We start from the raw sequence: 50,344 nt of genomic DNA on the forward strand, positions 1-50,344 counted from the left end.
TATTTTTTACAAAGGGTCCGCCAGGGCCCTTTTTCTTTTTGCTATTTATAGTTTTGCTATTTATAGTTTTGCTATTTATAGTTTTTCTTTTATTTTCGATTTTTTGTTTTTGATCTTGATTGCGCAATTTTTGATCTTCGGAAACCGTTAGTTAGACCAGATTGAATGTAGTAAAAGAGGTAACAGATGAAAAAAGTGGGATTAGCCTTTTTGGCAATTTACTTATTTTTAGCGGCAGCCTTCTTGGTAGAAGTCAAGCCTGCTAAGACTGAAGCGAAGACCTACCGCGTGGGCGTTTTAACCCTGATGCGGCACCCGGCCCTAGACCAAATCTATAAGGGCTATAAAGATGAACTGAGAAAGTCAGGGATGAAAATCAAGATCGACTTTTTAAACGCCAACAATGACCAAAGCAATTTAAAGACCATGAGCGAAAAATTGGTCAACAGCTCAGACCAGGTCCTGTTTGGCATCACCACTCCGTCCAGTCAAGCGTTGGCTAACGCCACCAAGACCAAGCCGATCGTCTTAGGGGCCGTTACCGACCCGGAGGGGGCTGGCTTAGTCAAAAGCGCTGCTCATCCTGGCAAAAATATCACCGGGGTTTCTGACCAAGCGCCTATCAAGCAGCAATTAAAATTGGTCAAGCGCTTTGTACCGAAGCTGAAAAAGCTGGGCATCATTTACACGTCAAGCGACAGCTCAGCGGTGGCCGGCTACAAGCAGATCGTCAAGGACTGCCAGCAAATGGGGATCAGCTATCAGGCTTATTCCATTTCTAACAGCAACGACTTAAACCAGGTGTCTCAGCAGATGCTGACCAAAGTGGATGCCGTGATCGTGCCAACTGACAACACCATCGCCGGCGCCATGCGGACCCTGGTCAAAAATGCCAATGCTGACAAAAAGCCAGTCTTTCCAGCAGCCGGCAGCATGGTTAAAGATGGCGGCGTGGCCACTTACGGGGTTGACCAGTATGAACTGGGCCAAATTGGGGCCAAGATGACCATCCAAATCTTAAAGGGGAAAAAGCCGGGCAACCTGGCCATCCGCTACGTGACCCACGGCACGCCATACTTGAATTTGCAAGAAGCCAAGAAATTAGGCTTAAAGGTTCCAGCCAGCTTTTTGGCTGAAGCCAAGAAGAAGGGAGAAATCTACAAATGAACTTAATCGTCTCAGCAATTGGTCAGGGCTTCTTATGGGGCATTTTAGGCCTAGCCCTTTACATCAGCTTCCGGATCATGAACACGACCGACATGACGGTGGAGGGAACCTTCCCGCTGGGGGCGGCCATTGCCGTCAGCTTGATCGTCAAGGGGGTTAACCCCTTGCTAGCCAGCCTGGCAGCCTTTTTGGGGGGTGCTTTAGCCGGATTAGTTACGTCATTTTTAATCACCAAGGGCAAGATTCCCAGCCTTTTAGCCGGGATTTTGACCATGACCGGCCTTTACTCGGTCAACTTGATGATCCTGGGCAAGTCCAACGTGTCCTTGCTAGGCCAGAAGACGATTTTTTCGGCAAAAATCTTCCGCTCCTTGCCCCAGTATTTTGACAGCGTCGTTTTAGGCACCATCATCATGGTGGTCGTGACGGCAATTGTGATTTACTTCTTGCTGACCGACTTTGGCCAAGCCTTTATCGCCAATGGCGACAATCCCCAAATGGCCAAGGCGATGGGGATTAAGCCGGGCGCCATGACGGCAACTGGGCTGATGCTGTCTAACGGCCTCGTGGCCCTGTGCGGGGCAGTCGTTGCCCAAAATAATGGCTACGCTGACATCAGCATGGGGACAGGCACCATCGTCATTGCCTTGGCTTCCATTATTATCAGTGAAGTCCTCTTTAGAAGCCTGGATTTGGCTAGCCGGCTTTTTGCAGTTACCCTAGGCTCCATTATTTATCGCCTGCTCTTGCTAGCCGTTTTGCAAATCGGCCTGTCCTCAGACAACTTGAACCTGATTTCTGCCATCGTCTTGGCCATCTGCATGATGCTGCCGCAGGTAGAAGGCAAGCTGCACTTGAAGAAAACTGTTGTCAGAAGCTTAAAGGAAGCGTAGGGTGAGAAAAATGACCAATAAGGAAAGTCTTTTAGAGTTAAAAAACGTAGAAACTATAGTTAACAAAGGCACTGCTGATGAGCGGAAAATTTTGCGGCAGATCAACTTGGAAATTAAAGATGGCGACTTCATTTGCCTGCTTGGCGGCAATGGGGCCGGGAAAAGTACCTTATTAAACGTCTTAGCTGGCCAAATCAAGCCCAGTCAGGGGGAGATTTTTTACCAAGGAAAAAATATTGTCCAGGAAAGCGAAGTCAAAAGAAGCCGCTACATCTCTCGGGTTTTCCAGGATCCCAAGCTGGGGACGGCGCCGCGGATGACCGTGGCTGAGAACCTGCTCTTAGCCGCCAAAAGAGGGGAGAGGAGATCCTTTCGCCTCCGCCGGCTGAAAGATCATGAAGCAGAATTCAAAAAAGAACTTGCCAAGGTAAATCCGGACCTGCCAGAAAAAATGCATTTTGCGGTCGACCAATTGTCTGGCGGGCAAAGACAAGCCTTAAGCTTTTTAATGGCAACGTATAAAAAGCCGGAGCTCTTGCTCTTAGATGAGCATACGGCAGCCCTTGACCCCAAGTCGAGCAAAAAGTTAATGGCAGCAACCAATGAGCGGATTCAAAATCAGCACTTAACGGCCGTGATGATTACCCACCGGATGGAAGATGCCTTGAAATACGGCAACCGGCTGATCGTGTTAGACCATGGCCAGGTAGTCAGGGACTACCAAGGCGCCGCTAAAGATGCCTTGACCTTGCAGGATTTAGCCGCTTTCTTTGACTAAATGGCTGTTAGAAAAAAATAAATAGAAAAACAAAAAAACTACTGCGAATGCAGTAGCTTTTCTCATGATGGACCCCCTGGGAGTCGAACCCAGATTTCAAGAACCGGAATCTCGCGTGCGATCCATTACACTAAGGGTCCCAATCACAGTTATTAATTATAGCAGAGTTCAGAAAAATGGGAAGAGTAAAAAGGCAAAAAAGTGTAAAAAAGACTCGAAATGTTTTAAAAAAGTCAAAAAAATGCAAAGGTTAGTTAAATCCTTCCCAATCTCAAATAAAAAACTTGCATACTTTGGCAATTCTGCTATACTAAAAGTGTCGAGAGAGAAATGGAGATTAAGCGAAGTCTTGTTTCTCTTATATTTTTAAGCAACGTGGGACAGCAAACGACCACAGCATGGTCGATAGGCGTCCCACTAGAAGGATGGTTACTTTGAACACGGACTTTTCCCTGCTCGAGCTGCTTGTTCCTGATGCTTTAAAGATCTTTCGGCAAAGATATCTCATCCTGGAGCAAATTGGTCTGCATGGGCCGGTTGGCCGGCGGATGGTGGCTAAGCAGCTTGGCTTGAGTGAGCGGACGACGCGCACTGAGACCGACTACTTGCGTGACCATGGCTTGATCGAAATCAAGAATTTCGGCATGTTCTTAACCGAAAAGGGTGAGAGTGTTGTAAAAGACGCAGCACCAATTGTTGATCGACTTTTTAATGCGAGCCAGGCAGAAGTTAAGCTGGCTCAGGTCTTAGGAATCGATCGAACGATTATCGTAGCGGGCGACGCAGATTTGCAAAGCCGGGTTTATGACCTGGCCGGCGAAGAGCTGAATTCAGCCTTGAATCTGCTCTTGCCATTAGCTGATTGCATTGTCACCGTCATGGGCGGCAAGACGATCGCTAGATTAGCAAAGAAGCTTAGTCCGAGCTTGAGTGAAAACCGGACCTTGCGCTTTGTCCCCGGTAGAGGGGCCTTGGGTGGCCGGGTAAACACGGAAAGCAATGCCGTTGTCCAGGAAATGGCCCGGGCAACTGGCGGCAGCTACGAATCGCTTTTTTTACCGGAACACGTTTCTAAAGAAGCTTACCGCTCTTTGATTCGGGATCCGGAAATCAGCGGGGTTCTGCAAGATATTTCTCAAAGCGACGTGGTAATCCACGGCATCGGCTTAGCCGGTGAGATGGCTAGGCGCAGAGGCTATGATGCCGTTGACCTAGCAAGGCTGAGAGAAAATAAGGCCGTCACCGAATGTTTTGGATGTTTCTTCGATGAAGAAGGCAATGTTGTCGAACGCATCAGACAGGTTGGATTGCAGTTCGAGAACTTAACGAACGTCCCGCATATTATTTCGATTGCTCTTGGTCTGAGAAAGGCCAAAGCAATCAAGGCTTATATGCGCAACGCACCTCATCAGACCTGGTTAATTACGGATGAGGCTGCCGCAAATCAGATTTTAAACGGGAATTCCCGCTTAAAATAAAATGTTGTTTATAGTTCTTAAGGAGGACTTTTCGAATATGACAGTTAAGATTGGTATTAACGGTTTTGGCCGTATTGGTCGTTTGGCATTCCGTCGTATCATGGACTTGGGTGAAGAAACCAAGGACATCGAAGTTGTTGCTATCAACGACTTGACTACTCCAGCTATGTTGGCTCACCTGTTGAAGTATGACTCAACTCACGGCACTTTCGACCACGAAGTTTCAGCTACTGAAGACTCACTGGTTGTAGACGGCAAGAAGTACCGCGTATACGCTGAACCACAAGCTCAAAACATTCCTTGGGTTAAGAACGACGGCGTTGACTTCGTTCTTGAATGTACTGGTTTCTACACTAGCAAGGCTAAGTCACAAGCTCACCTTGACGCTGGTGCAAAGCGTGTCTTGATCTCAGCTCCAGCCGGCAACGACTTGAAGACTATCGTTTACTCAGTAAACCAAGACACTTTGACTGCTGACGACAAGATCGTTTCAGCTGGTTCATGCACTACCAACTCACTTGCTCCAATGGCTAACGCTTTGAACAAGGAATTTGGTATCGAAGTTGGTACTATGACTACTATCCACGCTTACACTGCTACTCAAAAGGTATTGGATGGTCCTGACAGAGGCAACAACTTCCGCAACGCTCGTGCAGCTGCTGAAAACATCATTCCTCACTCAACTGGTGCTGCTAAGGCTATCGGCCTTGTATTGCCAGAATTGAACGGTAAGCTTGACGGCCACGCACAACGTGTTCCAGTTAAGGACGGTTCAGAAACTGAACTTGTAACTATCTTGGACAAGAAGGTAACTGCTGAAGAAGTTAACGCAGCTATGAAGAAGTACGAAAGCCCATCATTTGCTTACAACGCAGACCAAATCGTTTCTACTGACGTATTGGGCATGACTGCTGGTTCAATCTTCGACCCAACTCAAACCCAAGTTATCACTGCAGGCGACAAGCAACTTGTTAAGACTGTTGCTTGGTACGACAACGAATACTCATTCACTTGCCAAATGGTTCGTACTTTGTTGCACTTTGCTACTCTTTAATTTAAAGTTCTCTAAATTTAATTAGTAGTATGAAAGAAGGCGGAGGGAAATATCTTCCTTCCGCCTTTTTTCGATGAAGAAATCGAGGAGATTATTTCAATGGCTAAATTGATTGTTTCTGACGTAGACGTTAAGGACAAGAAGGTTTTGGTTCGCGTTGACTTCAACGTGCCAATCAAGGATGGCGTGATCGGCGACGACAACCGTATCGTTGCTGCTTTGCCAACTATCAAGTACATCATCGAACACGGCGGCAAGGCTATCTTGCTTTCACACCTTGGCCGGGTTAAGTCTGAAGAAGACAAGAAGGGCTTGAGCTTGGCTCCAGTTGCTAAGCGTCTTGGCGAATTACTTGAAAAGCCTGTAACTTTCGTACCTTCAAACGAAGGCAAGGAAGTTGAAGATGCGATCAACAACATGAAGGACGGCGACGTTGTTGTCCTTGAAAACACTCGTTTCCAAGACGTTGGCAACGACTTCGGCAAGCGTGAATCCAAGAACGACCCAACTTTGGGCGAATACTGGGCTTCACTTGGCGACGTCTTTGTAAACGACGCCTTTGGTACTGCTCACAGAAGCCATGCTTCAAACGTTGGTATCGCTACTGCCATGAAGGCTGCTGGCAAGCCTGCAGCTGCTGGTTTCTTGCTTGAAAAGGAAATCAAGTTCTTGGGCGAAGCTGTTGCTAACCCAGTTCACCCATTCGTAACTATCTTGGGCGGTGCTAAGGTTTCTGACAAGATCGGCGTTATCACCAACTTGATTCCTAAGGCTGACCACATCATCATCGGTGGTGGTATGGCTTACACCTTCCTTAAGGCTCAAGGCCACAAGATCGGTAAGTCCCTTGTTGAAGAAGACAAGGTTGAATTTGCCAAGGAACTTCTTGAAAAGGCTGGCGACAAGCTGGTATTGCCAGTTGACACTGTTGCTGCAACTGAATTCAAGAACGACGCTCCTTCAGAAGTTGTTGGCCAAGACATTCCTGACAACGAAATGGGCTTGGACATCGGTCCTAAGTCAGTAGAACTCTTCAAGAAGACTCTTGAAGGTGCTAAGACTGTTGTTTGGAACGGGCCAATGGGCGTGTTCGAAATGCCTAACTTCGCCAAGGGTACCTTGGAAGTAGGTCGTGCTTTGGCAGACCTGAAGGACGCAACTACGATCGTTGGTGGTGGTGACTCAACTGCTGCTGCAAAGCAATTGGGCATCGCTCCTAAGTTGACTCACATCTCAACTGGTGGTGGCGCTTCTCTTGAATACCTTGAAGGTAAGGAATTGCCAGGTATCGCCTGCGTTTCAGACAAGTAATTAGGAGGATTTAGTTAAATGTCACGTACCCCAATTATTGCTGGTAACTGGAAGTTGAACATGAACCCAAAGGAAACTGTTGAGTTCGTAAACGCTGTTAAGGACCAATTGCCAGACTCATCAAAGGTTGAATCACTTATTTGTGCCCCAGCTGTTGACCTTGACGCTTTGCTCAAGGCTGCTGAAGGCTCAAACCTGCACGTTGGTGCAGAAAACTGCTACTGGGAAAACTCCGGTGCCTTCACTGGTGAAAACTCTCCAGCAGTTTTGAAGGAAATGGGCGTTCAATACGTAATCATCGGTCACTCAGAACGTCGTGGCTACTTCCACGAAACTGATGAAGACATCAACAAGAAGGCAAAGGCAATCTTTGCTAACGGCATGACTCCAATTCTTTGCTGCGGTGAATCACTGGAAACCCGTGAAGCCGGCAAGGAAAACGAATGGGTTGTCAGCCAAATCAAGGCTGGTCTTGAAGGCTTGACTAGTGAACAAGTTTCCAAGCTGGTGATTGCCTACGAACCAATCTGGGCAATCGGTACTGGCAAGACTGCTTCAAGTGACCAAGCTGAAGAAATGTGCAAGACTATCCGTGAAACTGTTAAGGACTTGTACAACGAAGAAACTGCTGAAAACGTACGTATCCAATACGGTGGCTCAGTAAAGCCAGCCAACGTTAAGGAACTGATGGCTAAGCCAGACATCGACGGTGGCTTGGTTGGTGGTGCTTCACTTAAGCCAGACTCATACTTGGCATTGGTTAACTACCAAGACTAATTTTTAACTGTCATATCAAAAAGGCTCTCCCTCAATGGGAGGCCTTTTTCTGTTGCCTAAAAAATTGGTGAGAAAAAACTAAAAAAGTTTGCCCAAAACAGTTGACACCGCTTACAAAGGCGGTATGATTAAGGTGTAAAGAAAAAGTGTTAAAAGATTCAAGTAATCGAGTATTTTAGGAGGACACTCCACCAGAAGGATAAGTTTAACTTCGCAGAGCATGACTAGATTAGGCTCGGGAAAGGACTGAGACCACCATAAAATGCAAGAGACAAGTCAATGGTAACCCCTTACTGAAGTAAGGGGCTTGAAGCGCAAGCTTCAGGCCTCTTATCTTTAGTAGGGAAGCTGGAGAAATTTGGCTTTCATTGTCTAGACTAAGCTATCCAGTCGGCTTCGGCTGACTGAATAGAGAAACTACGTTATCCATGTCATCACACCCAAGGATGATGCCCAAGTCTTTGGCTCTGTGGCAGCTCTGTAAACAGTCATGAGGTTAACGTGACAGTCAACTGCGTTTGTCATGGCTCTTCGGAATCATGGCAAACATTGTAATTCTCCGGAATTATGGCAAGCATGGATAACATTGTCGATGGGCATCAACGCAAATCCAAATTGGTTCTCCTGATTTGGACGAGCGGCAGGAATCACTGTTTCCTGCATTACGGAAAAGGAGAAAAAACATGAAGCATGAAAATGCCAATCAGGTGTTTCTGCTCAACAGGGACGGCAAGCCGCTAATGCCATGTCGTCCAAGTCTGTACGAATTTAAGTAAGAAGGCAGGCAAGCCCTATTCCTCCCCCCATTGAAATAGGTGAGATCCCGGGCTTGCCTGCAGTTGAAAATCATTGAAGATCGAAGAAGTTCCTAAAGGATAAGCGCGAGATGCGGATTAGCCTTTAGGAACTTTTTGTTTGTCCTGATAGTTTTAGCAGGTGCTAAAAGTTGGGCTTTCTGGTCATTTAGGGTAAGATGGAATTATTAGAATTTTCAGAAAGGAAGCAAAAATGATTCGCAAAGCACAAAAGAGCGACTATGAAGCAATTTATCCAATCTTAAACCAGATTTTTGACGAAATGGACATGGACACCATCAACCGCCTGCCAGAAAGCCAATTTTACGATTTAATGCGACTGGGTTTTATTTCCGAAAACTACCGCTATTCCTACAACCGGATCTGGGTGGACGTCGACCAAAATGACCGGGTTAGGGGCATGATCTGCATGTATCCCGACAAGGCCCAAGGCATTATCGACGTCGTTTTGAAAAAGTACATGGCCAGAGTCGGCCTGCCCTTGACCACTGATATTTTTACCGATAAAGAAGCTGAAAAGGGCGAATGGTACATCGATGCCTTGGCCGTGGCGCCGCGTGACTGGGGCAAGGGAATTGCCAGCCGCTTGATGGAAATTGCGCCTAAGCTTGCCAAAAAGCACGGCTACAAGAAGGTCAGCTTGAACGTAGACAAAGAAAACCCTCGCGCACAAAGATTGTATGTGCACAAGGGTTTTGTCACGACTAATTCTATGACTATCGGCGATCGCGTTTACGACCACATGGTAAAAGCAGTCTAAAAAAGCTGGTATTGCCGGCGGTCCGTCTCCGGTTCATCAGGGGCGGAAAATCCGGCAGCTTCAAGGGCGTCACGTGCCACTGGGTGAAGAGGACCGCGATTAAGAGAATAAAAGGGATATCTTCTTCCCGGTCAATCTGGCAGGTTAGGGTGACGCCTTTGTCGGCAACCGTCGTTTTCACGCTGGCCACCTTTTTGACGCCGCTTCGAAATGCATAGCTGCCTTGCTTGATGGAGCCGTTGACCCAATAGTTGAGCCGGGTAATGTACAAGAGGTTGACCTGGTGGCTGTTGACCTTTTCAACATGGACCAAGGAGTGGTGGATCACGTCGATGGTATAAGAGTTGATCAGGCCGGTTCCATCACTGAACAAGCGGCCAATTTCCGCACCTGTCGTATCAATGAGATAGAGGGTGTGGTTGGGGTTGTCAAGATTGCCGCGAATGGCGCCAAAAGGCTGCCCCTGTTCATCGGTGATGGGAATTTGGCCGCTTTGTCGCTCTTGGCTGAGGTAGAGGGTAAAAAGCATTATGCTCCTGCTTGCTCTTTGGCATTATCGGCGATAATCTTGTTGATCGCCCAGGCAACCCCATCCTCATTGTTGGTCTTGGTCACAAAGCTGGCCACCTTCTTGATTTGCGGTACGCCATTACCCATAGCGATGCCGGTACCGGCAGCCACGATCATGCTCTCATCGTTTAAGTTGTCGCCAATAGCAGCGACTTCTTCAGGCTTCAAGCCCTTGGCAGCCGCGTAGTCCATCAAAGACTGCCCCTTTTGGGCGCTCTTGGCATTGATTTCAATGTTGTCGGCAGCGCTAGAGGTAATGGACAAGTCAGCGATATCGTTGATTTCCTTGATGACATCGGTGAAGGCCCATTGCCCCCGGGAGTCAAAGACCAGGATCTTCATCACTTCGACGCCTGGTTCAGCCAGCAGGTCTTCATAGCTTGGGACTTGCTGGATAGAAACGATGGCTGGCTTGCTGGCAGAAACCAGAACAGCCTCTTTAAAGGTCAGCTGCGGATTCAATTCCACCATCAGGTGAGCAACGTTGGTAATCCGCTTGCTGAGGTCGTCAGAGTAGACATGGTCGCCGGTGACCACTTCAAAGTAGAAGTTTTCTTTTTTGAGCAAGCGGCAGATCTTCTTAGCAACGTCTAAGTCAATCGGATTTTTCACGATCAAGTTGCCTTCCGTGTCAAAAACCAGACCGCCATTTAAGTTAATAAAGCCGCATTGAATGCCATATTCTTGAATCATTGGCTGAGATTCGTGGGGTGCTCGGCCACTGGCCACCATGAATTCAATGCCGTTTTCTTGTGCGCGTTTGATTGCTTGAACATTAGCAGGAGAGACCTCCATTGAGGAGTTCAAAAGCGTCCCATCCAAATCGCAAGCAATAAGTTTAATCATCAGGTTTTCCTCCTTATATGTTATCGATTTCATCATAACATAAAGCGGGAAAATGGTTGCGAAAAAGACGCAAAATTTAAGAAAAAAGATGTGTGATTTTCTTCACTAAGTTCTTTAATTGCTGAGATAAGAATGGTAAGATAAATAAAGGTGAGAAACAGATGAAACATTTTATCGGAAATGATTGGGACGAGGTCTTGGCACCAGTCTTTGCAAGTGAGGAATATCACACACTGCATGAATTTTTGAAGACCGAGTATCAGACGAAGCAGATTTTTCCCGACATGTACCATATTTTTACAGCCTTTAAATTGACGCCTTTTAAAGATACTAAAGTCGTCATTTTGGGCCAAGACCCCTACCACAATCCGGGTCAGGCTACTGGCATGAGCTTTGCTGTCATGCCGGGAATTCCCTTGCCGCCATCACTAAAGAACATCTATAAGGAGCTCTACGATGATGTGGGCGCTCAGCCCGTCAACCATGGCTATTTGAAGAAGTGGGCCGACCAAGGAGTGCTCCTCTTAAATGCCGTTTTGACCGTTCCTTATGGCCAAGCCAATGGCCACCAGGGCAAGGGCTGGGAGCAGGTAACGGATGCTGCCATTAAAGCTTTGAGTGAGCGCGGACAAGTGGTCTTCATCTTGTGGGGGCGCTTTGCCCAAAACAAGATTCCGCTAATTGATGAGACCAAGAACGTCATCATTAAATCGGCTCACCCGAGTCCATTTTCAGCAAACCGCGGCTTTTTCGGGTCCCGGCCATTTTCCAGATGCAATCAAGCTTTGATCAATTTTGGCAAGAGACCGATCGATTGGCAATTGCCAGCTGATCCGGAAGTCGAATAAAAAGTAAAAAGCTAAAAATTTAAAAGATCTAAAACAAGAAGAAAATCGAGGAGAATTTTGATGGAAGTATTTGAACAGTTGAAGCAGCTAATCAAGTCTAAGGACAAGCAACGGATCGTTTTCCCTGAAGGCGATGACGTGCGGATTTTAACCGCCGTCAGCCAGCTGAAAAAAGACGATCTGCTTGAACCGATCGTGTTAGGCAAGGAGGACCAGGTTTTGGCCTTGGCTAAGGAAAACGGCTTAGACTTAAGCGGCGTGACGATCATTGATCCAGTATCCAGTCCCGACTTTGAGGAAATGTGCCAAAAGTTCCATGAGCGCATGCAAGGCGGCAAGCACTTCCAAACCATGGAAGAAGCCGAAAAGGCCATGCACGATGCCAACTTCTACGGCACCATGCTGGTTTATACCGGCAAGGCTGACGGGATGGTGTCTGGGGCGGCCCACTCAACCGCCGACACGGTGCGCCCAGCCCTCTTTATCTTGAAGACCAAGCCGGGGATGCACCGGATTTCTGGTTCTTTCATCATGGAAAGAGGAGAAGAGAAGTATGTCTTTGCTGACTGCGCGATCTCCATTGACCCAACAGCTGACCAACTGGCAGAATTTGCTGCTCAATCGGCAGCAACGGCCAAGATGATCGGGATTGACCCTAAGATTGCCTTTTTGAGCTTCTCCACCCATGGCTCAGCCAAAGGACCGCAAGTGGACAAGGTCAGCGAAGCTGCTAAGCTCTTTAAGGACCAGCACCCAGAAATTCCAGCTGATGGGGAATTGCAGTTTGACGCTGCCTTTGTCCCAGCTGTTGCCAAGTTGAAGGCGCCAGATTCAGAAGTTGCCGGTCATGCCAATGTTTTTGTTTTCCCAGAACTGCAATCCGGGAACATTTCCTACAAGATTGCCCAGCGTCTGGGCGGCTTTACCGCCATTGGCCCAGTTTTGCAAGGCGTGGCCAAGCCAGTTAACGACCTCTCTCGCGGCTGCAGCGCTGACGATGTCTACAAGATCGGCATTTTGACCGCTGCCCAAGCCGTAAGTGAAGATTAGCAGAATTTGATAAGCATAGATGGGAAAAGTATGACTGAAATTGCAATCAACTCCGCTGAGCAAATGCAAAAACTCGGCCAAGCTTTGGCTAAAAGTGCCAAGCCTCATGACCTCTTGCTGCTAAAAGGGGACCTGGGAGCCGGCAAGACAACCATGACCCAAGGTTTTGGCCGCGAACTGGGCATTAGACGGCCCGTCAAGAGTCCGACCTTCACCTTGGTTAGAGAATACCGGGAAGGGAAGATGCCTCTCTTCCACATGGACTTTTACCGGCTGGAAGGCGATGACCTGGCCTCAATCGATTTGAACGAATATCTGGCTGAAGACGGCGTCGTCATCATCGAATGGCCGCAAGTGATCAGCGCCGACCTGCCGGATGAATATTTGTCCTTGATCTTGAAGCGGGTTGACGATTCCTGGGATTCCACCAAGCGGGTCGTCACCCTGGATCCGCACGGCAGCCGGGCTAGCCAGTGGGCCGAAGATGCTCTGAAAATTTATCAAGAAACTAAATAAAATATAAAAGATCCTCTAGTGTTTTCCTAGAGGATCTTTTTTTAGACATGGTAGACAAACTTTTTCAAAAGATCGTCGCCGTGTCTTTCTTCTTCTTTGAGCAAGATGCCGGCGCAGGCCTCGCTGTCGCTTAAAGCATTGTGGTGGTGCCAGAGCTGGACGTCGAGTAGGTCAGACACGGTGTCCAGCTGGTAGTTGGCTAAACCTGGCTCCAGCTTCTTGGAGACGGCTAGGGTGTCGATAGCCAGGTAGTGGGGCTCAGGGATGCCGTAGCGGGCTAGGGACTGCTTCATGACGTTGACGTCAAAGCGGGCATTATGGGCGGTAACCAGCATCCCTGGCTGAAAGAGCCCCTTGATCTTGGGCCAGACTTCCGCCATGGTGGGAGCAGCTGCCACGTCTTCTGCCGTAATGTCATGAACCTTGACCTGCCGGGCATCAAAGGCCATCTGCGGATTGATGACCGTATAAAAACGATCAATAATCTTGCTGTCTCTGACCAAGACCAGGGCCAGGGAACAAGCGCTGGCCGGATGCTGATTGGCCGTTTCAAAATCCATTGCGACAAAATTCATCATGCTTTTTTACCCTTTCCTTCGTCTGAAGCAATTTTACACGTTATTTGTAGTATAACACAGCTTGAATGCGGTAAAATAACAAAGGAAGAATTACGAGGAGGCAAATTAATTTGAAGTTACAAGAATTAAAGGCTCAAGGCATTGATATTCAAGAACATATTCCTTTGAGCCGGTACACTTTTACCAAAACCGGTGGCAAGGCCCAGTACCTCGCCTTTCCTAAGAACGTGCTCGAGCTTGAGGAATTGGTAAAGGCAGTTAAAGAAGAGCAGCTGCCCTTGACGGTGATTGGCAATGCCTCAAATCTGATTATCCGCGACAAGGGGATCAAGGGTCTGGTCGTGATCTTAACGGAAATGAACGAGATCAAGGTCGACGGTGACAAGGTGGAAGCCCAAGCCGGGGCCAAGATCATTGATACTTCTTTTGCAGCCGGCAACAGCGGCTTGTCTGGCCTGGAATTTGCGGCCGGCATCCCCGGCTCAGTCGGCGGAGCTGTCTTTATGAACGCGGGTGCTTACGGCGGAGAAACCCAAGACTGCCTGGAAAGCGCCACGGTTTTAACCAGAGAGGGCGCAATCAAGACCTATTCTAATGCTGACTTAAAGTTCAGCTACCGCCATTCCTTGGTGCAAGAAACGGGTGATATCGTGATCAAGGCCACTTTTGCCTTGAAAAAGGGCGATAAAGCCGAGATCTTGGACCAGATGAACTACCTGAACGCTCTGAGAAAGTACAAGCAGCCTCTAGAGTACCCATCCTGCGGCAGCGTCTTTAAGCGGCCAACTGGCCACTTTGTGGGTCCGATGATCATTGAAGCGGGTCTGCAAGGCAAGCAAATTGGCGGGGCGCAGGTGTCCACGAAGCACGCCGGCTTTATCGTGAACAAGGGCAGCGCGACGGCAACTGACTACCTCAACTTGATCCACTACATCCAAAAGACGATTAAAGAAAAAGATGGCATTAGTCTAGAAACTGAGGTCCGCATTATTGGCGAAGAATAAGTAATTTTTAAATAGAAAAATGGGAACAACAAATGGAAATTATTAAGTTGGATCACATCACCAAGGAATATGATGATGGCTTTGTGGCCTTGAAGGATATCAATATCTCAATTGAATCCGGCAAGTTCTACTCCTTGCTTGGGCCATCAGGTTCAGGCAAAACGACGATTTTGCGCATTATTGCCGGTTTTACGGAGCCTTCGGCCGGCAAGCTCTATTTTGCCGGGGAAGATATTACCGGCCTTGATGCATCCAAGAGACATATAAATACGGTTTTTCAGAATTATGCTCTTTTTCCGCATTTAAATGTCTATGAAAACGTGGCCTTTGGCTTGAAGCTGAAGCGCCGGCCGGAAAGTGAAATTCGGCAAAAGGTGAAAGATGCCTTAAAGACGGTCCGCTTGGACGGCTACGCCAACCGGGAAATTTCAGAACTGAGCGGGGGCCAGCAGCAGCGGGTAGCCATTGCCCGGGCCATTATCAATGAACCGAAGGTCCTGCTTTTGGACGAATCACTTTCAGCTTTAGACAAGCGCCTTAGAAAAGAAATGCAGTTTGAGTTGCGGGCCATCCAAAAGAAGCTGGGCATCACCTTTATCTTTGTCACCCACGACCAAGAAGAAGCCTTGGCCATGAGTGACGAAATCTTCGTTTTGAATGACGGGACCATCCAGCAAAGCGGGTCTCCTGTCGACATTTACGATGAGCCGGTTAACGACTTTGTTGCCCGCTTTATTGGCGACTCCAACATCTTGTCTGGGAAGATGATCCGGGACTTTGAGGTTGAATTTGCCGGCAAGCAGTTTGAATGTGCCGATGCCGGGATTACCCCAGGGGAAAAGGTTGAAGTCGTGCTGCGGCCGGAAGACTTGGATATTACGGCGACTAACCCCAAGCTGTCCATGACGGTCCAGAGTCAGCTCTTTTTGGGCGACCACTTTGAAATCAAGGCGGTTGACGAATCCGGCTTTGAATGGCTGATCCATTCCACCAATGGGGTCAAGATCGGTCAAGAGATCGGGATTTTCTTTGATCCTGAAGACATCCACGTCATGCGGCTGGGCGAAACCGAAGAAGAATTCGATGCCCGGCTTGAGACTTACGAAGGGGAGGACAAGGAATGAGAAAGAAACAATCATTTTTTCTATTGCCCTACCTGCTCTGGATCATCCTCTTCGTGATCGCGCCGGTAGTTTTGATCGTGGGCTACTCCTTGACCAACAGTCAGGGACACTTTAGCTTGCAGAATTTTGCCTTGTTCTTTTCCAAAGGCACCTTTATCCGCATGATGCTGAATTCCTTTTGGTATGCCTTGCTAATCACCTTTTTCTGCTTGCTGATCTCTTATCCAGCTGCTTTGGCCTTAACCCGTCTCAAAAATCAGCAGTTTTGGCTGATGCTGGTGATTTTGCCGACCTGGATCAACCTGCTTTTAAAGGCATACGCCTTTATCGGGATTTTTTCTAGAGATGGGATGGTTAACCAGTTCCTCCACCTCTTTGGCTTAGGTCCAGCGGAAATCATGTTTACCGACTTTGCCTTCATTTTCGTAGCAACTTATATCGAAATTCCCTTCATGATCATGCCGATCTACAATTCTTTAAAAGAAATTGATCCAGCCTTGATCTCGGCCAGTTCTGACTTAGGCGCCAATTTCTGGCAGACTTTCCGCTATGTCATTTGGCCCCTGTCTTGGCCTGGCGTTGAATCTGGGATTCAGGCCATTTTTATTCCGTCCCTGTCCCTCTTTATGCTGACGCGGCTGATCGGCGGGAACCGAGTGATTACCCTGGGGACGGCGGTTGAAGAATACTTCTTGACCACCATGAACTGGAATATGGGGTCAACGATTGGGGTCATTTTGATCGTCTTGATGACCATCGTCATGATCCTCACTTCCCGCAAGCGCCATAAGAAGGAGATCAAGCTATGAAAAAACACATCTGGAGCAAAGTATATTTTTTCCTGGTCTTGGCCATCTTATACTTGCCGATTTTTTACCTGATTTACTTTTCCTTTTCTAGCGGCTCCAACATGGACCACTTTAAAGGCTTCACCTGGCGGCACTACCAGACCCTCTTTAACGATGGGCGCTTGCTGGCCATTTTGCTGGAAACGATCATGCTGGCCCTTTTGTCCAGCCTGATTGCGACGGTGCTGGGGACTTTAGGGGCCATTGCCATTGAAAATGTGAAAAAGTCTAGTGTGAAAAGACTGCTTTTGTCTTTAAACAACGTTTTGATGGTGTCACCTGATGTTATCATCGGGGCTAGTTTCTTGATCCTTTTTACTACCTTGGGCTTCAGCCTGGGCTTTGCTTCTGTTTTGCTCAGTCACATTGCCTTTTCGGTGCCGATCGTGGTCTTGATGGTTTTGCCGAAATTGCGGGAAATGGACAATTCCCTAATTGACGCAGCCCGTGACTTGGGGGCTAGCTACTACCAGGTCTTCAGCCAGGTTCTTTTGCCGGCCCTGACGCCGGGGATCGTGTCCGGGATGTTTATGGCCTTGACCTATTCCCTAGATGACTTTGCGGTGACCTTCTTCGTTACTGGGAACGGCTTTACCACTTTGTCAGTGGAAATCTACTCCCGGGCCCGGCAGGGGATTGACCTAGAAGTGAACGCCTTGAGTACGATTATTTTCCTCTTTGTCCTCTTATTAGTGGGGATTTACTACCTGATCTCTAAGCAGCAGGGCAAGAAGGGGAGCAAGCTGGGAGGACTTTTGCGATGAAAAAAATACTTTCAGCCTCTCTGGTAATCTTGCTGGTTTGCCTAGGCCTCTACTGGGGTGCCCAAAAGCTGGACAGCTCAAGCGGCGGCAGTGCCAGCAGCAAGAAGGACCTGATCATCTACAACTGGGGCGACTATGTGGACCCAGCCTTGATCACCAAGTTTGAGAAAAAGACCGGCTACCACGTCATCTACGAGACTTTTGACTCAAACGAAGCCATGTACACCAAGATCAAGCAAGGCGGGACCTCTTATGACATTGCGGTTCCCTCTGACTACATGATTACCAAGCTGCGCAAAGACAACTTGCTGGAAAAAATCGATACCAGCAAACTGAGTAATTTCAAGTACATCGGCCAGGAATTTTTGCACAAGTCTTTTGACCTTAAGAATGAATATTCCGTGCCTTATTTCTGGGGCACCCTGGGAATCGTTTATAACGACCGCTATGTTAAAAAAGGCGAAATCAAGAAGTGGGATGACCTCTGGAAGAAAAAGTACCGTGACCAAATCCTGCTCGTTGACTCAGCCCGCGATATGATGGGGGTAGCCCTGATTTCTCTAGGCTATTCAGTCAATGACACCAATTCCAAGCACTTGGCTCAAGCCAAGGCCAAGCTGGACAAATTGGGGCAAAACGTGAAGGCGATCGTGGCTGACGAACTGAAGATGTACATGGTGCAAAATGAAGCCTGGATCGGGGTCACTTATTCTGGAGAAGCTGCAACCATGATGAGTGAAAACTCCCATATTCACTACTATGTGCCAAGCGAAGGGTCCAACCTCTGGTTTGACAATATCGTGATTCCTAAGACTGCTAAGAACAAAAAGGCAGCCTACAAGTTCATCAACTTCATGCTGGAGCCGAAGAACGCTGCGCAAAATGCCGAATACATCGGCTATGCAACGCCAAACCTGGCAGCGCAAAAGATTTTGCCAAAATCAGTCAGAAACGACAAGCAGTTCTATCCGCCAATGTCGACTTTGAAGAACTTGGAGGTTTATGAAGATCTGCCAAGCAGCAAGGTCCAAGAATATAACGATCTTTTCCTAGAATTTAAGATGTACGCGCGAAATTAGGCTAAAATAGACTATATAGGCAAAAGATAGAAAGGATAGTGGAGGAATGCAAATTAATCTATCAAGCCTCTGGACCTGGCACACTCTGTCCATGATCTTGGATGTCTTGATTACCTGGTACTTTATTTATCACCTGACCCTCCTCATCAAGGGGACCAAGGCGGTGCAGCTGGCCAACGGGATCATCTTGATCATGATTGCCCGGGTTTTGGCTGGCTGGGCGCAATTGACGACGGTGACCTTTATCTTGGACCAGATCGTTTCCTGGGCCGTGATCGGAATTATTGTCGTCTTCCAGCCGGAAATCAGACGGGGACTAGAGCGGCTTGGCCGCGTGTCGCTATTTTCTGATCAAGAAAACAGTGCGCGCAAGCAGCAAGAGCGGCTGGTCAAAGAACTCGACAAGGCCATTCAGTACATGTCTAAGCGCCGGATCGGGGCCCTGATTACCCTGGAACAAAAGACCGGGCTAGAAGAGTACGTAGAAACCGGGATCAAGCTGGATGCCGTAGTGACCGGGGAGCTTTTGATCAACATTTTTATCCCCAATACGCCTTTGCACGACGGGGCGGTGATCATCAAGAATAACCGGATCCAAGTGGCTTCAGCCTACCTGCCCCTGTCTGACAATGCCATGATTCCCAAGAGCCTGGGGACCAGACACCGGGCCGCGGTCGGGATCAGTGAAGTAACTGACGCCATTACCGTGGTCGTTTCCGAAGAAACGGGTGGCGTAACCATTACCAGAAACGGCCAGTTTATGGTGGACTTAAGCCAGCAAGAATATCTCAAGTACTTGCGGGCAGAACTGGTCACGGAAGAGCAGAAGAAGGCTCCATGGCCAATCAGAGTGGCCAGAAAAATCTGGAATTGGGGTGAAAAGTAATGCACCGAATTATTGAAACCAAGTGGTTCTATAAGCTTTTTTCCCTGGTTTTGGCCATTATTTTAGTGGCCTTTGTCGACAACACCCAGGTTTCGACCAATAACCAAAGCAAGGTTCAGCAAACTGCAACGACCAAGCAGAGCCTGAAGATGCCCTTGCAGGTCTCGGTTGACGCCGACAAGTACTATGTGACTGGCTACCCAGACAAGGTCAAGGTGACTTTGGAAGGGCCAAACGCCCTAGTGACTTCGGCAGTCAATACCCAAAACTTCCGGGTGTATATTGACCTCAGCAAACTCAGCGTGGGCAGTCACCGGGTCAATATCAAGGTCTCCGGTCTGCCTAGCCAGCTGTCTTACAAGCTGTCGCAAAAGTACGTGACGGTCAACATCCAAAAGCGAAAGTCCCGCACCATGCCGGTTCAAATAGGTTATAATAAAAATGCTGTGGCCAGTGGCTATGACATTGGCACCGCTAGCGTCAGTCCGGAAACGGTTGAGGTTACCGGTGCTCAAAGCGAAGTCAACCAGATTGACCACATTGAAGCCAAGCTTTCCGTGCCAAATGGGACCAATAAGACCATGAAGCGCAGCGTTTTGCTTCAGGCCTACGATGCCAAGAACCGGCAGCTGAATGTGGTGATTACGCCGTCTACGGCTCAGGTTACCTTGCCGATTTCAGTTTCCAAGAAGACGGTGAAACTGAAGCTGAACGCGAAGAACGGGTCTAAGAGCAAGGTTTACTCCTTGACCGCTAAGGAAGAAAAGGTTACCCTGTATGGACAAAAAGAAGCCCTTAAGAAATTGAGCTCCTTGACCCTGAACGTTGACCTAACTGGCGTCAAGTCCAGTACGACCCAGACGATTAAGTTGCCCGTTCCAGACGGGATTGCTTGGGTGGATCCGGCTAGCGTCAGCGTGAAGATCGACGTTAGCGATTCAAGTGACTAAGGCTTGGCAAAAAAGAATAAAAGAATAGATATAAAAACAAGAAGTCGAAAATCAAGATAAAGAAACAAAGAAAGGTTCTTTTGAATAATGCTTAAATATTTTGGTACTGATGGCGTTCGCGGTGAAGCAAATAAGGTCTTAACCCCAGAAATGGCCTTTAAGTTGGGCCGGATGGGCGGCTACGTCTTAACCAAGGAAAAAGAAGATGGCGGCCAAGCCAAGGTCTTGGTATCTCGGGACACTAGAATTTCTGGTGAAATGCTAGAATACGCTTTGATCGCTGGGCTCTTGTCAGTCGGCATCGAAGTCTTGGAATGCGGCGTTATGACTACTCCTGGCTTGTCTTACTTAGTCCGGGCCCAAGGCGCTGATGCCGGCGTTCAGATCTCAGCTTCCCACAACCCAGTTGAAGACAACGGGATCAAGTTCTTCGGCAGCGACGGCTTGAAGCTGTCAGATGCCAAGGAAGAAGAAATCGAAGAATTGATCGATGCCAAGCAAGACATGCTGCCAAGACCATCTGCTGAAGGTTTGGGTACGGTCACTGACTTCCGCGACGGTGCCAACAAGTACATTCAATTCTTGGAAAACACCATTCCAGAAGACTTGAGCGGCATCAAGGTTGTGATCGACGGGGCCAACGGGGCAGCCAGTGCCTTCATTTCCCGCTTGTTTGCAGACTTAGACGTTGACTTCACCACGATCTCAACTCATCCAAACGGCTTGAACATCAACGACCACTGCGGGGCGACCCACACGGCGCACTTGCAAGAAGAAGTCGTTAAGCAAGGCGCACAACTGGGTTTGGCCTTTGACGGGGATGCAGACCGCTGCATCGCTGTCGACGAAAATGGCAACGAAGTTGACGGTGACCACATCATGTACGTGATCGGCTCTTACTTGGCTGACCACGGCCGCTTAAAGAAGGACACGATCGTGACGACCGTCATGAGCAATCTGGGCTTCACCAAGGCCTTGGAACGCCGCGGCATCAAGAATGTCAGAACCCAAGTTGGCGACCGCTACGTTTCAGAAGAAATGCGGGCTAACGGCTACAGCCTGGGCGGGGAACAATCTGGCCACGTCATCATCAGTGACTACCACAACACCGGTGACGGGATGCTGACTGGGATTCACTTGATGCTGGTTATGAAGAAGACTGGCAAGAGCTTGACCGAACTTTTGACTGACTTCAAGGAATACCCACAAGTCTTGGTTAACGTGCCAGTTAAGGACAAGAACACGTGGAAGAACTATCCTGCCATTACCGACGCCATTGCTAGCGTTGAAAGCGACATGGCAGGCGACGGCCGGGTTTTGGTTCGCCCATCCGGTACCCAAGAACTGCTTCGCGTCATGGCTGAAGGCCCAACCCAAGAATTGACGCAAAGCTACGTCGACCGCATTGTCAAGGTCGTTGAAGCTGAAATGGGTGCTTAATTAGATAGCATACAAAAAGAAAGTCTGGAAACAGGCTTTCTTTTTTTGCATGAAATTAGGCAAATCTAATATAATTAAGTGTAGAAAAGTAAGTAGACTTAACTAAGAAGATAAATGAACAAAGATTAGTGGGAATTTTTAGGAGGAAAAACGATGTCGATTAAGATGCTTGCCATCGACCTTGATGGGACTTTATTGTCCAGTGCCAAAACCATTCTGCCAGCCACCCAAAGGGCGCTGGAAGAGGCTAAAGCAGCCGGAATCAAGGTGGTTTTGGCTTCGGGCAGACCCTTGTCAGGGATCAGAGAATATGCTGACCAATTGGGCTTAAAGGGACGAGATGAGTACGCGATCCTTTTTAACGGGGCAATCGTGCAAAATCTCGACCAAGAAGTCTTGATCAGCCATGAGCTGGACATGCAGGACTTTAACACCTTCGTTCATATGCAAAGGCTGAGTCATGTCAACCTGACCTTTGAAACGCCAGAGCGCTTTTATTCCATGGATCAAAAGCTCTCGATCAGAATGCAGGTGGACGGCGCTGAAACTAAAAACCAGCTGTGGCTGCAAGACCGGGAAGACTTCAAAAAGGACTTCAAGTTTGCCAAAGCCGTTTATACCTGCGATGATCCAGAGCAAATGGACCGCTTTTGGAACCGGCTGCCAGACTGGTTCTTCCAAAGCTATGCTATGGTCCGCAGCTGGCCGGAGGTGGCAGAAGCCGGGTCTCTTGGAGCATCCAAAGGTCTAGCCATCAGTGAACTGGCTTCCCGCCTTGGTTTTAAGAACAGCGAAGTCATGATTTTTGGCGACCAAGGCAATGACCGGTCCATGTTTGAAATCGAAGACTTCCAAAGAGTAGCCATGGGCAACGCCATTGACGAAATCAAGGAACTGGCAGACTACGTGACCGACACCAACGACCGCGACGGGATTGCCAAGGCCTTGCACAAGCTGGTCATGTAGGATTTTTGCTAAAAGAAAAAAGAGTAGAGATTGTTATTGAATAAGTGAGAAAGGGTAAATCAACAGATTTGCCCTTTTTTGCTTTAAGGTTAACAGCCAGGAGAAAGTAAAATGATGGAATTAAAGGAAATTGATCAAAAGATAAAGGAGATCTTTGACCAGACGATTAAAAAAGGCATTATCAGCGGCGTTTCTTACGCGGTGGTTGATGAAGAGCAGACTCTTAGTCACTACCTAGGAACGAGCTATCAAGATGGACCGCAGCTGGCACCAGGCATGCTCTATGACCTAGCTTCTCTTACCAAGGTGGTGGGGACCGCCAGCGGGATTTTTGGCTTGCTAGATCAAGGAAAAATTCGCTTGGAGGACCAAGTTGGTGACTTTTTTGCCACTGGCTTTGACCAGATAACGATCAAGGAGCTCTTGCTCCACACCAGCGGCCTGGCACCAGACTTAGACAATGTTTGGCAATATGACAGCCCCCAAGCCGTCTGGGAGGCGGTAAAAGCTAGTCGGCAGGTCTACCAGCCCGGGACGGACTCGGTTTATTCCGATTTGAATTTTATCGTGCTTGGCAAAATCTTGGAAATAGTGACTGGTGAACCATTAGACCGTTACTTAAAAGAAAAAATCTTTTTGCCAGTTGGGATGCAAAACACCGGCTTTTTGCCAAAGGCAGAGAAAAGCCGCATCGTCCCAACTGAAATCACCAAAGAGCGCGGCTGGGTTTGGGGCAGCGTCCATGACGAAACCGCCTACCAGATGGGCGGCGTTGCGGGCCATGCAGGGCTTTTTTCCAGTCTGGATGACCTAGTTCTTTTTAGCAAATTCTATCTGGAAAAAAGCAAAACTAGTCCAGTAATTCAATCTTTAGTTGACTATGATGTCTTTGAGCGGACCCTGGCCTGGATCCGCTGGCAAGCCGGGAAAAAGTTCTACTGGCATACCGGCTTTACCGGCCCAGGCTTAGGGATCGATTTAGACAATAAGCGAGCGATAATTATTTTGGCCAATGCCGTTTACCCAAAAAGGGGCAATACCGCCTGGCAAGAGGCCAGACGACAAGCGACAGCCAGCTTTTTTGGCGTCCAGTACCGAATAGGTTGACAAGTGTAAACATTGTGCTAAAATAATTATGTAGTTTACAGATGTAGACAAAAAGAAAGTGAAAAGATAGATCACGATAAACATGTTTATAAAGATTGCTAAGGGAGGCAAAAATCATGAGTGAAAAAGATTGTCAGATTTCCAGCAGCGAATGGCAGGCAATGCGGATCGTCTGGTCGCTGGGCGAAGTGACCAGCAGCCAGGTGGTTGACCAGCTAGAGCAAAAATACGGCTGGAGCGCATCAACAACTAAGACGCTGCTGCGCCGGCTGGTTGAAAAAGACTACCTGGAAGTGGCCAGAACTGGTCACCGCTTTTCCTATAAGGCTAAGCTAAGTGAAGAAGAAGGCATGTACCAAAACCTGAAGGCTGAACTGTCAACCATGTGCGACATGCATAAGGGGGCGGTTTTGCTCCGGCTCTTAGACGAGATTCCGCTTAGTCAGGGCGATCTCTCCTTGCTGGCCGCAAAACTGGAAGAAAAGAAGCAAACTGCCCCTGAGACAGTGCCTTGCAACTGCTTAGCGGCCTGCCATCCAGCAATGGAAGAAATGACGATGAAGGCTGAGAAATAAGAGATATTTTGAACTAGAAAAATAGAAGAAGGTAAATCGGATGTTGATCAAGATCCTTGTGGTAGCGATAGCCCTGGCTTTGACAGCCCTAATTTGTTGGTGGTTTTTCGGCAACTTTGACCAAAAGCAGGCCCATGCTGAAATCATCAATGGCCAGCAAGCAGGCCGCGTCGTCGTTAAGGGCGGCTATGAACCGGAAGTCTTGTACTTAAAGCAGGGCGTGCCAGCTGAAATTACTTTTGACATGGAAGACCAAACGGCCTGTCTGAGCCACGTGGTTTTCCCAGACTTAGGGGTCGACAAAGACCTAACTTTAGCTAAAGAAAGCAAGATCGTTATCCCAACCGACAAGAAGGGCGAAATTGACTACGCCTGCGGGATGAACATGTTTCATGGAAAGGTGATCGTACAATAATGTTCTTTTCAAACAAGCAAAAGCAAACCATCGTTGTTGACAAGGGCTATGAGCCCAGTGAAATCCATTTTAAGCAGGGCAAGCCTGCCGAAATTACTTTTAAAGTAAAAAACGACAATGCCTGCTTGCGGGAAGTTGACTTCAAGTCTTTAGACCAAAAGCTGGACCTTTTTGCCCCAGGCAAGCACCAAATTGCCATTCCGACTGATCAAAAAGGCGAAATTCCTTTTGCCTGCGGGATGGACATGTTTCATGGAAAGATCGTGGTGGACTAGATGAAAATGACTAATTGGCGCCGCTTTTGGCTGTGCCTAGTCTTGGCCTTGCCCATGCTGGCGGAGATGATCTTGATGCTGGGGCACGTGATGCTGCCCTTTAGCCGGGAATACAGCTTGATTGCTACGACCTTGATCATGCTGATTGCGGCAAAGCCTTATATCGTCAGCGCCTGGGCTGCTTTTAAGCGGCACCTGGCCAACATGAACACCCTGGTTGCGGTTGGGACCTCCATTACCTACCTCTACAGCGTTTTTGCCTATTTCACGGGCCGGGCAGTCTACTTTGAAAGTGCAGCCTTTGTCTTGATCTTCGTCCTTTTAGGCGATGCCATGGAAGAAAAGATGCACGCTAACGCTGAAGCAGCCTTAAGCAAGCTGATGGACCTACAGGCGAAAGAAGCCGAAGTCAAGCGAAACGGTGAATTTGTCAAGATTCCGCTGGCCGAAGTGGTCCCTGACGACATCATCAAGGTGCGGCCGGGTGAAAAGGTGCCGGTTGACGGCAAGGTCTTAGAAGGACAAAGCGCCATCGACGAAGCCATGGTGACCGGCGAAAGCATGCCGGTGAAAAAGGCTCCTGGCGACAGCGTGATTGGGGCGACCGTCAACGGGTCAGGGATGCTGATCATGGAAGCCGAAAAAGTCGGCAAGGACACCATGCTGTCTCAGATCATGGACGTGGTGAAAAAGGCACAAAATTCCCGGGCACCGATCCAAAAGTTGACCGACCAAATCTCCAACTACTTTGTGCCGATCGTCTTGATCTTGAGCATTGCGACCTTTACGGTTTGGTACCTGATCAGCGGTGACCCGGTGCAGGCCATGCTCTTTGCCGTGTCCGTGGTTGTGATTGCCTGCCCATGTGCCTTGGGCCTGGCAACGCCAACTGCTCTCTTGGTTGGCAGCGGCTGCAGTGCCCGCTTAGGGGTGCTCATCAAGGACGGGGAAGTCTTGGAAAAAGCTGCTAAGGTTGACATTTTAGTCTTTGACAAGACTGGTACCTTGACGGAAGGTCACCCGCAAGTGGTTGATCAAGTAGGCGACTCAGACGCTTTGCTCTTAGCAGCCAGCCTTGAAGCCAGTTCTGAGCACCCCTTGGCCAGCGCCATTGTGGACCAGGCCAAAAAGGCTAAGTTGTCTTTATTGCCAGTTGCCGATTTTGCCGCAGTTGAAGGCCAGGGCGTCAAAGGGATGATCAATGGCCAAGTAGTGAAAGTCGGCAAAGCTGAATTTGCCGGTAATAGCTTTTTGGCCAAAAAAGGCGAAGCCTTAGCTAAAGAAGCCAAGACTGTCGTTTATGTGCAAAAGGACGGCGAAACCGTCGGCCTCTTGGCTCTGCAAGACGCGCCAAAGCCAGAAGCCAAGAGCGTGATCCAGCAGCTGAAAGAGCGCAAGATCAAGACCGTAATGCTGACTGGGGACAACCCAGCCGTGGCTAGCGCCATCGGCCAAGAACTGGGCCTAGACCAGGTAATCGCTGGCGTCTTGCCCAAGGAAAAGGCCGAAGCCATTGAAGAACTGAAAAAAGATGGCGTAGTAGCCTTCGCTGGGGACGGAATCAATGATGCTCCTGCTTTAGCTACCGCTGACATTGGCATCGCCATGGGGACCGGGACTGATGTGGCTAAAGAAGCCGGAGGCATTGTCTTGGTCAAAAACGACCTGAAGGGCGTGTTAAGAGCTCTGGACGTAGCCAAGAAGACCTTCCAAAGGATCAAGCTCAACTTGTTCTGGGCTCTGATCTACAACCTGATTGGGATTCCAATTGCGGCTGGCGTCTTAGTGGGGGTTGGCATCAGCTTAAGCCCTGAACTGGCTGGCCTAGCCATGGCTTTGAGTTCAGTTTCGGTGGTCACGTCTTCACTCATGCTCAACTGGGTCAAGATCGCTGGGCAAGCTAGCTAAAGTAAAGACCAGGAAAAATTTAGACAAAAATCAAGTGAAATCGGTGTGATCGATTTCACTTTTTTGTTTGCCTTTAAAGCGCTTTATGTTGTATGCTAATAATAAGTGTGTTATTCAAAGAAACATTCGTTAGTTAGGAGCAATTTTGGAATCAATTAAGAAATACCTTAGCGTGGCTTTTTTTGCCTTTTTGGGCGGGGCAGCGCGCTACGGCTTAAACCAGCAGTTTTCCTTTTACGGCACCTTTGCCGGCAATCTCTTGGGCTGCTTTTTACTCGCTTTTTTAACTTACCTGTTCTTGAAGATCACGACTACGAAAGACTGGCTGGTGACCGGGTTAAGCACGGGCTTTGTGGGTGCTTTTACCACTTTTTCCAGCTTTAACCTGGACACTTTGAAGCTGCTGGCAGCTGGGCAGAGCCTGGGGGCCTTGCTCTATTTTCTGCTCAGCATTATCTGCGGCTTTCTTTTTGCCTTGTTGGGTAAAAAGGCAGCACTGGCAGTCAGTCAAAAAATGATAGAAAGGAGCTAGAGATGGTCTTTGCGGCAGCTTTTGGCGCCAGTTTTGGCGCAGTTTTGCGCTATGCGATTACGAATTACGGCAAGAAGCACTGGATGAAGCGGTCTGCTTTTCCCTGGCCAACCTTGCTGATCAACTTGACCGGGGCCTTTTTGCTAGGACTTTTGTTCCGGCTAAACCTGGGCGTTTTTTGGTATGCCTTGCTGGGCACCGGGGTGCTGGGCGGCTATACCACTTTTTCTACTTTGAACGTGGAAATGCTGTCTTTGGCAGGTAGCGGCCAAAAGCGCACCTTGAAATTCTACCTGCTTGCCAGCTACTTTGGCGGCTTAGCTTTAGTAACCCTAGGTTATGCTCTAGGCGGCTTGTAAGAAACCTATGAAGAAAAACTCTCTAACTTTTAGAAAAGTCATCTGCACTTTCTTGGCGATCCTTTCTCTAGCAGCGCTGTTGACCAGTCCAGTGACCTTTAAAATCGATGATGCCAAGGATTTCGCATCAGACACGATCGAAAATTTCGCCAATTCCAAAAAGCCCACCGCCATGTCGATGGCAGCCAATGCGGCTATTAACTCCGGATTGAAAGATGACTTGGTCAAGGAATTGCCCAAAAAGGTTTCGCTGAGTGAATCCTATTTGAGCCTTTACCACTTGGTGGTTCGCTACCGGGAAAACCAAAAGCTTAAGTCGTCAGACTTGAAGCTGCCGGCTAAAAATAGTCTGCAAAAGTTTCTATCAGAAATCATCTTGTACCTAGTCAATAGTGAGCTCAAGCAGCATGAGTCAGAGCTCCAGCAGATCACCCAGATCTACCAGCTGTCTTTGTGGGTTGTCTGCTTCTTGTACATTTTGGGCGTAGCCTTGCTGATCTTTAACCGGCATTTATCCTGGCTACCAGTTTTGCTTGGCTCAGCTAGTGCTTTTGGCTTTCAGGTCTTTATCTGCAACTACCTGACTAAGCTGGCCCAGCAGGAAGTTTACAGCAAGATCTGGTTCAATTATTCTTGGCGCAGCGTTGCCGGGTTTGCAATCGCCCTAATCTTAGTGGCCTTTCTTTTTTACCAAGATTGGCAAAACTGGCGGGGCAAGGAACAAAAAGTAAAGAAAATTACCGAAACCGAGGATTAATCCTCGGTTTTTTATTCCAATCAATAGTAAGCGCTTAATTTTCTTTAACTTGCCGTTCGGAAATTGGTAATATATAATAGTTAAAATAAGTTTAAATTGGTGCTTTATTGCTATTCACCAAACAAATTAAAAGTTGATTAATTATTGATTCCTGAAAATCAGGGTAGCTTAGCGGATAAAGCACGGTTTAAGGAGAAAAGATGAAAAAGCAGCTTAGAGAAATTCATAAAGAAGATATCACGAATAATGAGGCGGTAATAGCACTTTGCCAATTTATTAACCGCCGCTTAGTTCCGGTTGCCTTGTCTAATGGTTTTTGCCACTTATATAAGCTTGATCAAGAAGAACTCCTTGATATTTTAGGCCGTGATCCTTACATGGGCATTGCCATGAATGAAATTGCTGAAGTCCAAGAAGACTTCTATGCTTTTATGGATAGTGAAGAGACGCTTTATGAAAACCAGTTTCGCATCAAGCTCCCTGCTGAAAAAGACTTTTGTCTGATGCAGGTCCAAGGTGAAAAGGTCAGCTGCGAGGGGCAGGAGATGATCCTTTTTTGGGCAACGACCCTGTCTTTAAAGAAGCTGCAAAAACTGGATCAAGAAAAAAGACTAAAGATACCTTTGAAATCAGCTTCTTACTGTCTCCTTAACGTCGACAGCCGCTACAATAGCGTGACTGGTCTGCCTAATATGTCTTATTTCTATGAACTGGCAGACGCTGGGACCAAGGCCCTTTTGCGAATAAACAAGCAGCCGGTGCTCCTCGCCTTTAACCTGATTGGCTTTAGCCATTATAATGTTCGTTATTCCTACCGAGAAGGCAACCAGCTCCTGAAGGCTTTTGCCAATTTGCTGAGAAAGTATTTTGGCATTGAAAATTGTGGCCATTTCAACGAAGACGAATTCTATGCTTATACCGAAGATACTAATCTTGATCAAAGACTGAAAGACTTTATTGAGGAATGCCAGACCATTAATGGTGGCAAGAGTCTAAACGTCAGAATCGGCGTTTATGACAGCGTCAACCTTGCTTATGACGATATTGCGGAAAGCTGCAATTTTGTTAAATCAGCCTGCAACTATGAACGCAGTGCCAAGTCGCACGTCACTTACTTTAGCAAGGAAAAGCAGCATGACTTGGAACTGGAAAACTATGTTCTAAAGAATTTTGACCGGGCCTTAAAAGAAGGCTGGATTGAGCCTTTTTACCAGCCAATCGTCCGCATCTTAAACGGGCAAATGGGCAACTGGGAAGCCTTGGCCAGATGGCGGGTGCCAGACAAGGGGCTCTTGATGAACGAGCAGTTCGTGCCGATTTTAGACCGGGCGGGGATCCTTTATAAGATGGACCTCTACATGATTGACCGGGTAATCGCGGACTTAAAGACGATGCAGGACCGGGGCTGCGAGGATATTGCGATTTCGGTCAACCTCTTTAGCTCAGAATTTGAGCAGTACAATATGGCTGAAGAAATTGTGAGTCGCTTTGAGGCGAGCGGCTTAGACAAGCAGCTCTTAGTCATCGAAATTAGCAACGATATTCGCCACCTTAATTCAGAAAAAATCAAGGACCAGATGAAGATCTTCTACGAGCATGGCTTTTCCGTTTGGGTGGACAGCTTTGGCGAAGGCTATTCATCGATCAGCATCATGAAGGATGATCTGCCAATTACCTGTATCAAATTTGATGCCAGCTTCATCACTGATGACAACTTTGATCGATCTAAGAAAGTCTTGAAAAAGATGATTGAGCTGGCTGAAGAACTGGGGATCGATACGGTGGTCGGCGGCGTGGAAAATGCCAAGCAGCTGCTGACCTTGAGAGAAATCGGCTGCTCAGCAGCGCAAGGCTACTACTTTGGTCAGCCGCTGCCTTTTGCCAAAGCCTTTAATACCTGGGTCAAGGGACCAAATGCCAACGTCGAGCAGCTGGTTGAATCCAACTACTATAACGGCATCGGGATGATGAGTCTAGAAAAGCCGCAATTTATTGAACCGATCCAGGATCATTTCCTCACCTTTGAGCAGCCAGACATGATTTTTGACCGCTACTTTAAGGGAACGCCGCTGGGCTTTTTGGAATACCGAAACGGCAAATTGCACTATTTAAGAGGAAACGAAGGCTACACCCAATACCTGCTTAGCTGCGGGGCGGTTACGCAACAGGACCTTGAAGAGCATCCTTTTGCCACGGAAATGACAAACGTGGGCAAGCAGCTGTACCAAGAATTGGACCGCTGGATCAAGGAAGAATACTGGGAAAGCCACAAGACTGAATGGCACTACGGGGTCCATAGCTACCCTAACGGCCTGTATGTGGAAGGCTACCAGCGCTTGATGTCTTATAATCCTTACACCAATGCCTATGCCATCGTTGACGTTTTAACGTCTTATAATGCCAACCAGGTCTACCAGCAAAAGCAAAAACATGACTTGGGCAAGACTGCCGCCTTTAACCTTAATACCGACCAGTACCGGGACTTGCCAATTCCCTTTGTCACGGTCAGCCCAATTTATGACCATAAGAAAATCATTGACATGCAGTATGTTTATGTCAACCAGGCTTATTCCGAAATCATCGGCTTTGGCCGCGAGGAGCTGTTAGGAAACCGGATTTCCCTTTTCCATCAAAACGATGAGCTTGCATTTTGGATGGGAGAACTATTAAGGGCCAAGAATGGGCAAAGCCACTCTGGCATCATGCAAAGAGGGGATGGACACTGGTATGAATACGTCATCGCTCCAGCATCTGTACCAGATGCATATTCTTTAGCCATGATCAACATTGACGACCAAAAGCAAAAAGAGGTGGAAATTCAGAAAAAGCAGCAAACGACCAGTGAAATCCTGCAAATTTCTGAAATTTTAAACGTCGAAAACAATGACTTTAAGCAGTCGCTCCAAAGAGGCCTGGCTAAACTGGGCGAAGACTTAGAAGCTGACCGGGTTTCCCTGATGGAAGCAGATGGCAGCTTTGTTAGAAATGCCTATAGCTGGACTAAGGACGGTCTTGCCCAGGTGCAGGCTAAGCAGCAGAAAATGAGCTTTGACAATGATTCAGCCGGCTTTGGCATTGCTGAACTGTCAAGAGAAGACAGCTATTTGTTAACTGATCCAGTTCAAATTCAAAAAGCTCTGCCAGAGATTGTTGCCTCCTACCCAGCTGACTACCACTTGGAAAACGTCTTGCTGGCACCATTTTATGAAAGAGGCGCAGTTCGGGGCTTGATCCTGGTTGAAAATATCAACCTGGATTTAAACCTTGACTTCAAGAACCTGATTGAACTGGTTTCTGATTTCTTTGGCTCCAAGATTACTGGTCGCCGGTTAGAAAAGCAGAGAGATACGGACGTTTTGACTGGCTTAAACGACCGGCACCCATATTTTGCTAAGCTGAATCACTACCAAAAGAGCAAAAACTCTAGGGAAATTGGTATAATTTATATGGACTTAAACGGCTTGAAGGAGGCAAACGACAACTTTGGTCATGAGGCTGGCGACAACCTGTTGATCAAGACAAGCAAGTTCATCTTGCAATACTTCAGCCGGAAGATGGTTTACCGGGTTGGCGGGGATGAGTTTGTGGTGGTTGATGACCGCAACTCTAAAGAAATTTTTGATAAAGACTATCAAACTTTCCTCGATGCCTTAAACAGCCAAGATGCGCCATCGATTTCAGTTGGGAGAGCCTGGTGCCAGGATTCTCACCAATTAGAGCAGACAGTTGAAGAGGCGGACCGTGCCATGCAGCGCAATAAGGAAGCATACTACCAAACGCACAAGCGCTACCGGTAAGACGCAGGACGAGTATCAAGAAGTGAAAGCTGGGATTAAGCATGAAAAAGGTAAGAAGCAATACTATCTATTCAGCCATTGTCTTTTGTATCGTGGCAATATTTGCCATTCTCAGCTTTGTTGGGCAGGGGCCAACGGCCTTTGGCGGGATGTATGCTACGGACCCCTTAAGCTCTTTGCAAAATAAATGGACCAATGCCCAAGGGAAAAAGGTTGACGTCAACCACATTACCCCTACTAGTAAAAAGGTGGTCAACCTGTACTACCAGCTGCCGCAGAAGATCAACGGTGGCCAGTACGTGATCTTTTTCTCTAACAATGTCAAGCAGGTTGACGCTTATATTGGGAATAAGCATGTTTACAGCAGCCACACCGAGATTGCTGCTGATTGGCTCAACTTTACCGAGCACCGCGAGGCTTTTACCAATAACATCGCCATTTCCAAGAGCGATGCTGGCAAAAAGCTCCGTGTTAAGCTGACCGGCTTTTATTATGGAACCGGACAAATCACCCATTCTAGCCTCGGGACGGAAGGCGCCTTTTACAGCCGCTATATTCAAAGAAATGCTAACGTGATCTTGCTGGCGGTTGTGGAAGTAGTCTTAGGGATCATCTCGATTTTCTTTGCCTTCTTTGCCCCGCTCACTGAGAAGATTAAGCGCAGCTTGATTTACTACGCGATAACCGTGGTTCTTTGTGCCTTGATGCAGATGCAAAGCGAGCTGCAATTAACAGCAATTTTTGGTCACTATCGGATTTGGCGACTCTTTACCTATCCGGTACTGGTTGCTTTGCCATTTTTGCTGGTGACCATGATCAACGAGCAACTGGAATTTCGCAAGGAGAGCAATGCCCTCTATGCCTTTGGCTTGACGGCGGTTTCGACAGTTTACGTTTTATATAACAAGCTGGCGCATGGCATTGACTTTAACGGTGATTTGCCGGTCTTGATCGGAATTGTTGGCCTGGCTTATCTCAGCGGTTTAGTAATTCAGGTACTTGACTATGTGCAAGTGAAAAAACTGCAAAAGCAAGAAATTGCTGAAAATAAGGAGGATCCTGAGTTTTCTGGGGATGACTTTAAGATTCGCCGGGATGTCCACTGGGCTTATTTTGCCTTCTTTGTGGTCATGATCATTTGTATTGTTAGTGATCTATTTACCCAGCGTTTTGCTTATTACGGGGTTGCGATCAGCGCGTATCCTTTTACCCGCTATGGCTTCTTTTTGACTCAATTGGCGCTGTTTGTGCAGTTCTTTATTTCAGAGCTGACCGTCATGAAGCGACAGGGACAAGACGATACCTATACCGAGATGGTCAACTACGACCAGCTGACTGGTCTTTATACTCAGTACTACCTGACTGAAAAAATCAGCAAGGAGCGGGAAGAGGATCCATCCTTGATGCCAGCAGTCATCTATGTCAACTTGGCCAAGTTCAAGCTCTACAACGTCATCAATGGTCACGAAAAAGGTGACGAATGCTTGAAGCAGGTTGCTGACATTTTGAAGAGCGTGTTTGGCGAAGAGAACTTAGCCCGCTTTGGTAATGACCACTTTGTCATCTTTGATTTTGACGATGAAAATTCGATTGCCAAGGTAGAAAAGGCTAACCAATTGGTAGCTCAAATTGACATGTCCTTCAAGCTGTACCTGAAGGCCGGTATCTACTACTCAGACGGCAGCAAGTCGGTTGAAACAGAATACGACTATGCCAAAACTGCCTGTGACGAAGTTAAGGATGGGGCAGAAAACTGCTACCAAGTCTACACGGCCGAATTCAGTGAACAAGCTGAATACACCAAGTTCGTTGTCGACCACATCGACGATGCCATTCAAAATGGCGATATTCAGGTTTACTACCAGCCGCAAGTGCACCTGATGAACGGCAAATTGAATGGGCTGGAAGCCCTGGCTAGATGGAATGACCCTATCCGCGGCTTTATGTCGCCAGGCCGCTTTGTGCCGGTTTTGGAGGACAGCAACCTGACTTACAAGCTGGACCTCTATGTCTTAGAGGAAGCGATTAAGCTGATCAAGAGCCGGCTGGACCAAGGCTTAAAGATGGTGCCAATTTCCTTTAACCTGTCTCGAACCGACTTTGTAACCAGTGACCCCAACCAGATCTTGCTCGATCTGGTGAAAAAGTACGATATTCCCCGGGAAATGTTGCGGGTGGAAATCACAGAAACGATCCTGACCGAAGACCCGATCAAGATCAAGCGGGCCATCGACCGCTTCCACCAAAACGGCTTCCAGGTCTTGATGGACGACTTCGGGAGCGGGGCTTCATCCTTAAACACTTTGAAGGAATATGGCTTTGACGAAATCAAGCTGGACATGATCTTCATGCGCAAGTTTGACGAAAAGAGTGAAAAGGTCGTAAAACCTTTGATCTCCATGGCCAAGAGCCTGGGCGTCCACACCCTCTGTGAAGGGGTGGAAACCAAGGAACAAATCGCCTTCTTGAAGTCGGTCGGCTGTGAAGTGGTACAAGGCTACTACTACGGCAAGCCAAATACCTTTAGCGAAGTGGTTGACCGTCTGGATGAACTAAACGTTGACTGGGAAAGTGCGGCAGAAAGCTCCTTCTTTGAAACGGCTGGTTTAGTTGATGTCAATGTTGCTCAGCCACTGGCTTTATTAGCCATTGACGGACAAAACTTTAAGTCCTACTACATGAATGGGGGCTTCCGGTCCTTTGTAGCGCAAATTGGCGTCAGCTTGATTGGTGAGCACGACTTGGCTTGGGACAACCAGGCAGAACTGGACCACTTGCTCGAAGTGGCCAATGTGGTTAAGCGGTCTAGCCATGAGCGAAAGATTCTGTTTGAGGCGGGTTCATTAAGCTACCAGCTGAGCTTCCAGATGATCGCCAACATTGAGGGCAAGTGTCTCTTGAAGGTGGTCGTCTTGTCCAGTCAAAGAAGCAACAGCCAAGTGGACAATAACGAATTTGACAACCTGCCGCTTCCTTACTTTGTCGTTCGGCCATACTATGACAACGATAAAGACCAGGCTGAATGTGAAATTGTCTCGGTTAACCGGGCCTTTACGGCTCAAGTTGACCTAGCTAAGAATGACCTCTTAGGCAAGAGAATGACTGAAGTCTTAGCAGGCGGCAACCTGGCCTGGGTCAACCTGCCGCTGGATGTGTTAAGAACCAGCCGGGCCCGGTCCGAGCGGCTGTATTCCAAGCATATGCAGGCTTGGACGGAATTCACTGTTTTGCCGGCAACTCTGCCGGGCTGCGTGGCCTTTGCTTTTACCAAGATTGAAGATAACGATGTGAAGCTGAAGTCTTTAAAGACTGGCAACGTAAACAGTCAGGTCAGTGCCTTGGCTCGCAGCTTAAACGGGCCAGAGGATGCGGCTTCAGAAATCAACTTCTCCATGGTGCAGATCGCCAGCTTGCTTGAGCCAGAGCGGGTTTACACCTTGGCCAACGAAGATGGCAAGATCGAAGTGGAAGCCGAATGGACCAAGGGCAAGAGTCTGCTTGGCCGGATGTCTAATCGCCTAGCCGCAAAGCTGCCAGAATACCTGGAAAACTTGCGGGCTGGTAAAGACTTCCTGCTGATCAGTGACATGGAGCGCCTTCGCTTTGACCGGGAGCTTTATGAAATCAACCGGAAGAATGTCCGGATCCTGATGTTCCCACTCTTTAGCGGGCAAAAGCTTTTAGGCTATATTGGCGTGGAAAACTTTGACGCTGACCGCCTGGCTTATGCTAAGGACCTCTTGAGCGAATACAGCAAGTATCTGGCAGCCAAATTGGCTGCGATGCTCCGGCTGAGACAATTGGACCCAAGCCGGGGAAGCGACCACTTGACGGCCTTGGGCAACCAGGCAGCCTTTAGTGCGGAATTAGACAAGCTTAAGGAGCAGCGGCAAGTATCATCTTTGATCTACTTTGACCTCTACAACCTGCAAGCATTCAATGCCAGTCATGGCCCGCAAGAAGGGAACCTGCTCTTGCAAAATACGGCTGACTTCTTGAACCAGTACTTTGACGTCCACCAGCTCTACCGGATTGGCGGTAAGCTCTTTGCAGCAGTGATGCCAGAGGCTGAGCAAGCAGAGCTGGATGCCAAAATGGCAGCTGTGAGAGAAGGCTTAAAGACGAGTGATCCAGTTAAACTGAAAGTGGCTGGCAAGCCTTGTCCATACCCGCGCCATGTCCAAGACGTTGCCTGGCAGCTGGACCAAGAAATCAATAGCATGAAAGCAGAAGCATAATTTTTGATAAAAGTAAAAGAAAAGGAGACAGGCGTCTCCTTTTTTGCTGGCAAAATAATCATGGTATAATAATCATTACCTTTTCAGGAAAGAGTGAAAATATGCAAGAAAAACAAATTAAGATCCTCTTCGTTTGCCACGGCAATATCTGCCGCTCGCCTATGGCTGAATTCATCATGAAGCAGCTGCTGGCAGAAAAGGGCTTAGATAAGTTGGTTAGCGTTGATTCTAAAGCCATCAGCAGCGAGGAAATCATCGGCGGCGTAGGCAACTTGATGGATCCGCGGGCTGAGCGAGAATTAACCAAGCAAGGCGTGCCCTTCACCCAGCGCCGGGCCCAGCTGACGACTAAGGAAGACTATGCCAAGTATGACTACCTGGTTGCCATGGATAACGAAAATCTTTTGGCCTTAAATCAGATCTGCGGGGGCGACCCGGACCGGAAAGAGTATAAGCTCTTGCAGTTTGCCGGCAGCTACAATGACATCGATGATCCTTGGTACAGCAATGACTTTGAGACGGCCTTTAAGGAAATCAAAAGGGGCTGCGAGGGGCTGCTAGCCAAGATCGTAGAAAATCAGCAAGAAGAGAAGTAAGCGCTAAACTGGCAAATCTGCTATAATCGACATGTAAGTAAAAAAGTAATGTTACATGTAAGTAGGTTTAATAATGAGAAAATTTGTGATTTTACACCCCACTGGCCGCATTGGCCGGATGGTCATTGACCAAGTTTTAGCCGATGACCAGTTTAAGGACGTCAATTTGACCCTGGTGACTGACCGGCCTGAACTCATCCAGGATTTGGCCTCATCCAGAGTTGAAATCATCCCTGGCAAGGCTAGCGATTTAGCAGTCATTATGGAAGCCACCAAGGACTGCGATCTGGTCTTTTTGGCCAAGGTTGATGATAAAAAGTTCACCCGGATTACCCGCAATTTGGTCAAGGCATCAAAAGAAAACGGCTTTGACCGGATCGTAGAATTAAGCTTAGCTGGGCTGTATTATGAAATTGTCGGTGAATTCGGCACCTGGGTGGATGAGTGGGTCGGCAGCGGCCGCTTTTTGCCGGCTAGAGAGGCGGGCCACCGCTTGGAAGAAGCCGGCGTCAACTACACCTTGATCAGAATGCCGGCCCTAACCGACTGGCCAGACGTCAAGTACAGCCTGACCCAAAGAGACCAGGAATTTGTCGGCGTCTCGGTCTCCCGGGTCAGCGTTGCCGATCTGGTTTTGAAGATTATGGCGGATCCCAGCTACTTGGCTTATGCCAGTGTGGGGATTGCCCAGCCAGAAACGGCCGGGTATGAGCGACCAGTTTATTAGGCATGAAAAAAAGACTTGCATGAGCAAGTCTTTTTCTTTTTGGCAAAATATGCAGCTATCAGCTATTCAGCAACTTTAGCACCTTGGGGAACCCGGCGGCCGATCAGCCAGACAGCTAAGAGGGCAACTACGGATTCAATCACGATGTAGAGGGCCCGCAAGTGAATCTTGGTGCCGCCCAGCCAGACGTTGAAGGTGATGGAGCCTAAAACCAGCACGATCATCCAGGTCCATTGCTGCTTGTCAAAGGCCAGACCGTATTCTTCTTCGCGCCGGCGAATGCCCGGGAAGATCCCGCCAAGACCGATCAGGACCAGGCAGGCCACGATGTTGATGGATAATTCGTACCACCAAACCCAGGTGCCTTGCTTAACGTCTTGCGGCATAAAGCCTAAGACCGTGGCGACGGCGGTAACGACCAAGAGGGCGAGACCGACCAGCCAGGCCACCGTGTCATTTTTGATGTAGCGGTAAACTGAAGGATACTTCTTTGAATTTTTCCCTCTAACCTTCATGAAGGAGTAGAAGATCCAGCAGGTAACGGCTGGGGAGATGATTCCGTTTAAGTTTAAGAGCCAGTTGAAGATGTCGTTCATGTCTGGCAAGAAGATCCCGAGGACCATGATGAAGCCGCTGAGGAAGACCGTCAAGATGTAGCCGTTGATTGGCAGACCGTCCTTGTTGGTCTTTTTCAAAAACTTCGGCATGTACTTGTCGCCGGTGTCAGAAATCAGCATTCTGGTCATGGCGTCCAAAAGGACAGACAAGAGGGCCACATTGTAGAAGAAGGATGACCAAGCGTAGATGTAAACCAGCAGCTTGCCCACGCCAAACTGCTTGCCCATGGCGCCGAAGACGTAGTATTCACCGTTCATCTTCAAGTCGTTAGGCATGTGGTTGGCATCGATGTAGATGCCAAGGGCAATGGAGCCAAAAATGGTCAAAAAGCAGGTCATGACGGCCAGAGCGATCATGGCCTTTGGAAATTCCCGCTTAGGATCCTTCATTCGGGTAACGTAAGGAGCAACTAGTTCAGAGCCGTTGACGGCATAGATCAGCATCCCCACGGTTGAGAAGTATTTGAGGTCAAATTTCGGTATGATCGTCTTCCAAGTAAATGGCGTAGCGGTTCTGCCGCCAGATTTGGCGAGGCCCGCCATAGCTAGCAAGACAAAGAGGATGGTCATGACAAACATGGCCCAGCCGCCGATATTGGCCAAAATTTCCATTGATTCAGAGAACTTGTGCTCAATCAAGGTTAAGATAATGAAAATGAGGAAAGTAATTGCCGTAAACATGGCCGTTGACAAAAACTTGGGGTCTTCAAATTCGTCTGTACCCGTTAGGCCCCAGCCTACGTCAACCAAGAGGCAGTTGGCGGTGTCGACAACGTAGGGGATGGAAGCAGCCCAGTAGGTCCAGGCCGTGAAGTAGCCGAGAAATTCCCCGTCGGTTGCCCGGACCCATGAGGACAGGCCGCCGCCTTCTTTGTTAAAGACGGACCCCAGGTGCCCTACGATCAAGGCATAAGGAACCACGTAGAGGAACATCATCAAAACCCAGGAGGTGATGACGGCCATCCCTTGGTTTTGGAAGTTGTACATGATGTCTTCTAGACCAATCACGGTCACAAAGGCCATCATTGCCAGCGTTTGCCAGGAAATATACTTTCCCTTTTCATTCGTTAAATCGTCCATAAATTGTCCTTCCTGTTAAATTATTGCTTTTTAACAAGAAGGCTGCCCGGGGACTTGTTTAATGAGCGCATTTTCATCTCCAATCTATAATAATTCGCTTTTGAACATAAATATTTTACCGGCTTGAAAGCGAAAAAACAATGAAAAAATGCACTAATTGTAAGTAGGCAAATCAGGAAATTATCAAGCTTTTGGTGTAAAATAGCTTTTAACTTGCATGATTAACTTTTCATGAAAAAATAGAAAAGAGGCAGAAAAATGGATGAAACGAAGAAACTAGATAGCGCAATCTTTGCCGGAGGCTGCTTTTGGTGCATGGTTGAACCCTTTGACAGCCTGCCAGGCGTCATTAGCGTGACTTCCGGCTATACTGGCGGCCACGTGGCTAATCCCACCTACGAGCAGGTCAAAAGCCAAACGACCGGCCACACCGAAGCTGTCAAGATTGTTTTTGATCCAGAATTGATGCCATATGAAAAGCTTTTGGACTACTACTGGCAGGTGACGGACCCAACCGATGCTTCTGGCCAGTTCCAAGACCGGGGCGACAACTACCGTCCAGTCATTTTTTACAATTCGCCAGCGCAGCAGGCCCAGGCCGAAGCTTCAAAGAAAAAATTAGCTGAGAGTGGCCGCTTCGATGATCCGATCGTCACCAAGATTGAGCCAGCCGCGCCTTTTTATGAAGCCGAAGACTACCACCAAGATTTTTACAAGAAAAATCCTGAGCGCTATGCCCTAGAAGAGGCGCAAGGGCGGGCAAAGTTCATTGAAGACCACTGGAAGCAAGAAGATTAACAAGCAAATTGATAAGCAGGAAGTACAGAAAGGGATGCATGAAGTGAAAAAAGGCTTAGTGATGGAAGGCGGGGCCATGCGGGGGCTTTATACAGCGGGCGTGACCGACGTCTTGATGAGATACGGCATCACCTTTGATGGCGCTGTTGGGGTGTCTGCCGGCGTCACCTTTGGTTGCAACTATAAGTCTCTCCAAGCTGGACGGGTTCTCCGGTACATCATGCGCTACGGGGCCTGGCCCCAGTTTAAGAGCTGGCGGTCCTTTTTTACGACCGGCGACTTATACGGGGTGGACTTTTGCTACCGGCAGATTCCTGAGCACTATGACCCCTTTGATACGGCCAGCTTCGCCAGAAACCCGATGAAGTTTTGGTGCGTAGCCACCGATGTGGCTACCGCCCAGCCGGTTTACCACCTCTTGAAAGATGGCAAGGGCGAGGACGTTTCCTGGATTCGGGCGTCGGCCTCCATTCCCTTTTTTGCCCGGCCGGTCAAGATTGGACAGAGACTCTACTTTGACGGCGGGGTCAGCGACTCGATCCCGGCCCGCTTTTTAACAGAGCAAGGCTACGAGAAAAATGTCGTGATCTTGACCCAGCCTGCCGGTTACCGGAAAGAGGCCGACAAGCTACAGCCCTTGATTGACCGCCTGCTCAAAAAGTACCCGGCTATTGTCCGCCGCCTCCATGTCCGGCACCTGGAATATAACGCCTGCCTTGACTACATCGCGCAAGAGGAGCAAAAGGGCAACCTTTTCGTCTTCCGGCCAACGGCTGACATCGATGTCAGTGCCTTAGAAAAAGACCTTGAGCGCTTAAAGGCGGTCTACCAAGTGGGGGTCCGGGATGCAGAAAAGCGGATTTTTGAACTGAAAGAATTTTTGGCAAAGTAAAAGGACTCTTGTGAGTCCTTTTTTCGTTTATTCAAGTTATTGCTGACTAAACTTAGCCAGCTTTTGGTAGTTGCTTAACATCCACTTGGCGTAAGAAACCTTGTTAGGCATGGTTTCCCGCACTTCGATGATTGGAATGTTCTTGGACTTAGCCTTTTTGATAAAAGTCTTCACCGTGTCAGAGCTTGATTGGGTGTTGTTGACAAAGAAGGCGATTTGCTTCTTCTCGATTGCCTTGTTCATTTTGGCAATCATGGCTGCGCTTGGGTCAGTTTCTTTTTCGGTAGCTTCTTCAAAGTTCTTGTCGCCGATGGTAAAGCCGGTCCGCTCTAAGGCGTAGTCAAAAACGGGCTCGCTGACAAAGACTGGCTTGCTCTTCTTGCCATCGGTTTGGTCAGCGACCTTTTCGATTTTGGCGATCTGCTTGAGGTAGGCCTTGGCGTTAGCCTTATAGTAGCTGGCGTGTTTTTGGTCCAATTTGCTCAGCTTTTTGACCAGGTAGGCTACGTACTTTTTCGGCATATCTAAGTTGTACCAGATGTGGGGATTGCTACTAGAAGCCAGGCCCATCAGGTCTTCGCCGACCTTGACTTCTTTTTTGTCGTTAGAAGAAGCCAGGTTGCCCATCCAGGAGTCATAGCCCATGCCGTTGGCAACGACGATGTCGGCTTGGGCCACCACCTTGGCTGAGGCCGTGGTTGGCTCAAAGTCGTGGGGGTCCGTGTTGCCGTTAGCGATCAAGGCCGTGGCCTTGCCGTATTTGCCCACGATTTGGCTAGCAATGTCGGCGTAGATGTTAGTGGAGGTGACAATGTTAATCTTGCCGCCGCTAGAATTTTGCTGGCTGCAGGCCGTGAGCAGTCCGAGGCAAAGGAGCAGCAGGGGCCAGATCAATTTACGTTTTTTCATAATAAATTTTCCTTTCACGAGATAAAAATAATTCGTCTAGTGATTCACATTAACCTGCAAATCATATTAGAATACGAGAAAAAGAATAGCTTGTCAAGGATTTTGACTAAATAAGATCTGGAAAAGATGGTAAAATATTTTTCATGAATGATTTTAAGTTTACAAAAAGAGAAAAAGTTTATCTGCTATTAGCCTTCTTGGTCCTGGTCATGCTCTTCATCTCCAGCTCCATGACCTACCATGAGCAAAAAATGAAGCCCGGCTTTATCCATACCTACTTAGGCTGGCTGGAAGAGCTGATCCACAAGCTCAATATCTACTATGGCGGCGAATGGCACAATGTCAAAACCGACGGCTCAGCCGGCTTTACCCAGTTTGTGGTGAGAAAACTGGCCCACTTTACCAGCTACTTCTTCTATGGCCTTTTTGCCTACCTAGGCTTAAGGCGAATTTTTGTTATTAAATGGACTGGCCCGATTTTTGTCTGGTTCAGCAGTCTTGCTTTTGCGGCAATGGATGAGTTCCACCAATTTTTAACCGGGGACCGGACCCCAACCATCCACGACGTGATGCTGGACGGCAGCGGCGCCTTTTGCGCAATCTTGATAGCGGTGATTTTTTACCTGATTCGCCAGAAAAAAGCGAGAAAAAACTAGCTTTTGCCTAGAGAAACCGTTGAATTTCTTGCTTGCCTGCGTTATGATTAAAAAGTTGATGATATTAATTAAAGAAAGAAGGATCCTAAATGTCAGGACATTCAAAATGGCACAATATTCAAGGCCGCAAGAATGCGCAAGACGCTAAGAGAGGGAAAGTTTTCCAAAAGCTTTCTCGTGAAATTTACATGGCTGCAAAGAGTGGTGGTCCTGACCCTTCAGGTAATCCAAGTTTGCGTTTGGTCATGGACAAGGCTCGTGCAGCCAACATGCCAAAGGACAACATCCAACGGGCAATCAAGAAGGCTGAAGGCAATTCAGACGAACACTACGATGAAGTAACTTACGAAGGTTACGCACCAGGTGGCGTTGCTGTCTTGGTTGAAGCCTTGACTGACAACAAGAACCGGACTGCTTCTTCAGTTCGCGTTGCCTTTACTCGTAACGGCGGCAGCCTTGGTGCTACTGGGTCAGTTTCTTACATGTTTGACCGGAAGGGCTACATCGTTATTGACCGCTCAACTACTGATGCTGACGAAGACCAAATGCTGATGGACGTCATGGAAGCAGGCGGCGATGACTTGCAAACCAGCGATGACGCCTACGAAATCTACACTGACGCTAAGAGCTTTACTAGCGTTCGCGACGCTTTGGAAAAGGCTGGCTACAAGCTTGCTGTTTCTGAATTGACCATGGTGCCACAAAACACCACTCCAGTTCCTGCTGACAAGAAGGAACAATTTGAAAAGCTGGTTGACGCTTTGGAAGACGACGATGACGTTTCTAACGTTTACACCGCCGCAGCTGACGAAGACGAAGATTAGTTCGAAATAAGCTGAATATTTTACAAAACCGCACTTTCGTAAGAGAGAGGCGGTTTTTTTGTACCTTTTTTCGGTAAAATTTGGATTTTTGGCGTAATAAATAGTGGGGGGTAAAAATCGGCAGTTTTTGAAAGGAGGAAAACATGGCAATCGAAGAGCAGGTTTTAGCTTTAGTCAAGGAGGCGATTCATGAACGTGCAAGCGACATCTTTTTCCTGCCCAAGGAAAAGGGCTATTTGATCCGGCTTAGGACCCCCAAGGGCCTGGCACCGTTAAAAGGGGTCAGTTTTCAAAGCGGCCAAGAACTCTTAACTTGGTTTAAGTATGCCGCCCAGATGGACATTGCCGAAAAGCGCCGTCCCCAAGTAGGCAGCATGAAGCTAACGGTAGAGAACAAGGACTACTGGCTCCGCCTGTCAAGTCTTGGCGACTACCAAGGCCGTGAATCCTTGGTAATTCGCTTGATTTACGCGCTCAGTCAGAGCCGCTACTTTTTCCCAGAGCAATTAGAAGACCTAGCCCGCTTTTGTCAAAGAAGAGGGCTGATCATCACCAGCGGCCCCACCGGGTCAGGCAAGACGACAACCATGTATGAGCTGGCCAAAAGGCTCAGCCAGACCAAGATGGTGATGACGATTGAAGACCCGGTTGAAGTCCACGAGGGGAGCTTTTTGCAAACGCAGATCAACCCCGTGGCTGGGATCAGCTACTTAAGCCTGCTCAAAGCGGCTTTGCGCCACCGGCCGGACGTCTTGATCATCGGGGAAATCCGCGATAGCGAGACGGCCCATCTGGCGGTCGATGCGGCTTTAAGCGGACACTTAGTCTTAGCCACGGTCCATGCCAAGAGTACTTTTCAAACCATTTCCCGTCTAGAAAGTCTAGGAGTGCTAGAAAATGAGCTGGTCAACTGCTTGACGGCTGTATCATATCAACGCCTCTTGCCGGGCAAGCAGGGAACGGCCTGCCTCTTAGACTTAGCTGGGCCGGAGATGCTGAAAAAAGTGCTTTTGCAAACAGACCGCGGAGACTTTCATAATTGGGCAGACAATCTGGCCCAGCTTTTGAAGGAGGGCATTATTGATGAAACTACTGCCAGCCAGTTTAGCCAAGGATAAGCTGAACCGGGAAGAACAAGTGGAGCTGCTGAACTTTTTAAGCACCAGCCTGCAAAACGGCTTTCCTCTGTCAAAGGGCTTGCAGCTCTTGCCGCTGCTGTGGCCTAAAAAGGCCTGGCTGGGGCAGCTGGATGAAAAAGTCAGGGGAGGGGGCAGTTTTAGCGAAGAACTGGTAAAACTGGGCTACTCCAAAACGGCTGCCACCCAGCTGAACATTGCCCTCAGCCAAGGTAAGCTGCAAGAATCCCTCGCTCAGCTGGCCCACTTGGGCCGGATGAAGAATGAGCAGATCAAGAAGCTGGAAGGAGAATTGGCTTATCCGATAGTCCTGGCCATCATGATGACTCTGCTGCTGGTTTTCATGCAAAACTTTTTGTCAGTGCAGTTTGCCGACAGCTCTGAAAAGCAAGGAGATTTGCTGATCTATGTTTTGGTAATCGCGACGATTAGTTTAATTGTAGCGATTGCCATCATGGCCGGCTATTTTAAAAAGCAGGACTATGGGTCGCTTTTAAAGCTAACCAAGGTGCCATTTATCGGCGAAGCCGTGAAATTGTACGGGCAGTATCTGATTTGCTACGACTTAGGGATGCTGCTGGCCAGTGGCTTTTCTTTACAGGAGATGTGCTTTTTTGCCAGCCAGCAGACCAAGGGATCTTTGCAAGAAGCCGTAGGGAAAAAGGTAAGTGAGCAATTGAAAGGAGGGAAGGATTTATCCAAGATCATTCAAGAAGAGCCGTTTTTAAACGCTAATTTACTCTTGCTAGTCGAAACTGGCGCCAGCCGACGAGACCTTAGCAAGCAGTGCCTGCTCTTAGCCAAGCTGCTGTTTACCCGCCTAACGCAGAAAATTGAAAAAATGATTGTGAATGTCCAGCCAATCTGCTTCATTTTGATTGGCCTGTGCATTATTGGGATGTATCTGAAGCTGCTGTTGCCGATTTATGGCAGCATGCAGCGGATGTAGATTGTGAGGAAAATTATGAAAATGATGAATCGTTTGGAAAAGAAGCTTTTTCCAAAAAAGCAGCCGGGTTTTACCCTGATCGAAATGGTGATCGTGGTTGCGATCATTGCAACGTTAGTGTTGCTGATCTCGCCGAACTTGCTAGCACAGAAGGATCGTGCAGATGGACGAACTAAAGATGCATTTGAAACTACTCTGCAAACACAAGTACAGCTTTACCACGAAGATAAGGGAAGTTATCCAAAAGATTTTGAAACGATGGTTACTGAAAGTTACCTAACACAAAAACAGGCAGACCAAGCAAAAGCTCAGCAATTTACTGTTGAAAAGGTAATTGAAGATAAAACTAAGAAGCAGTCTGGCCAATGAAATCCCGGGCTTTTACCCTGCTAGAAACGGTGATCGCCCTAGCGATTACGATCCTGGTTCTTGGAATTGGTGAGTTTACCTTAACCGGTTATGAAGACCACCTACGCTTTGTTCGGACGACAGATCAAGTGATGGATGCCATCGATAACACGGTTCGGAAAGTGATGATTACCGGCAAGGCAGGGGAAATCCAAAACATCTATGACGATCGAAAAATCAAGGTTATGCAAGGGGATGTAGTTCAAACAATCGAGCTTCCTAAAGGGATGAGCGTAACTCTTTCTACGAATAAGCATAACTTGAAGATCACGCAGGATTGTTTAGTCAATCAGCCTTGCACCTTGCGCTTTTATTACGAGGGAAAAAATGAGAAAACTTACACCTTCGGTATGGCTTTTGGCCAAAGCAAAGAAAAGTAGTCCAGCCTTTTTGGCAGTAGAAGCTATCGTAGCCTTAGCGATCATTTGTGTTGCAATCAACACGACTGCGGTTTGCCTCAATGGCAGTAAAACTCTGGTCGAAAAGTCCAGTAGACGTTGCGATCAGGCATTAGCCTACCATGTCCTAAAAAAGTGTCAGGTTGACCGGGTGAAGGTCCATGGCCACTACTACCAACTAAGGGGGGATAAAAAAGTTTATGACGAGGAAGAAAACAAGACTTACGCGCTCAAGTAAACAACCAGCCTTTAGTTTGTTAGAAGCCTGTTTAGCAGTACTCGTAACTGCAATTGCCATCTCTTTGTCGGGCGATCTTTTGTCCATGTTAAAAAGCTTTGAAAGGCAAAAGCAACCGATCAATCAACTAGCCTTGTCTTATTTGCAACTGGATCGCTTTTTGAAAAAGGATTGCGATAAAGTCTACGTCGATTTGAAAAATTCTGACGAGGATAAATTGACTTTTGTAAAGGTGACCGATGGCAAAAAAGACAATAAAACTTATGTGTTAAAAACGATCGATCATAGTAGTGAATTAATCCTCTCAACTCCAAATGGTGGTTACATGCCACTACTGACAATCTGGGGTGCCAGCTTTGAAGCCCAAGATGGCCTAGTCAAGATCAGTATCACTGAGCCCAACAAGAACTACTCTAAACTCTACCTCAAGCTGGACAAAGCGCCGAAGGATGATGATGAGCAAGTCAAAAGCAAGGAGGAAACGAAGGATCAGAAAAATGAGCAAAAAAGCGATGATGGAAAAAATCCGGCACCTGCAAAGACTGCTAGCCAAACCGCAAGTGGCTAGTGCCTTGCTCAGCGCCGTTCTGTTAACAGCAACCTGCTTGCTGCTGATTGAATGCTACCTAGGCACCTACAAAGAGTCCGTTACAAACAACAGTCTCTTGATCAAGTACCTGCTGGGAAATTGAAATGCTTGCGGCTTGATTTGCCTTTCTTTAAAATAAGTATGTACGAAAAAGAAGGGTGAATCTGATGAATAGAATTGAAGAACTTTTTAGCCAAACGCTTGACGCAGTTCAATGCTTGCAAGATGCCTTGAACGTTCCCTTGGCTGAAGCCTTGACGGAAACTTTTGACAACTTGGAAAATGGCGACATCCGCGTGGAAATGGGCGCCCCAGACCAAGCCACCGTTGACCAACTCAAGGAAAAGTATGCTGCCTTAGGCTATGACCATTGGTCCAGCCAGCAAAAGAGCCAAGTATATGGTCTCTTGATGCTGAAGGCGATCAATGACGATGGCCGGGATGCCAACCAAATGCCAACTCCCCCAATCATGGCCACGGTCTTGACCTTGTTTATGGACAAGCTCTTGCCTAAGAAAAAGCAGCTCTTGCTTGACCCAGCCCTGGGCAGCGGCAACTTGCTGTTTACGGTTACCAAGCAGCTTGCTCAAGAAAACCACTCAGTCAATTACTTCGACTTGGTCGGACTTGACAACGATGAAGAAATGCTGAACCTGGCTGACGTTGGTGCCCACCTAGCTGGTCTTGACGTTGACTTTTACTGCCAAGATGCCTTGACTCCTTGGCCAGTTAAGCCTGACGCTGTCGTTAGCGATTTGCCAATCGGCTTTTACGCTAATGACGCTAACGCCCAAAACTTTGACCTCCGCACCAAGGAAGGTCATTCTTACTCCCATGTCTTGATGGTGGAACAAATCGTTAAAAATCTGGCTCCAGATGGCTTTGCCTTCTTGCTAGTGCCGCAAAGCATGCTGACCGGACAAGTTGGCGCTGACTTTATGCCTTGGCTGGCTGATAAGGTCCACTTGCAGGCCATCGTGCAGCTGCCAAGCCGCCTATTCCAAAGTAAAATAGGTGAAAAGAGCATCCTTGTCTTCCAAAACCACGGCCAAAGCCGTCCTCCAAAGGAAGTCTTGCTCACAAAGCTTGATAATCTCAAGAGTGAAGAATCACTGGTTGGCCTTAATATTAAGCTGAACGAGTGGTATACTAAGAGAGATGATTAAGTTTGTGAAGTAAGTTAAAGGAGTAATTTAATTATGGATAAGGTTTTAGCAATCAACTCTGGCTCATCATCATTCAAATATAAGATTTTTTCATTAGATGATGAACAAGCCCTGGCATCTGGTTTAGGTGACCGGATTGGTATTGATGGGTCAACTTTTTCCATTAAGTTAGCCAATGGTGAAAAGCATGAGGCGGAAGTTGACTTGCCAAACCAAGAGGCTGCCGTTCAAACCTTGCTGAAGTGGCTGAAGGAATATGGCGTAATTGAAGACGTTAAGGAAATTGTCGGCGTTGGCCACCGGATCGTTAGTGGTGGGGACTTGTTCCCAGACTCAGCCATTATCGACAAGGACAACCTGCACAAGGTTTTTGATCTGTCTGATTACGCACCCTTGCACAACCCAGCAGAAGGCCGCGGCATTCAAGCCTTTATGGAACTCTTGCCAGATGTTCCGCAAGTAGGTGTCTTTGACACCTCCTTCCACCAATCAATGGATGCTGTTCACTACCTCTACTCTTTGCCATACGAATACTACGAAAAGTACAAGGCTCGTAAGTACGGTGCCCACGGTACCTCAGTGCGTTTTGTATCCCAAAGAGCAGCTGAACTGATGGGCAAGGACTTGAAGGATCTGAAGCTGATCGTTTGTCACTTGGGTTCTGGTGCATCCGTAACTGCCGTTAAGGATGGCAAGTGCTACGACACGTCAATGGGCTTCTCCCCACTTGCCGGCGTAACCATGGGTACTCGCTCAGGCGACGTTGACCCATCAGCCTTGCAATACATCATGCACAGGGAAGGCATGACCGACTTTGACGAAATGATCGACATCTTGAACCACAAGTCAGGTCTTTTGGGTATTTCTGGTATTTCTAGCGACAAGCGCGATATCAGAAACAGCGACTCTCCAAGAGCAAAACTGGCTAGTGAAATCTTTGATGATCGCGTAGTTCGCTACATCGGTTCATACATTGCTGAAATGAATGGGGCAGACGCCATCATCTTCACTGCCGGCATTGGTGAACACGACGATCCAATGAGAAAGGACGTTTTGAGCCAGTTCACTTACATGGGCGTTGAAGTTGACGATGCTGCTAACGAAAGCAACGAAGAGGGCTTCATTACCACGAAGGATTCTAAGCTGAAGGCTTTGGTAATCCCAACTGACGAAGAATTGATGATCGAACGTGACGTTGTTCGTTTGGCTAAGCTTAAGTAATTAAGCAAAAATCTTGAGGGCATGCTGATTTTTTGATAAAATTAGCATGTCTTCTTTTATGGGGATGTTTTGGGATTCGACAGGCGTAGATTCGCACCGATTGCGATTCGTAGGTTACGTCTACGTAAAAACGTTAACAGTTTAAATTAACTGCAAACGAAAACTCATACGCTGTAGCTGCTTAATTGCGCTCAGCTGCCAATAGATGACCGGCCCGTGGCCGTCTTGCGGTATCAACCTTACGGGATACGCTTGCTTATCACGCCTGAATAAGTAAGAAGAGATCATCAGGCTAGCTAGGACTTGTTTGCCCTGTTATATGGCGTTTGGTGCTGGTGAAATTCAAGTAATATAACTATGATCGTAGATATTGGTGACGGAATGCGTTTGGACAGGGGTTCAATTCCCCTCATCTCCATCACAAAATAGGAAAGCCTTGAGAACACTGAGTCTCAAGGCTTTTTTATGTTATTGTTTTAAAGGCTTTTGATTTTGCCAATTATTTGGAAAACCAAGTTTTGCGAGTATAGTATTGAGTTTTATTGAAACAATCTTCTGGTCCATATTTCTAAGTTGCTTGCGAATAGTATTGTTTAGAATTGCAAATTCGGTTTTGCTGAGAAAACACTGCATGGTAATGAAAGTAGTATAAAAACTAGTACGATATTCATCTTT

General features: G+C 47.8%; 50 protein-coding genes, 1 tRNA gene, 1 other RNA gene and 1 pseudogene. 46 read left to right on the plus strand and 7 right to left on the minus strand.

The features are described from left to right. Nucleotides 1-186: 186 nt before the first annotated feature. From trpX to ACI4WN_RS01225, 3 genes are read left to right on the plus strand one after another with little or no spacing between them, the layout of a single operon-like run. The gene (gene trpX, locus ACI4WN_RS01215) at nt 187-1,167 is read left to right on the plus strand and encodes a tryptophan ABC transporter substrate-binding protein (protein ID WP_439776620.1); all 981 of its coding nucleotides are present in this window, start codon (nt 187-189) and stop codon (nt 1,165-1,167) included. After that, nucleotides 1,164-2,060 carry an ABC transporter permease gene (locus tag ACI4WN_RS01220; protein WP_439776621.1) on the plus strand — a complete coding sequence of 299 codons (897 nt, stop codon included), beginning with the start codon at nt 1,164-1,166 and terminating at the stop codon, nt 2,058-2,060. The genes trpX and ACI4WN_RS01220 overlap by 4 nt, the downstream gene beginning before the upstream one ends. Nucleotides 2,061-2,070: 10 nt before the next feature. Next, nucleotides 2,071-2,838, plus strand: coding sequence for an ABC transporter ATP-binding protein (locus tag ACI4WN_RS01225; protein ID WP_439776622.1), 768 nt, complete (start codon nt 2,071-2,073; stop codon nt 2,836-2,838). Between the two features lie 68 nt (nt 2,839-2,906). On the opposite strand, the gene ACI4WN_RS01230 is transcribed toward ACI4WN_RS01225, so the two are convergent. Then, nucleotides 2,907-2,978, minus strand: a tRNA-Arg gene (locus ACI4WN_RS01230). A gap of 294 nt (nt 2,979-3,272) precedes the next feature. On the opposite strand from ACI4WN_RS01230, the gene ACI4WN_RS01235 reads away from it, so the two are divergent. The 5 genes from ACI4WN_RS01235 (at nt 3,273) to ACI4WN_RS01255 (ending at nt 9,033) form a co-directional block, all read left to right on the plus strand. Continuing rightward, nucleotides 3,273-4,316 carry a sugar-binding domain-containing protein gene (locus tag ACI4WN_RS01235; RefSeq protein WP_439776623.1) on the plus strand — a complete coding sequence of 348 codons (1,044 nt, stop codon included), beginning with the start codon at nt 3,273-3,275 and terminating at the stop codon, nt 4,314-4,316. A 37-nt stretch (nt 4,317-4,353) separates the two neighbouring features. Continuing rightward, nucleotides 4,354-5,370 carry a type I glyceraldehyde-3-phosphate dehydrogenase gene (gene gap, locus ACI4WN_RS01240; RefSeq protein WP_008461720.1) on the plus strand — a complete coding sequence of 339 codons (1,017 nt, stop codon included), beginning with the start codon at nt 4,354-4,356 and terminating at the stop codon, nt 5,368-5,370. 99 nt (nt 5,371-5,469) lie between these two features. Beyond that, complete coding sequence (locus ACI4WN_RS01245) at nt 5,470-6,681, plus strand: phosphoglycerate kinase (protein ID WP_439776624.1); 1,212 nt, start codon at nt 5,470-5,472, stop codon at nt 6,679-6,681. 18 nt (nt 6,682-6,699) lie between these two features. Continuing rightward, nucleotides 6,700-7,458 carry a triose-phosphate isomerase gene (gene tpiA / locus ACI4WN_RS01250; protein WP_008461724.1) on the plus strand — a complete coding sequence of 253 codons (759 nt, stop codon included), beginning with the start codon at nt 6,700-6,702 and terminating at the stop codon, nt 7,456-7,458. A 1,008-nt stretch (nt 7,459-8,466) separates the two neighbouring features. Then, entirely contained in the window at nt 8,467-9,033 is a 567-nt protein-coding gene (locus ACI4WN_RS01255) for a GNAT family N-acetyltransferase (RefSeq protein ID WP_279189273.1), read from the plus strand. Here ACI4WN_RS01255 and ACI4WN_RS01260 read toward each other — a convergent pair. Beyond that, nucleotides 8,990-9,562 carry a hypothetical protein gene (locus tag ACI4WN_RS01260; protein ID WP_439776625.1) on the minus strand — a complete coding sequence of 191 codons (573 nt, stop codon included), beginning with the start codon at nt 9,560-9,562 and terminating at the stop codon, nt 8,990-8,992. The two genes, ACI4WN_RS01255 and ACI4WN_RS01260, sit on opposite strands and share 44 nt — an antisense overlap. Then, nucleotides 9,562-10,449 (minus strand): Cof-type HAD-IIB family hydrolase, encoded by an 888-nt coding sequence (locus ACI4WN_RS01265; RefSeq protein WP_439776626.1) that lies wholly within the window; start codon nt 10,447-10,449, stop codon nt 9,562-9,564. Before ACI4WN_RS01265 ends, ACI4WN_RS01260 begins: the two co-directional genes overlap by 1 nt. A 161-nt stretch (nt 10,450-10,610) precedes the next feature. Between ACI4WN_RS01265 and ACI4WN_RS01270 the strand changes: the two genes are divergently transcribed. Genes ACI4WN_RS01270 through tsaE form a run of 3 tightly spaced genes read left to right on the plus strand, consistent with a single transcriptional unit; the run spans nt 10,611 to nt 12,863 of the window. After that, nucleotides 10,611-11,297 (plus strand): uracil-DNA glycosylase, encoded by a 687-nt coding sequence (locus tag ACI4WN_RS01270; RefSeq protein ID WP_439776627.1) that lies wholly within the window; start codon nt 10,611-10,613, stop codon nt 11,295-11,297. Nucleotides 11,298-11,357: 60 nt separating this feature from the next. Next, complete coding sequence (gene pta / locus ACI4WN_RS01275) at nt 11,358-12,347, plus strand: phosphate acetyltransferase (RefSeq protein WP_439776628.1); 990 nt, start codon at nt 11,358-11,360, stop codon at nt 12,345-12,347. A gap of 30 nt (nt 12,348-12,377) precedes the next feature. Further along, nucleotides 12,378-12,863, plus strand: coding sequence for a tRNA (adenosine(37)-N6)-threonylcarbamoyltransferase complex ATPase subunit type 1 TsaE (gene tsaE / locus ACI4WN_RS01280; protein WP_439776629.1), 486 nt, complete (start codon nt 12,378-12,380; stop codon nt 12,861-12,863). 41 nt (nt 12,864-12,904) lie between these two features. Here the strand turns inward: tsaE and ACI4WN_RS01285 are convergent, their stop codons facing one another. After that, nucleotides 12,905-13,438, minus strand: coding sequence for a 3'-5' exonuclease (locus ACI4WN_RS01285; RefSeq protein WP_439776662.1), 534 nt, complete (start codon nt 13,436-13,438; stop codon nt 12,905-12,907). 113 nt (nt 13,439-13,551) lie between these two features. On the opposite strand from ACI4WN_RS01285, the gene murB reads away from it, so the two are divergent. The 21 genes from murB (at nt 13,552) to ACI4WN_RS01390 (ending at nt 37,788) form a co-directional block, all read left to right on the plus strand. Beyond that, complete coding sequence (gene murB, locus ACI4WN_RS01290) at nt 13,552-14,445, plus strand: UDP-N-acetylmuramate dehydrogenase (protein ID WP_439776630.1); 894 nt, start codon at nt 13,552-13,554, stop codon at nt 14,443-14,445. A 32-nt stretch (nt 14,446-14,477) separates the two neighbouring features. Then, nucleotides 14,478-15,569, plus strand: a complete 1,092-nt coding sequence (locus tag ACI4WN_RS01295) for an ABC transporter ATP-binding protein (RefSeq protein WP_439776631.1) — start codon at nt 14,478-14,480, stop codon at nt 15,567-15,569. Beyond that, nucleotides 15,566-16,378 (plus strand): ABC transporter permease, encoded by an 813-nt coding sequence (locus ACI4WN_RS01300; protein ID WP_439776632.1) that lies wholly within the window; start codon nt 15,566-15,568, stop codon nt 16,376-16,378. Before ACI4WN_RS01295 ends, ACI4WN_RS01300 begins: the two co-directional genes overlap by 4 nt. Then, nucleotides 16,375-17,181 (plus strand): ABC transporter permease, encoded by an 807-nt coding sequence (locus tag ACI4WN_RS01305; RefSeq protein WP_439776633.1) that lies wholly within the window; start codon nt 16,375-16,377, stop codon nt 17,179-17,181. Before ACI4WN_RS01300 ends, ACI4WN_RS01305 begins: the two co-directional genes overlap by 4 nt. Then, on the plus strand, nt 17,178-18,260 hold the full coding sequence (locus ACI4WN_RS01310) for an ABC transporter substrate-binding protein (protein ID WP_439776634.1): 1,083 nt from the start codon (nt 17,178-17,180) through the stop codon (nt 18,258-18,260). The genes ACI4WN_RS01305 and ACI4WN_RS01310 overlap by 4 nt, the downstream gene beginning before the upstream one ends. 46 nt (nt 18,261-18,306) lie before the next feature. Beyond that, nucleotides 18,307-19,146, plus strand: coding sequence for a diadenylate cyclase CdaA (cdaA, locus tag ACI4WN_RS01315; RefSeq protein ID WP_439776635.1), 840 nt, complete (start codon nt 18,307-18,309; stop codon nt 19,144-19,146). Continuing rightward, on the plus strand, nt 19,146-20,096 hold the full coding sequence (locus tag ACI4WN_RS01320; protein ID WP_439776636.1) for a CdaR family protein: 951 nt from the start codon (nt 19,146-19,148) through the stop codon (nt 20,094-20,096). Before cdaA ends, ACI4WN_RS01320 begins: the two co-directional genes overlap by 1 nt. Nucleotides 20,097-20,183: 87 nt before the next feature. Next, nucleotides 20,184-21,536, plus strand: a complete 1,353-nt coding sequence (glmM, locus tag ACI4WN_RS01325; RefSeq protein ID WP_439776637.1) for a phosphoglucosamine mutase — start codon at nt 20,184-20,186, stop codon at nt 21,534-21,536. Nucleotides 21,537-21,689: 153 nt separating this feature from the next. Beyond that, nucleotides 21,690-22,502 (plus strand): Cof-type HAD-IIB family hydrolase, encoded by an 813-nt coding sequence (locus tag ACI4WN_RS01330; RefSeq protein WP_439776638.1) that lies wholly within the window; start codon nt 21,690-21,692, stop codon nt 22,500-22,502. Between the two features lie 111 nt (nt 22,503-22,613). Then, nucleotides 22,614-23,609: a serine hydrolase domain-containing protein gene (locus ACI4WN_RS01335; protein ID WP_439776639.1), complete on the plus strand. Its 996-nt coding sequence runs from the start codon at nt 22,614-22,616 to the stop codon at nt 23,607-23,609. 116 nt (nt 23,610-23,725) lie between these two features. Further along, complete coding sequence (locus ACI4WN_RS01340) at nt 23,726-24,184, plus strand: CopY/TcrY family copper transport repressor (protein ID WP_439776640.1); 459 nt, start codon at nt 23,726-23,728, stop codon at nt 24,182-24,184. 40 nt (nt 24,185-24,224) lie between these two features. Beyond that, nucleotides 24,225-24,599, plus strand: coding sequence for a cupredoxin domain-containing protein (locus ACI4WN_RS01345; RefSeq protein ID WP_439776641.1), 375 nt, complete (start codon nt 24,225-24,227; stop codon nt 24,597-24,599). Further along, nucleotides 24,599-24,874 (plus strand): cupredoxin domain-containing protein, encoded by a 276-nt coding sequence (locus ACI4WN_RS01350; RefSeq protein ID WP_439776642.1) that lies wholly within the window; start codon nt 24,599-24,601, stop codon nt 24,872-24,874. Before ACI4WN_RS01345 ends, ACI4WN_RS01350 begins: the two co-directional genes overlap by 1 nt. Continuing rightward, on the plus strand, nt 24,875-26,782 hold the full coding sequence (locus ACI4WN_RS01355; RefSeq protein WP_439776643.1) for a copper-translocating P-type ATPase: 1,908 nt from the start codon (nt 24,875-24,877) through the stop codon (nt 26,780-26,782). 145 nt (nt 26,783-26,927) lie between these two features. Beyond that, the gene (locus ACI4WN_RS01360; protein ID WP_439776644.1) at nt 26,928-27,314 is read left to right on the plus strand and encodes a fluoride efflux transporter FluC; all 387 of its coding nucleotides are present in this window, start codon (nt 26,928-26,930) and stop codon (nt 27,312-27,314) included. Between the two features lie 2 nt (nt 27,315-27,316). Then, a complete protein-coding gene (gene crcB / locus ACI4WN_RS01365) occupies nt 27,317-27,673 on the plus strand; it encodes a fluoride efflux transporter CrcB (protein WP_439776645.1) in 357 nt (118 codons plus the stop codon). Between the two features lie 7 nt (nt 27,674-27,680). Next, nucleotides 27,681-28,430, plus strand: coding sequence for a hypothetical protein (locus tag ACI4WN_RS01370; protein WP_439776646.1), 750 nt, complete (start codon nt 27,681-27,683; stop codon nt 28,428-28,430). A 200-nt stretch (nt 28,431-28,630) separates the two neighbouring features. Beyond that, the gene (locus tag ACI4WN_RS01375) at nt 28,631-32,227 is read left to right on the plus strand and encodes an EAL domain-containing protein (protein ID WP_439776647.1); all 3,597 of its coding nucleotides are present in this window, start codon (nt 28,631-28,633) and stop codon (nt 32,225-32,227) included. 41 nt (nt 32,228-32,268) lie between these two features. After that, a complete protein-coding gene (locus tag ACI4WN_RS01380) occupies nt 32,269-36,465 on the plus strand; it encodes an EAL domain-containing protein (protein WP_439776648.1) in 4,197 nt (1,398 codons plus the stop codon). 101 nt (nt 36,466-36,566) lie between these two features. After that, complete coding sequence (locus ACI4WN_RS01385) at nt 36,567-37,061, plus strand: low molecular weight protein-tyrosine-phosphatase (RefSeq protein WP_439776649.1); 495 nt, start codon at nt 36,567-36,569, stop codon at nt 37,059-37,061. 73 nt (nt 37,062-37,134) lie between these two features. Beyond that, nucleotides 37,135-37,788, plus strand: coding sequence for an NAD(P)H-binding protein (locus ACI4WN_RS01390; RefSeq protein ID WP_439776650.1), 654 nt, complete (start codon nt 37,135-37,137; stop codon nt 37,786-37,788). Between the two features lie 62 nt (nt 37,789-37,850). Here ACI4WN_RS01390 and ACI4WN_RS01395 read toward each other — a convergent pair whose 3' ends face one another. After that, nucleotides 37,851-39,485 carry an APC family permease gene (locus tag ACI4WN_RS01395; protein ID WP_439776651.1) on the minus strand — a complete coding sequence of 545 codons (1,635 nt, stop codon included), beginning with the start codon at nt 39,483-39,485 and terminating at the stop codon, nt 37,851-37,853. Nucleotides 39,486-39,743: 258 nt separating this feature from the next. Here ACI4WN_RS01395 and msrA point away from each other — a divergent pair, with 258 nt between their 5' ends. Then, nucleotides 39,744-40,283 carry a peptide-methionine (S)-S-oxide reductase MsrA gene (gene msrA / locus ACI4WN_RS01400; protein WP_439776652.1) on the plus strand — a complete coding sequence of 180 codons (540 nt, stop codon included), beginning with the start codon at nt 39,744-39,746 and terminating at the stop codon, nt 40,281-40,283. A 43-nt stretch (nt 40,284-40,326) separates the two neighbouring features. Then, complete coding sequence (locus ACI4WN_RS01405; RefSeq protein ID WP_439776663.1) at nt 40,327-41,175, plus strand: patatin-like phospholipase family protein; 849 nt, start codon at nt 40,327-40,329, stop codon at nt 41,173-41,175. A gap of 36 nt (nt 41,176-41,211) precedes the next feature. On the opposite strand, the gene ACI4WN_RS01410 is transcribed toward ACI4WN_RS01405, so the two are convergent. After that, complete coding sequence (locus tag ACI4WN_RS01410) at nt 41,212-42,084, minus strand: metal ABC transporter solute-binding protein, Zn/Mn family (RefSeq protein WP_439776653.1); 873 nt, start codon at nt 42,082-42,084, stop codon at nt 41,212-41,214. A 143-nt stretch (nt 42,085-42,227) separates the two neighbouring features. On the opposite strand from ACI4WN_RS01410, the gene ACI4WN_RS01415 reads away from it, so the two are divergent. From ACI4WN_RS01415 to ssrA, 12 genes are all read left to right on the plus strand, one after another. Beyond that, nucleotides 42,228-42,740, plus strand: coding sequence for a VanZ family protein (locus ACI4WN_RS01415; protein WP_439776654.1), 513 nt, complete (start codon nt 42,228-42,230; stop codon nt 42,738-42,740). 89 nt (nt 42,741-42,829) lie between these two features. Then, nucleotides 42,830-43,564, plus strand: coding sequence for a YebC/PmpR family DNA-binding transcriptional regulator (locus ACI4WN_RS01420; protein ID WP_008461796.1), 735 nt, complete (start codon nt 42,830-42,832; stop codon nt 43,562-43,564). Nucleotides 43,565-43,707: 143 nt separating this feature from the next. Further along, nucleotides 43,708-44,682 carry a competence type IV pilus ATPase ComGA gene (gene comGA, locus ACI4WN_RS01425; RefSeq protein ID WP_439776655.1) on the plus strand — a complete coding sequence of 325 codons (975 nt, stop codon included), beginning with the start codon at nt 43,708-43,710 and terminating at the stop codon, nt 44,680-44,682. Then, nucleotides 44,648-45,649 (plus strand): type II secretion system F family protein, encoded by a 1,002-nt coding sequence (locus ACI4WN_RS01430; RefSeq protein ID WP_439776664.1) that lies wholly within the window; start codon nt 44,648-44,650, stop codon nt 45,647-45,649. The genes comGA and ACI4WN_RS01430 overlap by 35 nt, the downstream gene beginning before the upstream one ends. 15 nt (nt 45,650-45,664) lie before the next feature. Then, entirely contained in the window at nt 45,665-46,018 is a 354-nt protein-coding gene (locus ACI4WN_RS01435; RefSeq protein WP_439776656.1) for a competence type IV pilus major pilin ComGC, read from the plus strand. Next, on the plus strand, nt 46,015-46,437 hold the full coding sequence (locus tag ACI4WN_RS01440) for a pilus assembly FimT family protein (protein ID WP_439776657.1): 423 nt from the start codon (nt 46,015-46,017) through the stop codon (nt 46,435-46,437). Before ACI4WN_RS01435 ends, ACI4WN_RS01440 begins: the two co-directional genes overlap by 4 nt. 10 nt (nt 46,438-46,447) lie before the next feature. Beyond that, nucleotides 46,448-46,693 carry a type II secretion system protein gene (locus ACI4WN_RS01445; protein ID WP_439776658.1) on the plus strand — a complete coding sequence of 82 codons (246 nt, stop codon included), beginning with the start codon at nt 46,448-46,450 and terminating at the stop codon, nt 46,691-46,693. Between the two features lie 85 nt (nt 46,694-46,778). After that, on the plus strand, nt 46,779-47,261 hold the full coding sequence (locus tag ACI4WN_RS01450) for a hypothetical protein (RefSeq protein WP_439776659.1): 483 nt from the start codon (nt 46,779-46,781) through the stop codon (nt 47,259-47,261). Further along, entirely contained in the window at nt 47,206-47,385 is a 180-nt protein-coding gene (locus tag ACI4WN_RS01455; protein ID WP_439776660.1) for a hypothetical protein, read from the plus strand. The genes ACI4WN_RS01450 and ACI4WN_RS01455 overlap by 56 nt, the downstream gene beginning before the upstream one ends. A gap of 64 nt (nt 47,386-47,449) precedes the next feature. Continuing rightward, on the plus strand, nt 47,450-48,448 hold the full coding sequence (locus ACI4WN_RS01460) for a class I SAM-dependent methyltransferase (RefSeq protein WP_009558555.1): 999 nt from the start codon (nt 47,450-47,452) through the stop codon (nt 48,446-48,448). Between the two features lie 33 nt (nt 48,449-48,481). Beyond that, nucleotides 48,482-49,669, plus strand: coding sequence for an acetate/propionate family kinase (locus ACI4WN_RS01465; protein WP_439776661.1), 1,188 nt, complete (start codon nt 48,482-48,484; stop codon nt 49,667-49,669). Between the two features lie 60 nt (nt 49,670-49,729). After that, nucleotides 49,730-50,090: a transfer-messenger RNA gene (ssrA, locus tag ACI4WN_RS01470) on the plus strand. Nucleotides 50,091-50,137: 47 nt separating this feature from the next. Here the strand turns inward: ssrA and ACI4WN_RS01475 are convergent. Then, nucleotides 50,138-50,344, minus strand: a pseudogene (locus ACI4WN_RS01475) (Abi family protein); the annotation flags it as partial.

This window comes from Lactobacillus sp. (genome assembly GCF_051893255.1).
Taxonomy (GTDB): domain Bacteria; phylum Bacillota; class Bacilli; order Lactobacillales; family Lactobacillaceae; genus Lactobacillus.

Coding starts and splice junctions, on each gene's coding strand:
- ACI4WN_RS01320 (WP_439776636.1), top strand. CDS start 19,146: ATGCACCGAATTATTGAAACCAAGTGGTTCTATAAGCTTTTTTCCCTG.
- ACI4WN_RS01460 (WP_009558555.1), top strand. CDS start 47,450: ATGAATAGAATTGAAGAACTTTTTAGCCAAACGCTTGACGCAGTTCAA.
- comGA (WP_439776655.1), top strand. CDS start 43,708: ATGGCAATCGAAGAGCAGGTTTTAGCTTTAGTCAAGGAGGCGATTCAT.
- ACI4WN_RS01455 (WP_439776660.1), top strand. CDS start 47,206: ATGATGGAAAAAATCCGGCACCTGCAAAGACTGCTAGCCAAACCGCAA.
- ACI4WN_RS01305 (WP_439776633.1), top strand. CDS start 16,375: ATGAAAAAACACATCTGGAGCAAAGTATATTTTTTCCTGGTCTTGGCC.
- ACI4WN_RS01335 (WP_439776639.1), top strand. CDS start 22,614: ATGATGGAATTAAAGGAAATTGATCAAAAGATAAAGGAGATCTTTGAC.
- ACI4WN_RS01420 (WP_008461796.1), top strand. CDS start 42,830: ATGTCAGGACATTCAAAATGGCACAATATTCAAGGCCGCAAGAATGCG.
- ACI4WN_RS01270 (WP_439776627.1), top strand. CDS start 10,611: ATGAAACATTTTATCGGAAATGATTGGGACGAGGTCTTGGCACCAGTC.
- ACI4WN_RS01450 (WP_439776659.1), top strand. CDS start 46,779: ATGTTAAAAAGCTTTGAAAGGCAAAAGCAACCGATCAATCAACTAGCC.
- ACI4WN_RS01300 (WP_439776632.1), top strand. CDS start 15,566: ATGAGAAAGAAACAATCATTTTTTCTATTGCCCTACCTGCTCTGGATC.
- ACI4WN_RS01255 (WP_279189273.1), top strand. CDS start 8,467: ATGATTCGCAAAGCACAAAAGAGCGACTATGAAGCAATTTATCCAATC.
- ACI4WN_RS01415 (WP_439776654.1), top strand. CDS start 42,228: ATGAATGATTTTAAGTTTACAAAAAGAGAAAAAGTTTATCTGCTATTA.
- trpX (WP_439776620.1), top strand. CDS start 187: ATGAAAAAAGTGGGATTAGCCTTTTTGGCAATTTACTTATTTTTAGCG.
- ACI4WN_RS01345 (WP_439776641.1), top strand. CDS start 24,225: ATGTTGATCAAGATCCTTGTGGTAGCGATAGCCCTGGCTTTGACAGCC.
- ACI4WN_RS01260 (WP_439776625.1), bottom strand. CDS start 9,562: ATGCTTTTTACCCTCTACCTCAGCCAAGAGCGACAAAGCGGCCAAATT.
- ACI4WN_RS01330 (WP_439776638.1), top strand. CDS start 21,690: ATGTCGATTAAGATGCTTGCCATCGACCTTGATGGGACTTTATTGTCC.
- tsaE (WP_439776629.1), top strand. CDS start 12,378: ATGACTGAAATTGCAATCAACTCCGCTGAGCAAATGCAAAAACTCGGC.
- ACI4WN_RS01225 (WP_439776622.1), top strand. CDS start 2,071: ATGACCAATAAGGAAAGTCTTTTAGAGTTAAAAAACGTAGAAACTATA.
- msrA (WP_439776652.1), top strand. CDS start 39,744: ATGGATGAAACGAAGAAACTAGATAGCGCAATCTTTGCCGGAGGCTGC.
- pta (WP_439776628.1), top strand. CDS start 11,358: ATGGAAGTATTTGAACAGTTGAAGCAGCTAATCAAGTCTAAGGACAAG.
- ACI4WN_RS01385 (WP_439776649.1), top strand. CDS start 36,567: ATGCAAGAAAAACAAATTAAGATCCTCTTCGTTTGCCACGGCAATATC.
- ACI4WN_RS01430 (WP_439776664.1), top strand. CDS start 44,648: ATGAAACTACTGCCAGCCAGTTTAGCCAAGGATAAGCTGAACCGGGAA.
- ACI4WN_RS01310 (WP_439776634.1), top strand. CDS start 17,178: ATGAAAAAAATACTTTCAGCCTCTCTGGTAATCTTGCTGGTTTGCCTA.
- ACI4WN_RS01440 (WP_439776657.1), top strand. CDS start 46,015: ATGAAATCCCGGGCTTTTACCCTGCTAGAAACGGTGATCGCCCTAGCG.
- ACI4WN_RS01465 (WP_439776661.1), top strand. CDS start 48,482: ATGGATAAGGTTTTAGCAATCAACTCTGGCTCATCATCATTCAAATAT.
- ACI4WN_RS01340 (WP_439776640.1), top strand. CDS start 23,726: ATGAGTGAAAAAGATTGTCAGATTTCCAGCAGCGAATGGCAGGCAATG.
- ACI4WN_RS01390 (WP_439776650.1), top strand. CDS start 37,135: ATGAGAAAATTTGTGATTTTACACCCCACTGGCCGCATTGGCCGGATG.
- crcB (WP_439776645.1), top strand. CDS start 27,317: ATGGTCTTTGCGGCAGCTTTTGGCGCCAGTTTTGGCGCAGTTTTGCGC.
- gap (WP_008461720.1), top strand. CDS start 4,354: ATGACAGTTAAGATTGGTATTAACGGTTTTGGCCGTATTGGTCGTTTG.
- ACI4WN_RS01435 (WP_439776656.1), top strand. CDS start 45,665: ATGAAAATGATGAATCGTTTGGAAAAGAAGCTTTTTCCAAAAAAGCAG.
- ACI4WN_RS01395 (WP_439776651.1), bottom strand. CDS start 39,485: ATGGACGATTTAACGAATGAAAAGGGAAAGTATATTTCCTGGCAAACG.
- ACI4WN_RS01380 (WP_439776648.1), top strand. CDS start 32,269: ATGAAAAAGGTAAGAAGCAATACTATCTATTCAGCCATTGTCTTTTGT.
- ACI4WN_RS01245 (WP_439776624.1), top strand. CDS start 5,470: ATGGCTAAATTGATTGTTTCTGACGTAGACGTTAAGGACAAGAAGGTT.
- ACI4WN_RS01285 (WP_439776662.1), bottom strand. CDS start 13,438: ATGAATTTTGTCGCAATGGATTTTGAAACGGCCAATCAGCATCCGGCC.
- glmM (WP_439776637.1), top strand. CDS start 20,184: ATGCTTAAATATTTTGGTACTGATGGCGTTCGCGGTGAAGCAAATAAG.
- ACI4WN_RS01355 (WP_439776643.1), top strand. CDS start 24,875: ATGAAAATGACTAATTGGCGCCGCTTTTGGCTGTGCCTAGTCTTGGCC.
- ACI4WN_RS01295 (WP_439776631.1), top strand. CDS start 14,478: ATGGAAATTATTAAGTTGGATCACATCACCAAGGAATATGATGATGGC.
- ACI4WN_RS01350 (WP_439776642.1), top strand. CDS start 24,599: ATGTTCTTTTCAAACAAGCAAAAGCAAACCATCGTTGTTGACAAGGGC.
- ACI4WN_RS01375 (WP_439776647.1), top strand. CDS start 28,631: ATGAAAAAGCAGCTTAGAGAAATTCATAAAGAAGATATCACGAATAAT.
- ACI4WN_RS01265 (WP_439776626.1), bottom strand. CDS start 10,449: ATGATTAAACTTATTGCTTGCGATTTGGATGGGACGCTTTTGAACTCC.
- ACI4WN_RS01220 (WP_439776621.1), top strand. CDS start 1,164: ATGAACTTAATCGTCTCAGCAATTGGTCAGGGCTTCTTATGGGGCATT.
- tpiA (WP_008461724.1), top strand. CDS start 6,700: ATGTCACGTACCCCAATTATTGCTGGTAACTGGAAGTTGAACATGAAC.
- ACI4WN_RS01410 (WP_439776653.1), bottom strand. CDS start 42,084: ATGAAAAAACGTAAATTGATCTGGCCCCTGCTGCTCCTTTGCCTCGGA.
- cdaA (WP_439776635.1), top strand. CDS start 18,307: ATGCAAATTAATCTATCAAGCCTCTGGACCTGGCACACTCTGTCCATG.
- ACI4WN_RS01370 (WP_439776646.1), top strand. CDS start 27,681: ATGAAGAAAAACTCTCTAACTTTTAGAAAAGTCATCTGCACTTTCTTG.